Below are 57,671 nucleotides of genomic sequence, written 5' to 3'. Positions count from 1 at the left end.
AAATTTATATTTTAGACCGCTTCGCTATTAGATTTGAGAAGTTAGATTTTTTAAAATTTAGTCATTCTGAACTTGATTCAGAATCTCATAATCCTAATGAAAGTCTTGGATCAAATTCTGTAGATTCATTTTAGTTTATAGCTTCTATTCTCTAATAGCCTAACGGTATAATTTCAATTTTCTAACAGCGCTAGCAGTTTAAACCTTAACTATGCTGCTTTTACCTGTTTCGTTATTTCCTGAATTTGACTTTCGCAACTTAACAAATCAGTTGAAAATTGTTTGTTACTTATAAGACCTTCAAAATATAATTGATTGTAATATGCGATTCCATCTTCCAAATTCTGGCTAAACTTATCGAACTTTTTAGCTTCTCTTTTATTAGAAAAATCTGTACTATCCAACAACTCTCTTAGGTGATTAATATACAATTGCAATTCTTTAATAAACATATGCGGACGATAACCACTCAATACATTTTTTCGTCCATAAATATGATCTATTAATTCTTTCAATGAATATTTATCGTTAAAATAAGCCAAATTAGGACCAGGACAAACCGTAACAAAATCCATTTTCTTTACAAATTGAAAATCGTAATTTTTCGCTACACTATTACATAAACCAGTGCACAAACATTCTTTTTGAATCAATAAATCTATTTCTTTTGCTTTTGCTTCTTCTGGTAAATCTGAATGCTGAATTTGTTGCATTTTCAGTTTTTGGTATTTATGAGAAGCGGTACAAATAGGTTCTGTAGTAAACTCAGTATTAGATTGCAAAAGTTTCTCTGGGCAAGAACTTCCTGGTCTATTTCTAAGTAGATTTTTTCTTCTAAATTCTTCTCCACTTGCGCCTTTTAAATAATTGAAACGCACCCCTAACGGCGAGCTATGGCTTAGTACAATATCTTTTTCTTTAGCTTTTTGCAGCTTCCCTAACGTTTGTTCATCTACTTGGGTCGCTTCGGGACACAATAAAAATGGCGATCCCCAGCCCGTAGCATCTGCTTCGTAGTAACCTTTTAATAAATTATCTTCATCAAAAGTACCAATACCACCTTGAACGGTAATTTTTATTTCGGGTAACTCGGTAATTTCAATTTCTTCAGCTAAAGAGTTTCGATACAATGACGCTAACTCTGCCGATAATTCTTCTTTTTTCTGTTTGAATTCTTCCATAATTGGACCTAACAAAAATCCATCAGTAGCAAAGGCGTGGCCGCCACAATTTAACCCAGATTCAATTCTAAATTCACTTACCCAAATTCCTCTTTTCGCCAAGTATTTTCCTTGGATTAAAGCCGAACGGTAATCACTTACTTTAATAGCAATTGCCTTTTTAAAGTTTCCGTTATTGTCTGGTTGAAAGCTATCAAAAGACGATAAATAATTGAATAATCTAGGATTCATTCCTGCAGAAAAAACTAAGGTTGAATTTTCTAAATTACTTTCTGCATAGCCTTTTAATGCCTGTAAAGCATCAGAGCCATTTTCTATAGGCTCTTTATTTTCATCTAGTTGCTCGCGATCTACTTTCGTCATAATATTAACTTCAATAGCGCCAGCTTTAACTTCATTTCTAAGTTGAGCTTCTAAAGTTTCTTTAGCTGATGAACTTTCTTCTAAGTTTAGAAAATGAAGGTATTTTTGTTTCAATTCAGAAACTTCAGGAAGTAAATCAAAATATTTTGTAATTTCTGAAGTACTCGTAAACGCAGCGGTTTTCACTTCTTCTACTTTCTTTTTTACTTCAGCTCCAATTAAATTCAGATAATCGGTAATTCGCTTTGCTCGAAAATTCACAGTATCTTTTGTGATGGGAGTATACTCTTGATGATTAAGCTTGTAATAATAAGCACGCATCTTTTCGATAAGATGATCTTCTATTATTGAAATAGATGAATTGATTCCGTAATGTGCCACCTTTGCAGGCGTGTCTATGGTATATGCGATGCCCATTACCGGTATATGAAATTGGTGCGGAGACAATGAGTTTTTCATTTGTATAAATTTTAATCTCCAAAGATGAATAGCTCATACGATTTAAAATATGATATATATCAGGTTTACGTAGTAAGTAGAATTGAGTATAGAGAATTTAGACCGCTTCGCTTTTAGAATATAGAAACTAGACAAAATATTCAGGAATCAATTTTAAAAAAGTTGAATTTCGAATGTCTATTTTCTATATTCTACTCTATAGTTTCTAAAATCTCAATACTAATTACTTATTCATCATCCTGTAAAACGGACTTTGCTTTCGATTCATAAAACCGTGATATGCGCAATTGATTCCGATTAAAATTGATCCGCCTAAAGCTATATTAGCGATTAAGGTTTCTTGACCGTTATGACGCATATAAATTGCAACTAAAGCCCAAATTCCCACTGCTGCGAATTCACGCATATTGCGAGTGTAAATCATAACAATGTTTAAAACTGTAGCGACAATAATCATAATGACCGTCCATTGTGTTTCAGAAAAAATGCCGCCACTCCAGCCTATTTTAGCCAAGTAAGCCGAAATATTAGCAATGGTCGCTACCGCAATCCAACCCGAATACAAACAAATTGGCCACCAACTAAAAGCAATTATTTTTAAGGGCGCATCCCAGCGTTCCATATTGGTATTCAAAATAATTTTAATAAGCGAAAACAAAATTAAAAACATCAAAAAAATTGATAAACCCGTGTATTCATATAACCAAACAATTACCCAAGCAGCATTTGCAAGATTGGCGATAATAAACCAGTATTTAGTTTGTTGAAGAAATTTGAGATCGTTCTTCGAATTAAAAGCCTGATAAATTTGATAACTAGAAAACGTAAGCAATCCTAAATAAATAATTCCCCAAATAACAAAAGCATAACCAGCAGGCGTAAATAAATTAAAATATTCGCTGCTTAGGCTTCCCATTGTGTTTCCGTTTAATTTTATGGCCTGAGTATAATAACTCACAAAAAGTGTGATAACTACGGAAATAAAATTTAGGATGGCAAGTAGTTTCAGTTTCATAATTTTCTTATTAATATTTTTTCACTTCAAGTTAATCTAAAATTTAATGATCCTATTGATTTCGCTTTGATGAGAATCTGAAACGAGTTCAGTGTGATTCGATTTAATTGTCTATTTGAATTTATTAAACATCTAAACAAACCAACATTAGGAAGAGGTTAAAGTTTAATTTACTTGAATTACCTTAGCATTAGCACAAACATACACTTCATCTTGTTTTTCCGGTTTCATCACAAAACAGCCTGTAAATTCGCCAAAAGCAGGTAAAATTAACTGATTTTCACTACGGAAAAAACATTTCAGTTTTAAATGTTGTTTCGCTAAACCTACTAAATGATAACCAGGATGTATATGCCCGCAAATATTAAAACTACCTTCTTGCTCTTCTGGATGATGTGTTAGACGAAATTTATCAATGAGAAGTTCTTGATGAATTTTCATCCCTAAATCCTCATAATGAATAGGTGAAATAATATCGTGATTACCGGCAATTAATATAACTTCGGCTTTTTGTTGTTGTAGCCAGTGCTCAAATAAATTCCATTCTGCATTTAACACACTATGAAATAAATCGCCTAAAAAAATAACTTTTTCAGGCTGAAATTGTTCTACCGATTCATTTAAACGATCAAAGTTTTTCTGAATCGCTAAATGAGGGACAGCGCTCCCGTGTTTTCTAAAATGAGAAATCTTACCCAAGTGAACATCTGCAATAAGCAAGGTTTGTTGCTCTTCCCAAAAGGCTACTCCGCTACAGGAAAGTTGAAAATGATTATTTTTAATCGTAATCGTATACAATTACTCAGCTTCTTTAAATTCTATTTCTTGTTTGGTTTTAGGGATTGCAGCCAAATAATAAGGTTGAGTCATTACACTGGTTGCCATACCTTCTGGATGTGATTTTTTAATCGTAAAATATACAATTCCGTTTTGGGTGTAAGTTTCACCGATTTCAATTTTATGTCCGCCAGTGGTACGTTGTTGATCAATTATAGCGATTACGTTATGCTCGTCGAAATCTATTTTTGATGCTTGTTCTTTCTTAATAACTTCATTGGTTGAATTTACTCTGGCTATAAATTCTTTCCATTCCGTTTCGTTGGTTATAATCGTGTTTTGTTGGGTTAAACCTTCACTGCCGCTTCCATATAAGTTTCCTTCAGAAATTACTTTAGGTGCCATATGCTGCATATCTTTTGCTGAATTACAACTGAACATAAATACTGCTAAACAGATATAAATTAAATTTTTCATAAGTATATTTTTTCAATGTGCTAAGATAGAGAATTGAAGAATGATGTGTATTGTTCTTAACATGCTTTTTGCGTTAGGGATAGCAGTGAAAATCCCGCAATACGTTGTAGCGATAGCGAAAACTTATGAGGAATTGAAACGAATAGCCCGACCCGCAGGGAAACGCCCAAATTATTTAATTTAGAATTGCCTCTACAAGTTTTATTTTTCGAGTTGTTTGAGCATTCGCTGTATACGATCTTCTAATTTTTCTGAAGATAATTTCTCTCGCAATCTATCGGTAATGATTGGAAATGAAAATGGCGTTGGTTTTTGGCAAGCTTTCCAAATAATTTCTTGGGTATGAATACGCTCCAAAGCTTGTCTTAATCTTCCTTCTTCCAACTGGTGCTCGAAAGTTTCTCTAAACGCTTGCTGAAACAACAAATTATCATCTTCATAATCTCTAAATACATCGAACAGTAATTGAGAGCTTGATTGCAAGTGCTTATTCTTAACCAATTTATTTGGGTAGCCTGTAAATACTAATCCGGCAATTACAGCAATATCTCGAAACTTTCTACGTGCCATTTCGGTTGCGTTTAAACTTTTGTAGAGATCGTCCATCAAAAATTCTGAAGAAAACAAATTGTTATCTAGTACTTGTTGCATATCAATTTCTTGATCAGAAAGCAGCTCAAAACCATAATCGTTAAAAGCTATGCTGAAAGAAATTGGCGATAATAAACTGATGCGGTAAGCCAACAAACTCCCTAAAGCCTCGTGCACAAACCGACCTTCAAACGGATAGAATATCTCGTGATAACCTTCTCGTGTTTTAAAGGTTTCTATAAGAAATTGATCTTGCTTCGGAATAATCGATTCTAATTGCTGACGTTCTAAAATTGGCTGAAGCGCTTCCATTTCTGGACTTCTCTTTTTTGAGTTTGAACCCACGCTTTCTGCGGCTTCGTACAATTCTTCCCGCAGCAGTTCACTCATTTGAGCTGAAAAGGCCATTCTGCCGCCCATCCAACTTGGGACTTTTGCCGTTTTCTTTTTCGATTTTCGCACCAGGACTTGCATCCCTTTAATGCGAGAAAGTTCTAAATTTCTTCCTGCAAAGGTAAAGACATCACCAGGAGTTAATTTAGAGACAAAATATTCTTCAATCGCACCTATAAACCCACCTTTTATATATTTTACAGTGAGCATCGCATCACTAACAATGGTACCAATTTGCAACCGATGACGCATCGCTACGCCACGATGGTTGACCTTAAATTTACCATCTTCTTCAATCTCTACTTTTTTATATTCATCATAACTTTGTAAACTCTGGCTCCCTTTGGTAATAAAATTTAAACACCAACGCCATTCATCTTCGGTTAAATCTTGAAAGCAAAATGTAGATTTAATTTCTGGATATATTTCTTTTGGATAAAAACCATCTGAAACAGCTAAAGTTGTTAAATACTGCACCAACACATCAAAACTCTGTAAATACGGAATCCGATCTTCTACCGCTTTTTTCTCTACGGCTTTTTGCAATGCTGAAGCTTCAATTAACTCGATCGCGTGCGTAGGTAAAAAGTAAATTCGACTGGCTTTTCCCGGCTGGTGACCACTGCGCCCGGCCCGTTGTAAAAATCGAGCTACTCCTTTTGGACCGCCAATCTGAATAATCGTTTCAACAGGAGCAAAATCTACACCCAAATCTAAGCTTGAAGTACAAATTACCGCCTTTAAACTTTCATTTCTAATGGCTTGTTCTACCCAAAGTCGAGTTTCTTTATTAATACTTCCGTGATGCATAGCTACTTCACCCGCGAATTCTGGATATTTGTTCATTAATTTCTGAAACCATAGCTCACACTGCGATCGTGTATTAGTGAAGATTAAAGTGGTTTTGGAATTATTGATAATAGGAACGACCTCATCTAATAAGTGTAATCCCAAATGACCACGCCAAGGAAATTTTTCCATCGACTGCGGAATAATCGATTTTACTTCTATTTGCTTTTGAATATTCGCTTTAATTAAGGTTGAATTTTGAAGCGCTTTGCTTTCGGCTCCCAATAAAACTTCTTGTGCTTGAGGAAGATTACCAATTGTAGCTGAAATTCCCCAAATTTTTAAATTGTCGGAAACTGTTTTTAATCGAGAAAGTGCGAGTTCAGTTTGTACACCTCGTTTACTTCCTAATAATTCGTGCCACTCATCTGCCACAATTGCATTGAGGTTTTTGAACATCTTAGGGTAGTTTTTAGAAGAAAGTAATAAATGTAAACTCTCTGGAGTTGTGATTAACAAATCTGGCATCGACTTTTTTTGAGCTGCGCGTTCTTTCTGCGAAGTATCACCTGTACGAATACCTACAGTTAATCCCGATTGTGTCTCTTCTGCAAAACGAGTGGCGGCTTGAGCGATTTCTACGGAAAGTGCCCGAAGCGGAGTGATCCAAATAGCTTTTAAGCCTTTTTCGTGTTTGGTTTTATAATCCGGATTTTTCTTTAAATATTCTAACACAATTGGCACCCAAAGCGCGTAGGTTTTACCACTTCCGGTAGGCGCGTTTAGGAGTCCGTTTTTTCCTTTTAAATAATCATTCCACGTTTTTTTTTGAAAAGGAAAAGGCTTCCAGCCTTGATTGGAAAACCAATGATCTGCAATTGCTAAAAGCTCTTTTTTATTCATAAAAATTACTTCGGAATTAAAGCTTTCAAATCTTCTAAGGTATTCGCTTCTTCAATTTTTTTGTCCTGTCGCCAACGTAAAATTCTAGGAAATCGAGTAGCCACTCCACTTTTATGTCTACCAGATTCAGCAATACCTTCAAAAGCGATTTCGAATACGTGATGCGGCGTAACACTACGCACAGGCCCAAAACGCTCTAAAGTGTTTTTCTTTATCCACGCGTCTACTTTTCTAAATTCGGCATCGGTTAATCCAGAGTAAGCTTTAGCAAACGTGACGAGCTCTTCTTTCTCTTCGTCCCATAGCCCAAACGTATAATCTGTAAATAGATTACTTCGTCTTCCGTGACCGCGCATCGCATAAGTTAAAACCGCATCTATGGTGAGCGGATCTACTTTCCATTTCCACCAATCGCCTTTTTTTCTACCTACCAAATAGGGAGAATCCCAACGCTTCAACATTAATCCTTCAGATTTTACTTCTCTAGAGCGCTCTCTTTCTTTTGCAGCTTCTTCCCAATTCTCAAATGAAATCGTAGTCGATAAGTGCAACGGTATTTCTTCTGAAGCAACATTAATAAATAGTTTTTCTAAAATCTCGCGACGTTTTTGATAAGGTTTTTCTCGAATATCTTCTCCTTCCCACTCTAACAAATCGTAAGCTTTTAAAATAACTGGTGTTTTTTCTAATAATTTATTGGTAATGTTTTTACGACCAATTCTGGTTTGTAAATCTTTAAATGTTCCAATATCATTGTTTGGGAAAGGCAATATCTCTCCATCGATTACAGTCCCATCAGGAATGTGACCGATAATCTTTTCGAACTCTGGGTATTTTTCGGTCACCAATTCTTCTCCGCGACTCCACACAAATAACTCTCCGTTTCTAATAATTACTTGCGAACGGATGCCGTCCCACTTATGTTCTGCAGCCCATTCTTTTACGTCTCCCAAACCTTGCGGCTCATCTTCAATCGCATAAGCTAAATAAAACGGATAAGGTTTAGATAGGTAATCTTCTGGTTTTTCTTCAAGGACTAAATTGGTGAATGTAGTGGTGGCAGGATCCCAATTTCCCATCAGTTTATAGGCGAGAATATCTTCATCCATCTCGGTTGCCTTAGAGAGAGCTCGCGTCATTAATTTTTGACTTACTCCGATTCTAAAACTACCAGTAATGAGTTTGGTAAATACAAAACGTTCGTAATAATTTAAGCTAAACCAATTCTCGTATAAATATTCTTTTTTCTCTTCTTCTGATCGAGGTTTTAATTCGATAATCTCTTGTAGAAACTGATTTAGACTTTTTTCTGAAGAATTTTCTGAAGGTGGAATTACCAGTGCAATCGTTTCGGCTAAATCACCTACAATATGGTAAGATTCTTCAAATAGCCATAGTGGAATTTTTGAAAATTTTGAAGCCCATTCTCGCATTAAGGTAGTATTTACAGGTCTTGGTGGTCTACGATGTGAAAGAATAGCAATGGTCCACACTTTATCTTTATCGCTAGCAGTTTTAAAATAATGCGAAAGCGCTTCCACTTTGAGTGTAGTTTTGTTGGTGCTATCTAAGGTTCGTATGAGTTCTGCAAACTGCTTCATTTAGCTTTCCTGTTTTTCTTTACTACTCTCTTCTGCGTTTTCTTCTTCGTATTGCGTTTGTTCAGTTCTAGCATCGTAACCTTGTTCCGCTAGAAAACGGGAAAAAATATCGGTATAGCCGTGCGTACAAATAATCTTTTCTGCTCCTGTAGCTTTTATAGAAGTGAGTAAACCTTGCCAATCGCAATGATCGGAAAGCACAAAGCCCTTGTCTATAGCTCTACGTCTTCTTGCGCCACGAAATGTCATCCAGCCACTGGCAGAAGCAGTCACGTAAGGTACCATCTTCTTGATCCACGGCTTACCATGAGTGCTAGGTGGTGCGATTACAATATTTCCCTTAATATCTTCCTTTTTGGTATCTCTCGTAATTTTTTCGGTGGGAGGTAAATCGACCAATTCTCGAACAACTTCTGTCATATTCTCGACGGCGCCGTGTGTAAAAATTTTACCAATAGAAGTGTCTAAATGTTTTAGCAAGCGTTGTGCTTTACCTAAGGAATATCCAAACAAGACTGAAGTTCTACCGTCGTCTTGATTCTGCTGCCACCAATTATTAATGTCATTAAAAACTAAATCTTGAGGCACCCATTTAAAAGCGGGTAACCCAAAAGTACATTCGGTGATAAATGTGTGGCATTTCACGACTTCATAAGGCACGGCAATACCGTCGTTTTCGGTTTTATAATCGCCTGTAAATACCCAAACTTCACCTTTATGTTCTACTCGGATTTGTGCCGAACCAATAATATGACCAGCGGGATGCAATGAAAATTTAACTCCGTTAATCGTAAACGTCTCATTCCACGCTTTACCGGTTACCGTAATGTCACCTAAGCGATATTTGATGATAGGCACATTTGTGTGATGCGTAATGTATTGCTGATGCCCCCAACGAGAATGGTCTGCATGCCCGTGAGAAATGATAGCTTTTTTTACTGGTTTCCACGGATCGAGGTAAACATCGGCGGCTTCACAGTAAATTCCTTTTTGATTAAAAGCGAGTAAAGGTGTTTTCATAGCTTGAAGGTAGTAAAAAGCATTATCAGATTTAAAAAACTATATAAATCTTAGCGGAATTTTAAGAGGTGTTTGCGTGAGGGATGGAGGCTCTGTTGGAGCTCTTTTTGTTTTGTTTCTAGCGTAAGCTAAATATAACAAAACAAAAAAGCGACTGCCGAGAGCCCGGCCCGTAGGGACACGCCCTTATAAATTGTATATTTAAAGTTTTAAAAATAACATAAAATGCAACCTAAAATTATAACTACTCGACCAATGACCTTAGTTGGTTTGAAAACTGAAATGAACTTCAGCAAAAACAAAACGGTTGAATTATGGCAAACGTTTATGTCTAAAAAACATTTGGTGAACGCTAAAAATAGTGGCTTGTTTTCTGTTGAAGTTTATCCTGATGTGAGTTTTTTTGAAGTATTTAATCCCACTAAAAGTTTTGAAAAATGGGCTGCTGTTGAAATTGAGGTTAACCAAAATTTCCCTAAAGAAATGAAGCTATTAGAAATAGCAGCTGGCTTGTATGCTAAATTTAACTACAGAGGAAAGCCTAGTGATGTGCCTACATTTTACAGTGAAATTTTCAGCGAATGGTTCCCTAATTCTGAATATAAGTTAGCGAGTTGTCCTCATTTTGCGATTATGGGCGAAAAATATAAAGGAGAACATCGTGATTCTGAAGAAGAAATTTTTATTCCTATAGAAAGAAAAGCTTAAAAGAGTTGATGCAAAATATCTAACGATCTTGGTTTTTTGAAACCGTGCAAATGCAATTCAAAATAGAGAATAAGCATTTCTAAAAAACTTTTTCTCCTAGACTGATTGAGTTTTATGCTTGAAGCTTCATCAAAATTCACCAACAAGAATTGTTTGAGTAATTCTGAATTTTCATTTTGAATACAATATTTATTAGTATCGTCTAATTGATATTCACCATCGAGTAAATTAAAATAAGGCAAATCTTGATCGTATTGATGAGGATAAAAACCTAAAAATGAACTTAGTTTTACCATAAATAACAAATGAAAATTGGCAAACTTTTTATTCTTATCTAACCAAAGAAACGCATTCTCTAAATACTGATAAAGGGCTTCATTTTGTTCTTCTTCTTGAATCGCTTGATTTAAAACTTCAGCTAAAAACATCGCTATTGAAGATTTATAAACGTTGGTCGTTAAATCTTGATAAGGCGGATTCACTTTGGCTTCTCGAATATTTTCTAAAGTGCCTTTATCTTTATGATTGGCTTCTACCTCTAAAAGTGTAAGGGGTTGAAACATAGAAGCACGAAGTTTACCTTTCTTCGATTTTAATACCCCGCGAATGAGATAAGATTTGAGTCCGCTACTTTTGGTAAAAGCTTTAACAATAAGATCTGCTTCGCGATACCGAAGGGAATGAATAATAATGGCTTGGGTGTTAATGAGCATTATCTTATCACCATAATTTTAGTAACCTTAGTTTGTAACTGATCATCTGAGGTGATGAGCACCATATAAACCCCAGAAGCAACTTTATATTTACCGAAAGCGCGTGTATCCCACTGAATACTACCTCCCTGAGAAACTTCTTCGTAAACTAAATTACCTTCTATATCGGTGATTTTTACATTGGCATTTTCCATTAGACCATCAATGGTGACCATGCCTGAATAATTTGGACGAACTGGATTGGGGAATGCTCGTACTTTATCAAATGTTTCTTGAGAGGCTGTGGCGCTGCCTTTAAAAACAACAATTCCTTTTTCTGTACCTATATAGACTTCGCCTGAAGAATCATCTACTTCAATATCATTTACATTATTGGAAGGAATTGGAGAATTAGCCGTTGTAAACTGATAAATGGTTTCTTGCCCGTTAGCAGATAAATAAAAAGCCCCGCTTTCTGTGGCTATCCACTTGTTATTATTTCCATCTACTTCAATATCTGTTATACTTACATTGGCTAGTAATTCTTGAGCCACCCCATCTTCATCTAAAATAATGATTTCTTGCGCTGCTACATTGTTGTCTGTAAACATTGAATTAGGATTGAACAATACCCGAAGACCACGCACAGTACCTATCCAAAGTTGATTGTTATTATCTAAAGCTAACGTTTTTATATAATTTTCGGGGAGATTGCCATCAGCTTCTCCGCCGCTCACCTTTGCAAATGTTTGCGTAGAAGTTTCAAAACCCACGACTCCATCCTCAGAACTACCTATAAAAAGATTTCCTGAATTATTTCCTACTATTTTTGTCAAACCTAAGGTAGCTGGGGGATTAGAAATAATATTTGAAATATCATAAACCTGAATCGTTGTAGAGTTATTTTTTAATTTTGCCAGTCCCCCATCAGATTTTGAATTAGCGATCCAAAGGTCATTATTACTATCAAATGTGGTTCCGTCGATTCTTAAATCACCAGACCCTGGATCAAACGATTCTAAATTACTATTACTTTCTCTATAAAAATTAATTACTTGATGATCTTGTAATTCTACTAAGCCATCTATAAAAGAGCTCAGAAAAACGTGTTTATGATCAGTAGGATCTATAGTGACCTCTACTATAGATCTAGCATGTTGTAAATGTTCAACAGATAAATTAATCCATTCATCATTTATCAAATGACTCACACCTCTACTGTTTAATGGATAAGGATTCAATAACGAAGAATACTCTCCAAATGTGATCCAAAGTTCATTAGGAATGGTTTCCATATTAAATGCATTATTAAGTAATGGGCCTTGCGGACTTACATAGTTAAATGCATTTGGTGTATTTATTGAAGTATAAATTAATCCTAACGATTGATCGCCTATAAAAATTTGATTGTTAATAAGCACTGCTGAAGAGAAATTAGGAGAAAACTCAAATGAATTGATATTTAAAGTACGGTTAAATTGATTATTATAAGCTTCTACTTTATATTTATAAGTTACCAACAGTGTGGTTGAAGTTACTGCTAAATTGGTAACATTTCCATTAAATTGAGTAACAAAGCTTAATGAATTATTTTGAAGTTCTGCAATAGCATTAGCATTACTAACAGCATAAATCTTATCATTAAATTCTATTATATTTTTTATATTCTCAGCACCAGAAGTTTGCTGCCATTGGCTAAAATCGATAAGATTAGGATTGTCTAAAGAAGCATACCTCACGCTTCCTCCTTGTGTTGCAGCATAAATGGTATTATTATTTATTATAAGCTGGCGCACTTCTAATTGGCTACCTGTATCTCCAATAAAATAAGTGTCACCAAACTCTAAATTGGAAAGGCTATAAACCGAAATACCATAGTTAGTAGATATAAAGAGTTGATTTTCTATTTCAAAAAAATCATTAATCCTTCTTTTATTGGGTGAAACAGTTTGCTTTTCTGTAATATCAATCACTTGCAATGCTTTGCCTGTACGATAATTATATACATTAATTAATCCCGTTTCATAACCTACGACTAACAAATTATAATTAGTTGAATAGTGAATTGCTGAAATATTTTCACCTGAAATTCCATTAATTGTAGAATATTTATTGAGTTCTTTTGAAGCTACATTATAAGAGAACACCGAATTTTTAGCTGCTGCAAAAACTCGATTTCCTGAGGTGTGTACATCTACTATATTGTAGTAAGAGAATAAACCTTCCCAGTTTGAAGAGTAATCTTGTGACCAAGATAAGATTGGCAAGAAGAGACACACCAATAATGTATAAATATATTTCATAAAAAAGAGTCTAGTAAGAATAACCCTATATAGTAGTAATTATTGCAACAATAGTTCACAAATATATCTGAATAAAGCGCATAAAAAAAGCTACAAGTAAAACCTGTAGCTTTTTATAATAATATAAACATTTATATTATACCGCTCCTTGTGCTAACATAGCATCTGCTACTTTCACAAAACCAGCAATATTTGCTCCTTTTACATAATCTACATAACCGTCTTCACTTCCGTATTTTACACAAGCATCATGAATGTCGTTCATGATTTCGTGAAGTTTATTATCTACTTCTTCAGCAGTCCAACGGTATCTTAATGAATTTTGAGACATTTCTAAACCAGAAGTTGCTACTCCTCCCGCATTAGAAGCTTTTCCTGGTGAAAAGAATATTTTAGCTTTTTGAAATACCTCTACAGCTTCTGGAGTACAAGGCATATTTGCTCCTTCTCCTACTAAAATACAACCATTATCTACTAAGGTTTTAGCATCTTTTTCTTCTAATTCATTTTGTGTTGCACAAGGTAATGCTACATCACACTTTTCTCCCCAAGGGGTCTTCCCCTCATGGTATTTAGCATCAGAATAAGTATCTAAATATTCTTTAATTCTTCCTCTGCGCTCATTTTTAATTTCCATAATTAGAGAAAGTTTCTCTTCAGTTAAACCTTCTTTATCATAAATATAACCTGAAGAATCTGAAAGTGTTACTACTTTAGCTCCTAACTGAATAGCTTTTTGAGCAGCAAATTGCGCCACATTACCTGAACCAGAAATAACAACCGTTTTTCCTTCCAATGAATCTCCTTTGGTTTTTAGCATATTTTGTGCAAAATACACATTTCCATAACCAGTAGCTTCTGGTCGTATTAATGAACCTCCATAAGATAAGCCTTTACCGGTCAATATTCCTGTAAATTCGTTTTGAAGTCTTTTATATTGCCCAAACATATAGCCAATCTCTCTACCTCCAACTCCAATATCTCCAGCAGGAACATCTGTATTAGCTCCAATATGTTTAGCGAGTTCTGTCATAAAACTCTGACAGAAACGCATCACTTCTTTATCTGATTTACCTTTAGGATCAAAATCTGAACCTCCTTTACCACCACCCATTGGTAGGGTAGTTAAGCTATTTTTAAAAACTTGCTCAAAGGCTAAGAACTTTAAAATACTCAAGTTTACTGAAGGGTGAAATCTTAATCCTCCTTTATACGGTCCTATAGCTGAATTCATTTGAATTCTAAAGCCTCTATTAATTTGAATATCACCGTTATCATCAGTCCAAGGTACTCTAAACATAATTACTCGTTCTGGCTCTACCATTCGTTCGAGTAACATTTGGTTTTGGTACTTTTCGTTTTCTTCTATAAAAGGTATAATCGTTTCAGCAACTTCATGCACAGCCTGCATAAATTCAGGTTCGTGAGCATTTCGCTTACTAACTTTATCTAAAAAATCTTGAACATTTTTTTTCATAATGTTATCTAAATGTGTTTACTGTAATTTAAAAGTAAAATATTGATGCAAATATAAATTTTATTAACTAGAGCAATGTATTATTTTTCATATTCTTAGAAATTTTAAGATTTTTTAAAGATTTCCAAATAAAGTTATAGCTTTTTAGATTTGAAATTAATATTTATTAAAACTATTCTTTAAAATATTCATTCATAACTTCAATTAATAAATTTACAATAAGACTTTTAAAAATAAAAAGCAATAAGAGTTAATTAAAATTTATTTTCTTAAGCTAGGTTAGATTTTGAGTTTTTACTTCTCTTGATTAATATAAATCCAACTCTTTTTCACTTTACCAAATACAGGGTCTTCATCTTTAAGAATTAATACATAATAGTAAGTACCCGTTGTTAACTGATTACCGTTTTGATCTTGACCGCAAAATGTATCTACATAAGCATCTTGATCAAATACTAATTTACCGTATCGGTTATATACTTTTAAACTCTCGATTCCTGTACGATTATTTAAAAATGATAAATCTAAACAGTCATTTAATCCGTCTGAATTATTAGGAGAAATTCCTTGACTAATCACACAACCTCCTTCATAAGATTTTATGCTCACCTCAATTTCTTTTGGGGCTGATGAAAACACACAATTTCCTGACATGACATCTACAGAGTAATTTTCAACGTATTCACCTTCTTCTTCATATGTCATTGAATAAGTGGCTTCAATTGCTCCTGTAATTTCTGTACCATTCATATACCATTGATAAGAAAGCGCTTCTTCTGTTAATCCTTCTGCATTTGCTGCAAGAGTTACTGTATAATTTGGTATGGTCTCTACGTCTGGACAATAAGAAATTTCTTTTACCAATTCTCCTTCGGTTAAGTTAATTATAACACTTCCTTCTTCTTCCGTAATAGTAACATTATCGAAACTGGTACAAGTAGATTGATTGGCTAGGTTTCCGTTTTGATCTAGTATTTGACCTATTACTTCAACTGAATATGTTCCTGATTGATTTACTAAAAGTGTAGCACCGTCTTGATCTGTTAACAAAAAATCATTTAAATACCATTTATAATTGATATTAGCCCCAAATTAATTAGCATTTGTTGGTGTAGCATCTAAAGTTGAACTATTAGCATCACATAGCGATTGATCATCTCCTAAATTTATAATAGGATATGGACTAAATTGCACTTTAAACTCTTCCTCTGTAGGCGTTCCTGTACTATCGTAAGAAACAATCCTAAAATCACCTTCTTCATCTACGGTGTAAGTAGTTCCTGAAACTTCTTGTTGAGGAATTAAATCATAATTTCCCGTACTTTCATTTAATTGGTACCAAACGTATGAAATTTGGTTCTCAAACTGAGACGTTAACGTTATTTGTTCACCCTCACAACCATATAATGTACGATCTACAATTGTACAGTCTGTACTACTTCCATCGGCTGTACCGTAATTAGTTTGCACTAGACTAATATATCCTGGAGATTGATTATAATTTGTGATTAATACTAAATAAGTTTTCCCTGCTTGTGCATTTTCAATACTCATTTGTTCTACAGCATCCAATGAATAGCTACAATCAATTGTATTATCTTCTGTTAAATCTTGACAATTTCCATCTGCTTGATCAAATGGGCCATAAACAATATAATCTACATCTAATTCTTCTCCGATAAGATTTCCATCACCATCAAAAGCTGTATTTTGTGAAATTTCAAATTCCATATCTCCTGTTTCACCTACCTGAAGGTAATACCAAGCTGGGTTAGGTCGAGTGCTAAGACAACTATAATCAGCAGATTCTTGAGCAACAGATTCTTGCATATAATAATAACCATTTGCAAAAACTAAAGGTACTGGATTCCCTTGACTATCAAACGAAGCACAAAATGGAGCTGCATCTTCACAGGTAGTATTGCCTTGTTCGTAATTTGGAGTATTAATGCATAAATCGAATTCACCTGTACTTCCATAAGGTGAGTAAACTCTTATATAATAGGTTTCACCTATAGTTAAGTTATTTGCTACAATACCATCGCTATTACCACCATTAGAAAATTCTTTGCTACAATACAATTTTGTTAAATTATCACATTCTCCTTCATAAATTGCATGAGCTAGATTGAACGTATAAACTCCATTAAACAAAGTTATAATATGTGCTGAAGATTGAGCTGTAAATTTATACCATACGTCTTGAACTACATCTTCATCACAACTTACTGGAATAGTTGACCCCGTTGCTGTTGAAATATCTCCGGACGTCATACTTGAACAAAATTGATCTAAATTTACATTTACCTGAGTTGCATTAGCGCAAGAATTATTAGAGGGAGGGCATGGCTCTGGCGATAGAGATTGACTTGATATAGTACAACTAGAATCATCATCATTAACCGAAGTAAAAACTACACCAGTTTCATTAGGATATGGCCCAAAAGTGATAAGTCCAAGTTCATTAACTGTTTGTGCGGTACTATTTTGATTATCTGTTATCGTTATTGAATTAGATGAACCTAAATCTAAAACTTCAACTTCTACTGTAAACTGGTTGGTACCATCACTACAATCGTTTATAATTTCATAGTCTAATGTAGGATTATAACACGACGCACATTCTACAGTAATATCTAATTGACTAGTTACAATTCCATCACAATTATAGTATACTGAGGTGTAAAGAAATGTAATGCTATCTCCTGAGGATTGAAAAGTTAAATCGGATAAATCTCCCAGCTCTCCGTTACCTGAATACAATACATCTCCGTTAGTGTCTATTACTTGAAAAGGCTCTCCATAAGGATCGATATCACCCGAATTTATGGATAGGGTTAGGTTAGAACCGTCTAGACTTTCATAAAAATATTCTATAGTCTCGCCAGGTTCGTAACATGCAATTGTATTTACAGGATCACCGCAATCTAAATAATTTGCTGTACAAATTTCTTGCGTAAAACTATCGCTAACAAAATCACACGTGCTATCTTCATTATTGGTTACAATGAAATCTACTAAAGTTCCGTTTTGGTAGGGACCAAAGGTGTAAATACCTGTACCATCAACTAATTGGCTATTACCTTGATTATCTTCTATAAGCACTTCATTAGCGCTCCCTAGGGTAGTTATATCTACATCAACCTTAAATTGAGGCCCATTGATACAATCTTCTACTACAGAAAAATTAGCTGCCGGATTAAGACAAGAAGAGCAAGAAACTGTCACATCTATAGCATCATAGGTTGCTCCACAAGATGCATATTCTGCATTATAAATCAGAGTGATCGATTCTCCAGTAGACTGGAATTCCAGTCCACTTAAATTTCCTGCGTCTCCCACTCCAAAATATAACACATCTCCGTTCGTGTCTAAAATACTAAGGTTTGGTCCAAAATCATAAACACTACCAGAATTGATAACTAAATTTAGGTTAGAATTATCATCGCTTGTATAAACATACTCTACCTGTTCATTGCTATCATAACAAATACTATGATTTACAGAACCTTCTGAACAAATCACAGTTACTGAAGGATCTATCTCTGTCGTGAATGAATATATTGTACAGTCTGTTGCTTCACCAAAATTATTTTCAGGAACAATCGTTACATAATAATTCGTTTCATAGTTTAAATTTCCTAAATCATAGCTCGTGGTATTCCCAACATTTACATTATCTAAAACATCATTACCGCCAGAGGTAGTAGCTATTGTTAAATTATAAGAAGTAGGAATTCCTGTTGCTCCAGACCAAGCTAAGACTGTGTTTTCTAAGGGAACACTTGTGGCTCCATTAACAGGAGATGTTAAAACTGCATCACAATTTGGCGGACTATCGGCGATCTGCAATGCAGAAACATTATCGTAATACATATAATAATCTCCAGATTCCCAAGTAACCTGAAAACGCAGTTGAAAATCTGAACCTACAGGCAAATCTGCAGCGGCAACAGTATAAGTTTTGGTAGCACAATCTGCCGAAACTACATGATTAGAATCATCTATCGTATCGATGGTAAGCCAAGTAGTACCTCCATCGGTAGAATAATCTACTGTAAAACTCCCCCAACCTTCACTTCAGGTGTAGCCGCTGTTGAAGATGAATATTGTATGATTTTATAATCAAAGCTTATCGTTAAGTCTGTTTGATTAGATAGACCTATAATATTAGGAGATGTTAAATCTCCCTGATTATGAACATTATACCTAACACTTTCTCCTTCGCATGCCGCAACATCTGCTACACCAAATGTTTGTGTCCAACCACTAGGCAATCCGTTATCAAAGTTTTCATTAATTCCTATCTGGGCATAAGTAGAAAGACATCCAAAAATTAGACACAAGAGTAGTAAATTATTTTTGTTCATAGGGTGGGGTAATTAATATTTTATTAAATTTTTAATATTGCGCGAAATTAAGAAATAAAAAGCCCTAATCTTTTATAGATTAGGGCTTTTTGAATAAAATTATTTTAATTTTTTACTTTTTTACAATCTTAAATTCAGACCTTCTATTTAGTTCAAATTGTTCTTCGCTGCAACTAGTACAATCTACTTTTGGTTCTGACTCTCCAAAACCTTCTCCACTAATTCTACGTTCAGCTATGCCTTGTGATACTACATATTGAACTGTGCTTTGCGCTCTGCGTTCTGATAGCCCTTGATTATAAGTTGCAGAACCTCTTTTATCGGTATGACTTCTTACCTTGATCTTCATTTCTGGGTATTTCTTCATCACGGCCACTAACTTATCAAGTTCAAAGGCTGCTTGTTTTCTGATGTTTGATTTATCAAAATCAAACATAATAGGATTCAACACCACTTCTTCTTCGGTAATAATCTCTTCGATAGGATTAAGCTCTACCAATACAGCAACCTCATTCTCTTCTTCTTGAGACACAGATGCCATATTACTCTCATAATCTTCTGCATTCACCTGAATAGAATAAGCTACACTTCCTGGCAAAGTGAAATCTGCTTTACCTGCTGGGGTTGTCATCCCTTTTGACACTTCATTCTCCTGAGCATCATAAACTACTACAGTAGCTCCTGAGATTGGTGAACCGCTTTCTGCATCTACCACCTGAGTCATTATTTTGATTTCTTCTAAAGGCTGAATCTGTGTAACTTCATAAATATTATCATTCGCAACAGTCTCCTCTATTACTCCGCGATTTGAGCTTACAAAACCTTTCTCTGTAGATGGGTTATAAGTAAATGCAAAATCATCTCCGCTACTATTGATGGGTTGACCCATATTTTTTACTGATGAATAGCCATTCTCTTTTGCTTTTGCATAGAAAACATCTAAACCTCCTATGCCCAACTGTCCATCACTAGAAAAATAAAGGGTGCCATCTGCAGCTATAAATGGAAAACTCTCTCTGCCTTCTGTATTGATTCCGGCTCCTAAATTCTCTGGTTCGCCAAAACTACCATCTTCATTTATTGAAACTTTATACAAATCTGACATTCCCAATCCTCCAGGCATATCACTTGAAAAATAAAGTGTCTTCCCATCGGGACTTAAGGCTGTATGACCATTTGAATATTCATCACTATTAAATGGAAGTTCTTTTATATCATCCCACTCACCATTCACAAGACTAGCTCTGTAAATTTTTAATTTACCAATCCCTTCTGCACTCTTCTCATAATCACCATCAATGTAATTATTCCTGGTAAAGTACATCGTCTTACCATCAGGGGTTATGCTTACGGTACCTTCATGAAACTTAGAGTTAACCTCTCCTGAAAGTGATTTAGGATTCTGATATTCTCCAGCCTCTTTACTAGCGACATAAACATCTAAAGTAGGTTGGTCATTCCAACCGTAATCTCTTCTCGATTTATTTCGAGCAGAAACAAAATACAAATGATCTCCAAATTCATAGCCTCCAAAATCTGAAAGACTCGTATTAAATGATGATTCTTTTATCGTAAATCTAGGCTCTCCATTTAATAATTTAGGCAAGTAATTAGGATTAGCTTCAAAAGCTTTAGCTCTCTGGTCATTAGGTGATTTACTAGAAAAAACTTTCATTGCTTCATTAGAGTCTTCAAACTTCTGATTAGCTTTAAGCATTTGAGCATAACGATAATAAACAGAACCTTCTACATTTTCTCCTTCCTGAATATACATCTTGTAGTAATATTCTGCCTGTGAAGTATTATAAATATTATAATAAGCGTCTGCCAAACGGTGGTAAATATAAGCCGTACCATCACCATCAGACACTAAATCTTCATACTTTTCTATCGCCTTTACATAATCTAAACGATCGTAATATTTATCTGCCTTCTTAGTTGATGAGCTCTGCGCAAATAATCCAGAGCCACCCATCAATAATAATAAACTTAATATATAGTATGTTTTTCTCATAACTAGATCTTCTTTGTTGTTGTTAGGTTTTAGAAATAACGTGGGGAAAGGTAGGTCTTCTTATTAAAGAATACATCGAAAATTACAAATGCCTCGTAAGAAGGTTGATCGATGTCTGAAATAGAATAATCATAAGCAAAACCTATTTGAACCCAATCTGTAGCTCGTACACTCGCTAAACCACTAACCGCGTCTTCGTAACGATAAGAAGCTCCTATTTCAAAACGATCATAGAACAAAAAGTTGGCATTTACATCAAAAGAAAGAGGCGATTCAAAAGATGATTTCACTAAAGTTGAAGGCTTAAATTTGGTGTTCTCACTTAATTGAAAAACATAACCTGCAGTAGCAAAATAGTGCATCTCCTCATTTCCATATTCTCGACCATCAGGATCTGCATCTAAATGGGTACTCTTTAACATATTTGGCACAGAAAAACCTAAATACCAATTGTCTGTATAGTATAACAATCCAGCTCCAATATTAGGATATGTATTATTGATATTCTCCGCAAAAGCTAAATCATTAGGGTTTTGCAAATTTAATCCAGCAAGGCCTACATCATGAAAAGTAGCTCCGGCTTTGATACCAAAAGCTAACTTATTGCTACCTCCAAAACTTAAAGTATAAGAAAAGTCTGCATAAACATTAGTCTCCTTTACAGGACCGTTCTCATCTGAAATAGCAGATAAACCTAAACCTGTCTTCTCGCCAACAGGAGAATGCGCTGAAAAGGTAAATGTCTTTGGCGCTCCCTCAAATCCTGACCACTGATCACGATACAACAAACCTATACTTAAACTCTCCTTTGAGCCAGCATAAGCAGGGTTTACTACATTCATATTATACATATACTGCGTATACTGTGGGTCTTGTTGTGCATATATCTTTAATGAGAAGATCATAAAAAAAGCACACAATACTAAATAATGTTTTTTCATTTGATTGTCGTTATTTTTATTTAAGGTTTTGTTTTGAGGTAAAAATAACCCATTTCGGGAATTATCCCCAAAATGGGTTAAAAAAATTTAATTACTTATCTTGATTAACATAAATCCAACTTCTTTTCATTTTCCCAAATACTGGATCTTCTTCTGACAACACCAATACATAGTAGTAAGTTCCACTAGCTAATTGATCGCCGTTTTTATCTTGACCACAGAAATTATTTACATAGTTATCTTGCTCAAACACCAATCTTCCATAACGGTTATAAACCTTTAAACTCTCGATACCAGTACGGTCATTTAAAAAAGTTAGGTCTAAACAGTCATTCATGCCATCTAAGTTACTTGGCGAAATTCCCTGACTAATTACACAACCATTCTCATAAGCCTCGATATTTACATCGACAGAAGTCATATCACTCACAAAAGAACAATTATTATAAAAAACTTCTATCTGATAATCTTCTACATAATCGCCTTCTGCATTATAAGTTACCGTATAACTTGAAGCCGTTGCTCCATTTATTGCAGATCCATCTAAATACCATTGATAAGTAGCTCCTGAGGGAATGCCTTCTTCTGAACTCGCCGTAAAAGTTATCGTATGACTAGGCACCACATCAGTATCTGAACAGTAAGGTAAATCGATCACCGTTGCTCCCTCTGAAGTAGCTATCGATAAATCTGAAGAAGCCTCCTGATAAACCAAACTCTGTTCTACTCCACAATCTCCACTAGGATCATTTACTAAAAACACACTTACTGTATAACTTCCAAATCCATAGTCTGATGGTGATAAACTAGCACTTGCCTCCCCACTTAACTCTACACCGTCTAAATACCAAGTATAAATCACATCGGAAGCAGCCATATTCAAGGGGGTCGCATCTATAATTGCACCTGTCAAATCACAAGTCGTTACATCTGAACCCAAATCTATTTGAGGTAAATCATTAATTAAAAGCTCTACATTATCTAAATTTGAACATCCATTAATGGTTACTTCTACAGAAAACTCTCCACTATAAGTAGCTTCAAATGTTGCACTAGTAGCACCAGGAATAACATTCCCATTTTCGTCATACCATATATAGTCAGCATTAGTTGCACTTTCTCCTACAACAGCTGCTTCAAATATGTAAGAATTTTCATTACATATTACTTGATCGTCCCCTAAGTTTACAGTGAAATTAGCATCAGATATCGTAATTTCGTCTGTGGTCATACAAGTATTATTAGCAAGTGCATTTCCATTTTCATCTAAAATATTCCCTATCACTTCAACACTATAAACACCTTCTTCTGTTAATGTATATGTTGCATTTGTTTCTCCAGAAATTTCTACATCGTCTTGATACCAAACATATTGGATGTTTGGTCCAAAATCAACCGTATTTGTTGGAGTAGCATCTAAGGTAATATTGGATACACCACAAAGTGAATCGTCTGCCCCAAGATCTATAATAGGACTAGGGCTGAATAACACCGTAAAGTTCTCTGAAGTTCCTACTCCAGCACTATCATAAGAAACAACTTGATAAGTACCTTCATCACTTACAGTATAAGATTCCTCTTCTTCAAGAGGCTGTATCAATTCAAATTCTTCGGTAGTTTCATTAAAAATGTACCAAACATAAGCAAGTTGATTAGAGAATTGAGAGACTAAAGTAACATCTTCACCCTCACAACCATATATAGTATCTTCTAGAATTGTACAATCTGTTGTACCTCCATTAGATTGACCATAATTAGTTTGAATCAAACTAATATATCCCGGAGTTTGATCGAAATTTGTAATTAATACCAAATAAATCTCTCCAGCTTCTGCTCCCGGAAGAATCATTTCTTCAATTGCATCGCCTGAATAACTACAGTCTACTGTGTTTGCTGAGTCTAAATCGCCACAATTATCATCTAATTGAGAAAAAGGTCCATAAACTATAAAATCTACATCTAGCCCTTCCCCTATTGGATTAGAGTTTCCATCAAATGCTGTGCTTTGAACAATTTCAAACTCTAAATCCCCTGTTTGATCTACTTGTAAATAAAACCAAGCCGGGTTAGGTTGTGATATTAAGCAACCATAATCAGGACCTTCTTGAGCTGGGGATGTATCTAAATAAAAATATCCGTTTGCAAAAACTAAAGGCTCTGGATCACCATTATTATCAAATGGAGCACAAAATGGAGCTACATCTTCACAAGTTATATTGCCCTGCTCATAGTCGGGAGAAGTTATACAAAGCTCAAAACTCCCAGAAGTTTCCGTTGTTGAATAAACTCTTACATAATAAGTATTCCCAACCGTTAAGTTTGTTGCTACAATACCATCGCTTACCCCACCATTATCAAACTCACTACTACAATAAAGCTCAGATAAATTATCACATGAACCCTCATAGATTGCATGATTTACGTTATCAGGAGCATCAATCAAAGTAATCATATGATTAGTAGACAAAGCTGTAAATTGATACCATACATCTTGAACAACATTAGCATTGCAACTTACAGGAACATTAGACGCTGTTGATTCACTTATAGTCCCTATGCTAGTATCTATACAAAATTGTTCTGAATTCACATTAGCTACAAAAGCATCTGCACAGAAATTATTATCTGGCGGACAATCATTTTGAATTAAATTATCACTGACTACATCACAAGATGCATCTTGATTGTTTGTAATTGTAAATTCTACAGAAGTCCCATTGGTATAAGGACCAAAAGTATAAACCCCTAATGCGTTTTCTACTTCACTATTTCCTTGATTATCGGCGATAGTCACATCAGTAGCGTCTCCTAAACTGGTTAAATCTACCTCTACATTAAATTGAGGACCATTATCACAATCTTCTACAACTGTAAAAGTTGCTACCGGATTGGCACAAGAAGAACATTCTACCGTTAAATCTATAGGTATATATCCGCTAGACTGGCAACTTCCTGAAACATCAGCTTGAACTTGAATCGTAATTTGATTTCCGGTAGATTGAAATTCTAATCCACTTAAATCTCCTGCATTTCCATATCCATTATAGAGTTCTGTACCATCGCTATCTAAAACTATAAATTCATCAAAACTATTCTCTACTTGCCCTTCATTAACTAACAAGTTTAACAACGAACTATCGGTACTTACATAAGTAATTTCAGTAACCATACTATTTTCATAACAAAAAACCGTATTTATAGGATCTGTAACGCTACCACATTCTATATAATTAGTTTCACAGTATTCTTGCGTTAAACTTTCACTAGTGATATCACAAGATGCATCTTGATTGTTTGTAATTGTAAAATCTACTAAAGTACCATTAATATAAGGTCCAAAAGTATAAACCCCTACTGCACTTTCGACTTGACTGTTTCCTTGATTATCTTCAATAGTCACATCTGTAGCATCTCCTAAGCTAGTTAAATCTACCTCTACATTAAATTGAGGACCATTAGCACAATCTCCTACAACCGTGAAAGTTGCAGCTGGATTAATACAAGCAGAACAGGAAACAGTATAATCTATTGGAGTATATCCGTTAGTACTACAGTTAGTAATAACATCCGATTCTAAAATTACTGTAATTCGATTTCCTGAAGACTGGAAAGATAATCCACTTAAATCTCCTGCATCCCCATACCCATTATATAATTCGGTACCATCGGTATCCAAGACTATAAATTCATCATAAGTATTTTCAACTTGCCCTTGGTTAACTACTAAATTTAAAACTGAACCATCAGAACTTGCATAAATATATTCAAAAATTGCACTGTTTTGATCATAACAAAAATTATTCGTTACAGGCTCTAATGAACAATCAACAATAATTGCAGGATCTGCCTCTGTAGTAAAGCTATATTCCGTACAACCTGTAGCTTCTCCCAAATCATTTTCAGGAACGATCGTTACATAATAAGTAGTTTCATAGTTTAGATTTTCTAAATCATAACTAGTTACATCCCCTACATTTACATTATCTAAAACATCATTACCGCCAGAGGTAGTACCTACTGTTAAATTATAAGAAGTTGGTATTCCTGTTGCTCCAGACCAAGATATGATTGTATTTTCTATTTCTAAATCGACATCACCATCAGCAGGAGTTGTCAATACAGCATCACAATTAGGCGGGTTTTCAGCCACTTGTAACATTGAAACATTATCATAATACATATAATAATCTCCTGCTTGCCATGCGATATCAAAACGCAATTGAAAATCTGAACCTACAGGTAAATCTGCCGCTAAAACTGTAAAGGTTTTGGTAACACAATCTGCCGAAACTACATGATTACTATCATCGATCGTATCTATATTAATCCAAGTTGTACCTCCGTCGGTAGTATAATCTACCGTAAAACTCCCCCAACCTTCAGGTGTAGCTACATAAGTGCTATAATTAACAATCTTATAATCAAAACTAATCGTAAGATCTGTCTCGTTGGATTGACCTTCGTAGTTTGGAGAAATTAATTCTCCTGTAGCACTAGAGCTATAAATATTATCTCTTGCACTCTGACCTAAACAAGATTGTGTCGCACTAGCAAAAAAAGTGCTTGTCCAATCGGCAGGGATTCCATTATCAAAGTTTTCAAAAACACCTATCTGCCCAAAGGAAGAAAGATAGCTAAGAAACGTAATTAGTAAAAAAAGGGTAATTTTTTTCATTTAAACAATAGTTTTGAGTTAAGCGCTTGAATATATAAAAAAAATAATTATTCCTTAACAATAAGAGATGTTTTTTTTAACATTCAACAAAAGAATAGCCTTTAAAACATAGTATTGACAAGCATTTATGATTATAAATAAACTTTAAATATTTAAATATTTAAATATTTCAATAAAACAAACTAACTCTGTTCTAAACTAAAAAGTTTCTATATAATAACTTTAAGAAAGTCTCATCATAGTTTTATTAACTTTGTAATCAATAAAATATAAATATGCTCGAAAAAGAAGAAATAGAATATGAAAAATCTGTGTTAATAGGAATTATTACACAGAATCAGGACGAAGAAAAGTCAACTGAATATTTAGACGAATTAGAATTTCTAACTTATACAGCTGGCGGCGAAGTATTAAAAAGATTTACCCAAAAACTCGACACGCCTAATCCTAAAACATTTATTGGCACAGGAAAAATGGAAGATGTAAGACAGTTTGTAGCCGATAACGATATCGGCTCCGCCATTTTTGATGACGAATTGAGTCCTGCTCAACAAAAAAATATCGAAAAAATTCTAAAGTGCAAAGTGGTAGACAGAACGTATCTCATTTTAGATATTTTCGCACAAAGAGCCAAAACAAGTTATGCAAGAACTCAAGTAGAATTAGCTCAGTATGAATATTTACTACCAAGATTAACAGGGTTATGGACTCACCTAGAAAGACAACGTGGTGGTATTGGTATGAGAGGTCCTGGAGAAACAGAAATAGAAACCGATAGACGTATTGTTAGAGATAAAATTAAACAACTAAAAGATAAACTCATCACTATTGATAAACAGATGGCAGTTCAGCGTGGTAATCGCGGTCAATTAGTAAGAGTCGCTTTAGTGGGTTACACTAACGTAGGTAAATCTACTTTGATGAACGTTATCAGTAAAAGTGATGTTTTTGCTGAAAATAAGCTTTTTGCTACCCTCGACACTACGGTTAGAAAAGTTGTGATTAAAAACTTACCTTTCTTATTAACCGATACTGTTGGGTTTATTAGAAAATTACCTACACAATTAGTAGAATCTTTTAAATCTACACTCGACGAAGTTCGAGAAGCAGATTTGGTATTGCATATAGTAGATATTTCTCATCCTAATTTTGAAGACCACATTGCTTCGGTGAATCAAATATTAGATGAAATAGAATCTTCAGATAAACCAACATTAATGGTTTTTAATAAAATTGATGCTTATGAACCTGAAATTATTGAAGAAGATGATTTAATTACAGAACGAACCCCCGCTCATTACACTTTAAATGAATGGAAAAAAACGTGGATGAATAGAATGGGAGATAATGTATTATTTATTTCAGCGATTCATAAAGAAAATATTGAAGAGTTTAGAAAAAAAGTATATGAAGCTGTAAGAGAAATTCATATTACCAGATTTCCATATAATAACTTTCTTTATCCTGAGTATGATAAATATACAGGTGAATTAGAAGACGAATAATTATTTATAGTTGTAAAAGAAAAAAGCCACATCAAATTGATGTGGCTTTTTTAATGACTTTTATTAGCTATTAGTTAGCTGTAATTGAAATGTTATCTATTTGATAAGTAGAAGTAACACCATCACTTGCGCCTAAATATTTAAAACCAACATATACAGTTTGACCTGCGTAAGCAGATAAATCTATATCGCCAGAAGGCACAAAGTTGTCTCCGTAACCATCTGCATTACCAGCAGAGTAGTTTACACCAGAAAGTTCCGTCCAGTTAGCAGTACTTACATCGCCATCAAAATCTGTAGAAATATAAGCAGTAAGCGCATCACCATTATAATAACCATCTTTAGTTTCAAAAGATAAAGTTGCATTAGCTGCACTTGATAAATCTACACCTGAAGTTACTAACCAAGCTTCATATGGACTTTCATCTGAACTATACGCAGAAGTTTGAGCATATTTACTATCGCCAAATTCTCTTACTTCGAAGATACGCTCTCCGCCATTTACATTAACATTAGTCCAACCTTCGATAGCTAAATAAACTCCTACACCTGCTGTTTCACCTTCAAAATCTTCAGTGAATGGAAGCTGAACTAATCCAGGGGCAGGATTATCTCCACCACCATTTCCAGGTTCTTCTCCACATCTCTCACCTTCAAAAATCACATCTTCTGTATTTCTTATAAAAAGCTGAGTATCGTCATTATAAGCACTCAATACTGCTACAATACTTCCATTACCTGTTGGTAATAGTTTATTTTTAAAATCTGAATATCCACTATTTCTAAGTAGAATCTCATTTCCGCTACAATTTTCTATAGTTCTATTTTCTGTATTGGTATTATCAATATTTGCATAAGACTCACCTTCTAAGCTAGAAATAAATTGAACATCTTCTAATTTAATTAAAGTATTTAAAGGAGTACTTCCTGTTTGGTTTATACCAATTACAGTTGGTATGATTTCTTCTTTAATACCTGTACGCTTCATTCTATTTTCAAATTCGATAGTACTTATTCTACCTACTTCATCATTATTTTGAACTCCAACAGTAGGAAGCCCTGCATATTCACCACTATAAAGACCATTAACTCTTAAATAAACTTTTCTTCCTGGCTCATACGAGGTATACAAATCACCCGCATCTGTAGAGATAGAAATACCAGCTGTTGGGTTTTCTGGTTTATCTTGAACGATAAGTGTTTTGTAAAAATTTCCAGTCTCATCACTTGAGACTACATAACCTTCCATATAAAGATTTTTATCTGAATCTGATCCTGCATTAATTTGCTTTGGCTCAAAACCTCCGTAAAATTCTATAACCGAAGCTATTGAAATAACAGAATCTTGTGAAGGATTAAAATTTGCATCTTCATAGACAACTTCTGGCGTATCAAAATCATCGTCTTGAACGCAAGATGTTACTATTGCTCCTAATAAAAAGAAGCTTAAAAATTTAATTTTTTGAATAGTTTTCATAATTTATCTTTTCTTAAATTTTTTAAAATCTTAAATATAAATTTAAATAATAAGTGGTACCGTAACCGTACCAGTATTTAGGTCCAAAGACTCTTTTATCATTGCTAGAATCATCTACCAAATTTCTATAACTAGCGCTTCTACCTTGCTCATAACCACCAGTTTTGTATTTCTTATCGAATACATTATTTATCGTAGCAAAGAAACCAATATAATAATCATCTACTCTCCATGATTTTCCTCCTACTACATTTACTAACATATAACTATCAAACTGTTCTTGCTTTAATAATTTACGTGCAACGTTAGAATCATAATCATTGTAAGGTACACCATCAAAATCAGAATAAAAGTTACTTGATCTTGTAATAGGTGATACATCTACGTAAGCATTAGAGAAAAAGTTTGAAGTTGCACCAATCCACCAATAATCAGGATCTCTATATTCGAAACCTATTTGATAAGCTTGTTGAGGCCCTCCAGCTATTTTATAATCTTTAAGATAAGATTTCCCTAAGCTTATTGGCTCTTCAAAATCATCTGAGGTTAAAGTTAAATTAGGGTTATTGTTGTATGTATTTTGACCAAATGCAGCGGCTCCTTTAAGTTTTATCGTGGGAGTTACTTGAGCTTCAATACCTAGCTCTGCCCCCATATGTTTTTTATCGATATCTGTTAAAACTTCTTGAACAAAAGCGGTACTTACCTCTCTTCCTTGCCCCCCTATTCCGTCTGCATAAAAGAAAGATATTTCAGTAGCATCTTCCATTAAAGTGTAATACCCCGTTAATCTAGCTTTTACGATTGGAGTTCTAAAGACATAACTTAAATCAATATTCTTATTAACCTCTTTCTGTAAATTTCCAACTGTAGCATTAGTTTGTCTTGAGTTAGAAAAAGAGTTTCTTAGAGTTGGTGCATCTGAAAAATATGCTGCATTTAGGCTTAATAAATGTCTACCGGTCATTTTATAAGTTGCTCCTAATTTTGCCCCATAAGTAGTAAAGTCTAATTTTTTACTTTTACCAAACGAATCTTCTGGGTAACTACCGTTTTTATACAATCCATTTCTTTGGAAAGTTGTGTTCTCTATATTTCCAGCTACATAAAAATCTACTTTATTGTATTTAAACTGCGCCTGAAGAAAACCATTGTAAACACTAGCATCTAATTCATAATTATATTTAAACGTATCGTTTTCACCTAAAACTCTATTAGGATTATTTAGGTTGTTTTGAGCTGCATCTCCTTGATTAAAAGTATCTACATCTAAATACTCATTACCTCCTAATAAATCTAACATATTAGCGAAGTTTTTAGAGTTTAGTCTTTTATATCCCAACTTTCCATTTAATACGATATGCTCATTAATAGCAGAAGTTAAAATAGTATTAACCATTAATTGCTTATCGTCGTTTCTGTCTTCATATAGATAGTATCGAGAAGTACCCCCATAATTAACATTAGTTCTATATAGATTTTCCCAATCTATCTGACCATCATTTTGAAATTCTTGAAGCGATAAATATGCTCTAGAATAATCAGCCCCATCTGGGCTTGCTAAATTATAGCTAGGTAATTTTTGATAGTAAGTAGGATCAGGGTTTGGTGCATTATCATAACCTAAACGGCTGTTTCCTATTTTACCAAATTGGTATCCTATATTGGTATTTAAGCGAGTTTTATCGGTTATATCCCAATTATGGTTTAACATAATTACGGGTTCTTCTATCTCTCTTACTCTAGAGTTTCTAATTTCGCCGTCTTGTTTTCCCCAATAAGAATTATATGCTCTACCTTTAATATCGTAAACTTCTTGTGTACTTGCAGAAGTTTTACCTCTTCTATTTGGTGTATAAAATGCTGTTAAGTTTAAACTATGGTTTTCGCCTAATTGTTTTTCAACAGAAGCAAAAAATGAGTTGGCATCATACAAAGAACCTTCCCTATAACCTTCTTCTGCAAATCTTCTAGAGGCTAAAAAGCTAAATGCCCAGCCACCTTTCATTAAACCAGTATTGTATGAAGCCATCACTCTACCTGTGTAACTTCTATTAGAAGCCGCATAAGAAACACGTCCGCCCTTTCTATATTGAGAGGCTCTCATAATAATATTAGTAGTTCCTGCAAGATCACCAAAATTATAGTCATTTGCAGACATTCCCATCGAAAACACTTGATTACGCTGTGCATCATTTAGACCTCCCCAGTTACTCCACTGTGGTCTACCATTATACATTTTGTTCATTTCAATTCCGTTAATCAAAACTTTACCGTTTTCAGAATTGAAACCTCTAGGTCTAAAAAAAGTAGCACTAAAATCATAAGAAGCCGCATTTAAAAATACATCTCTCGAGGCTTGCAATAACCCAGATAGGTTATCTGCAGTGCTTTCATCACTACTTAGTTCATTATCAGATAAACTAATAGTACCTATTTGGAAGTTTTCTTCGTTAATGTCTACTTCCATTTCAAGCACATCTAAATCTAAAGTACTTCCTTCGTTAACGACAACAGGATAGCGTCTTTTTGAATATCCTTGTTTCTCTAAACTGATAATTTGCTCTCCAAGTGGCAATTTAAAAGCATCAAAATTGAAGTTACCCTTAGCATCTGTTCTAATTGTAAAAGAAGTATTCTCTATAGTCACTTCTACATCTGGCAATGCTTCATTATTACTCGCATCAACTACCTTTCCCATAATGGTAGTTTGCTGAGCAAATGCAGCTATTGAACAACATAAAAATGTTAAAAAGAAAACTACTTTTTTCATTCTAAAATTCTTCATTAATAATTGTTTGAGTTAAGAAAATATTATTTTCGGGCAGCAAATTTACATTTTTATTCTGCATTACCTACTTTTGCCGCACAGTTTAAACAATTGTTTACATTAACTTAATATTAACAAGCATGACTAAATTAAATTACTCATTACTAGTGTTTTGTGTGTTTTTTTCTTTTATCTCACAAGCACAAAATGAGAAAAAATACAAAGTTAACACCGTGGCTTTCTACAACTTAGAAAACTTATTTGATCCCGTAAATGACCCTAATAAATTTGATGAAGCCAGTCCTATTATGGAAATGGCAGAAGGTCTTCGCGAAGACGTTTATCTTAAAAAGGTAAAGAACATGGCTAAGGTCATTGCTCAAATAGGTACTGATGTTACTGGGCATTCACCAGCAGTAATTGGGGTGTGTGAGGTGGAAAACAGAAGAGTGCTAGAAGATTTAGTTAATGACCCTAAGTTACTTAACGAAGATTATGGCATTGTTCATTTTGATTCTCCAGATAAAAGAGGTATTGATGTAGCACTTTTATACAAAAAAGCAATTTTTACACCTACAAGCACTTCATCTCATGAATTGCTAATCTACGATCAAAACAAACCAGACAAAAGAGTTTACACCAGAGATCAGTTATTGGTGACGGGTTTATTAGATGGCGATAAAATACATTTTATCGTAAATCACTGGCCTTCTAGAAGTGGTGGTGAAGCAAGAAGTAGATTTAAAAGAGAAAAAGCAGCAGCTTTAAATAAAAAAATAATCGATTCTTTACAAGCTGAAGATCCTTATGCTAAGGTTATTACGATGGGCGATTTAAATGACGGTCCGTATAACACAAGCATAAAAGAAGTGTTAGGCGCTAAGGCAGAAAAGGAAGAAGTGAAGCTTAAAGAACTTTACAATCCGATGGAAAATATGCAAAAAAAGAAAGGCTTAGGCACCATTGCTTACCGAGACAGCTGGGATCTTTTTGATCAAATGATTATGACTCAACCTTTATTAGATGACGATTACAGTTCTTACCGATTGTATAAAGCAGGGATTTTTAATCCTTCGTTTTTAGCAAACCCTAGAGGTAGATATAAGGGTTATCCTTATAGAAGTTTTTCTAACGGCGGTTTTTCTGGTGGTTACAGTGACCACTTTCCTGTATATGTTTACTTAATTAAAGAAGTAGAATAAGCGCTAAACCAAATACGCAACTAAATAAAAAAGGCTTCAATTAACTTTGAAGCCTTTTTGTTGTTTATTCATCTTTTAATTGATAAAGATATTTTACCAACTCTTCAAGCTCTTTTGGAGGATTTCTTTTATCGAATGAAGCAGATTGATACGTTTTTTTATCTACCGTAATTGAAATATGAGTAGCCAAATCTCCATCATACATTCTTTGATTAGTTGGAGATTTTAATTGATTTATTTCATCTAAATTAATAGTCGAAATTTTTTCTAAAATCACTTTCCATTGTTCTTTATTAATAGTTTTAGATACTTTCTCTAGGTTTGTTTCTTTATTAGTATGACTTGTGAATTTAAATTTTTCTGAATTAACTTTTATCTCTTCCCGGCGACCTCTAGTGATTGCTTCTAACTCTACGCTAGAAACATAAGGTAATTTTTCATGATCTTGATGAGTAATAACACTTCCACTTTTACAGGAGATGACAGTAAAACATAAAACAGCGATAATAAATTGAATGGTATGATTCATGAATTTTATTTTTGCTGAAAATACTACATTTCGTTTAAGAAAGTAAAATAAATGCTTTAAAAATAAGCTCTTAATTGCACACTTCCTGTATGAATAGTTGTAGAATTTTCACTTTTTCTTCCAAAATAAGAAAGATTTAAATCTAAATAATCGGTAATTTTCTTTTGCGCCAAAAGTGACCACGTAAAGTTTTTATCAGGCTGCAAACCTTGTAACATCTGGTAAGCTACAGGAGAAAATGCACTGCCTTCAAATTCATTATAGATATAATTAAATTCACCATTTATAGCATATTTTTGAGCATTATTAAAGGTACAGGAAACTCCTAATTTGTTTTGATTGAGTTTTTCTAGATCACCGATTTGATTTTTTTGTTCAGCAAATTCGTAAAATACACTGAAGCGTGTATTTTTAGATAATAAGTAAGAAAGCTCTGGGTTAAAGATTAATCCGTTAATCTTATAATTTCTATTGTTGAAATTTTCTGAATCACTTCTTGTTTCATTCCATTTGTTTTGCAAATTCACCAACCAACTTTCTTGAAATTTATGATTAAAGTTTAGTTGATGACTCTGTATCGTATTTTCTTGCAATCCTGTAGAAAGCAAATTTTTATTACGAGTAGAAATATAACTATAAGAAGTAGTATAATGCTGTTTGCCTCGATTAAAGAAAATGGTGTTTCTGAAATTTAAGTTTACCGCCAATTCATCATCAGTTTCATTAAACGGATTTAAATCAAAGTTATCACCTTCTCGCTCAATTTTTTTATCGATTAAATAGGATGTTTGGTTGTAAAAATGCGAAAGTATTTTTTTTGTTTTTTCTTCATCACTCCATTGCTGAAAGTTAAGCGTCACAATCTGACTAAATTTATTTTGATGGGTTTTTAAAAAGATTTGATTGGGCAACAATACACGAATATACTTTGCCTCATCAGAATATGCAGCAATTTCAAACTCTTCTAACTCTTGCACACCATTATCGTTGTAATCTATCCAAGTGTATTGACCTTCTCCTGAATTAACCTCAACGTAGGTAAATTCTTGCTGCGGAAGCGTTCCGCTATTGGTTTCATAAGTCGTATTTAAACTTACAATTCTATTAAACAAGAATTGATTGTATTGTATGCGTGAATTAAGCGATTGCTCATCGGGCAGCTCTTCTAATTTGTTTTTTAAAGTTCTGTAATTAGCAAATACAGCGAGTTTAGTTTTTTCAGAATTAATTAATCTAGATTTTAAATAATAGTTATTTGAAGCGTTTACGCGATCTAAAGTTCCGTTTCTAAGACTATCATTTACTCGATATCGATAGCCTATTTCAGCATAAACATTTGTACTATCCCCCACTCCAGTATAAATTTCGTAACTATTAAATTTCTGACTAATACCCGTAAGTTTTTCCGTTTGTTTATCGGTTTGCTGGTTGTCTTCCAAAGAAATTCGGCTTCCTGCCCATACTTTACCAAAGTCATAAATGGCATTCGTATAAGCGCGTAAAAATTCAGAATCAAAAAGTTCTCCCTTACTTGTTAAATAACTCCCGCTGGCTTGAAGCTTTAATTTACCAAATTTTAAATTTGATTGTAGTAATTGTCGTGCTCCGTTATAATTTTCTGAATAATCTAATTTTTGAAAGCTATAACGAGCTGTACCATGATTTTTACTAGTAAATTCTAGGCCAGTATCTAGATAGCTTTGGTCGCCTTTAATAAGCGTTGGCAAGTTCCAATCCCTAGTAAATTCTACATTATACAAACGTTCTACACTTTGATAGTTCTTTTGAATAAAATTAAGCGTTCCAAAAGCAGAAAGTGTGTTTATAGGTGAAGTAATAATATTTTGCTTGGCTTGTAACCTTCCTGCAAAACCGTCATTATCATCATTATCAAACTCTGAAAATAAATTCTCATCGTATTTACTACCCGCCAACTCAAAGCCAATACTTGTTTTTTCTGAAGGCGTATACATCCCGTTGACCACACCAATCTGTAGTTTTGTAGGCGCAAATAACTGCGTGACCGGCGCATAATTCCCTTGCGGAATTCCATTTTCTGGCGGCACATATTCATATATTCTACTTACAGCAGAAGCATTGGTCAATATATAATTTCCTTGGTTTACACCAACTAAAGAAAAGCGGACATTAAATAATTCATCTTCTGGATTGTTAGAATACACATAAATCTCTTCTCCGTTAACAATTTCTTGTCGGTAGAGCACTTTATTTTCATCAAAAGTATCGGGTATTGCGCTTGGCGCAATCATTTCTTCTTGATTATCTCCTGCATCTGCTAGTACTTGTTTTTGCTCATCACTTAAATTTTGTTGAAGCGGCTGATTTTTTAAGTCGTTTTCAGAATACACAAAACCTCCTATTTCTAATTTCTCGCTGTAATGCTTGCCTCCACCGAGAGCGACCACTCGAGAAAAATTTCGATCTGCATATTGAAACTCTACCGTTATTCTCATCTCAGAAGTAATTGGGAAAGTAGGGTTAAATATAATTTCTCCCGCATTGTAATCGATAATATAATCTTCATTCTCTCCGCGTTGTAATTGTGTTCCATTTACAAACACACGTTCACTTCCCGAAACAATAAGCACATAAAGTTCACCATTAGGGCCACTTAATTTATACGGACCTTGATTACCTTCTTGACCCTGAAATTGATTTCTAGTAAATACGCCTCGCACCAAAGCTCCAGCTGCATATACATCGGTTCGGTTGCCTTCAGGGTTAAGTTTAGCTCCTACAGAAAGACCTTGCACTTTCTTAGTAAAGCTCGCAAAATAAGAATCAGCCTGTACTAAATCTACATCGCCAGCGCGAACATTCCAGTTTTTACCGTAAAGTTCTATAAAGATTTGATCAAATTCATCTAAATTTTGAGAGTAACCACTTTGCTGAATAGGAATGTTAGAATCTTGTATCGATGCTCTTAAGCTAACGTTAGGTGCAATTTTACCAGTAATTTGTAAATCTAACTCTGAATCTAAAACCGTGTTTTGATTGGTGCCAGTGGTAATTCCTCTAGAAATACTCCCGCTGGTATTTAAACCTTCAAAAGGGGTAAATGTTCTAGGTTGATCTGGCTGCCCCATTTTGTAAATACGTTCATTTAAACCGCCTTCGACAATCACTTTAGGATCAAATTGGTAATAACGCTTGGTAAGAAACTCTGGATAACTTTTATATTCTACAACTAAAGAATCTGTAGCAGTTAAAAGACTATCATTTAATACGAGCTTAGCAGTTGCAAAATCTATTTCATATAAAGAAGTATCAATTTCTTTATTCTGTTTGTCTTTCAGCTTAAAATAAAAAGAATTAATACTCACGGTATCTACAGCAATAGTATCTCTTACCGAAACTCTCTTGCTCTGAAAGTCGGTATTTATTTCTTGTGCCTGCATTACACCTGCAAAGCAAAAAAAGAAAAAAAGAAATCTAGTTATCCGCATTAAGTTTACAACTAAAGCTTTTCAAAAATATTTTATTTTAACTGCTTTTAACTCAATTCTGCATTTAATTTCACGATTCAACTTCTCTTAAAGCCTAACTCTTTAAAAAATTCTATTTTTGCTGAAAAAATAGAAATGGTTATTATCTCTTATAACGTTAACGGAATTAGAGCTGCACTTAGAAAAGAATTTACCACTTGGCTTTCTCAAGCACAGCCAGATGTGGTTTGTCTACAAGAAATAAAAGCAAGCCCCGATCAATTTGATGAAAGTGTTTTTCACGAATTAGGATACCACTATTGTTACTGGTACCCAGCCCAAAAAAAAGGCTATAGCGGTGTGGCTATTTTGAGTAAAGTAGAACCCAATAACGTTTCTTACGGTACAGGCGTAGATTATATGGATTTTGAAGGAAGAAATATAAGAGCAGATTTTGATGAGGTTTCTGTGATGAGTTTATATTTACCTTCGGGTACTAACATTAAACGCCTAGAGTTTAAGTTAGAATATATGGCAGATTTTCAGCATTATATAAATGAGTTAAAAGAAACGCATCCTAATTTAGTGATTTGTGGTGACTATAATATTTGCCACGAAGCGATTGATATTCACGACCCTGTTCGACTTAAAAATGTATCTGGTTTTTTACCCGTAGAAAGAGCGTGGATGAGCCAATTTATAGAGAGTGGTTTTACCGATTCTTTTCGGTATTTAAATGAAGATAAAATACAATATTCTTGGTGGAGTTATCGCGCCAATGCTCGCGCTAACAACAAAGGTTGGCGATTAGATTATCATATGGTTTCACAACCCTTACAAGAAAAGATAAAAAGAGCCGTTATCTTACCAGAAGCATATCATAGCGATCACTGTCCAATTTTAGTTGAATTAACTAACTTATAACCCAGACCAATGAAAAAAGCATTTATTATCCCAAGCATAGCTTTTGCGCTGATGACAGCTTGCGTACCTGCAAAAAAGTTTGAAGAATTAGAAAATCGCTTTGCTAATTTAGAACAAAAAAACAAAAACCTCAACGACAAACTTTCCGATTGTGAAGATTTAAATAATTTAAGAGGTGAAGAGTTAAAAATAGCAGAAAAACAACTTAAAGAATTAAAGGAAGAGCATACTAAACTCCAAGAAGAGCAACGACAACTTTTAAATAAACATGATCACCTACAGAGTTCTTATGATGCTTTAGAGAAAAACAGTTCTTCTGCATTAGCCGAAAATTCTGAAAGAAACAGACAATTACTTGCAGAGCTTGAAGCTAAAGAAAAAGCGCTAACTACAGAAAAAAATAGGTTAGAAAAACTTGAAAAAGACTTACAAGAGCGATCTAGAAGAATAGATGAACTTGAAGGTGTAATTGCTGCTAAAGATGCTAAAATGAAACAACTTAAAAACAGCATTTCTAAAGCTTTAACAGCATTTGAAGGAAAAGGCTTAACCGTAGAAGAGCGAAACGGGAAAGTTTACGTTTCTATGGAAAATAAATTATTGTTCTCTTCAGGAAGTTGGGCGGTAGGTAGTCAAGGGCGCAAAGCCGTACAACAATTAGGAAGCGTATTGGCGCAAAACCCTGATATTAGTGTTTTAATTGAAGGACACACCGATAATGTTCCTTACGGAGGGAACGGAACTTTACAAGACAACTGGGATCTTTCTACCAAACGCGCCACCGCTATCGTTCATATTTTAGAAGCCAATAAACAAATAGAACCAGAGCGGTTAACCGCTGCGGGTCGTGGTGAGTACTTTCCTGTAACTACCAATGAAACTTCAGAAGGTAAAGCAAAAAATAGAAGAATAGAAGTCATTCTCACCCCTAAATTAGATGAAGTTTCTCAACTTTTAAACGAGATGTAAACGATGAAAAGCCATTCTAGAAAGAATGGCTTCATTTTCTTTTCCTGTTAGAGGAAAAGCATAAGAGGACTCTTCAGAAAACTCTCCTAACTCTGCCTAAAGTAAGTTTATAAATTATGCCACGTTACCCAAACAAATATTCGACCACCTCTTCTATTCGCGAAACCTTTTGAATATTGATTGTAAAATTTTTCTTTGGAAGTTTTACTTGTTTTGAAACCATAATGGTAGCAAATCCTAATTTTTCGGCTTCTGTTATACGTTGATCTGCTCTAGGCACTGGTCTTATTTCTCCTGCCAAACCTACTTCTGCAGCAAAACAAATATCGCGTGGTATAGAAATATCTTCATTTGAAGATAGAATTGCGGTAATCACCGCCAAGTCGATGGCTGGATCGTCTACAGAAATTCCTCCTGTAATATTTAAAAACACATCTTTAGCACCGAGTCTAAAGCCTGCTCGCTTTTCAAGCACCGCCAATAGCATATTTAGTCGCTTGGCATTATAGCCTGTGGTAGATCGTTGAGGTGTGCCGTAAACAGCACTACTTACCAATGCCTGAATCTCAATCATTAACGGACGCATTCCTTCTAGCGTAGCGGCAATCGAAGTTCCACTCAGGTCTTGGTCGCTTTTCGAGATTAATATTTCTGAAGGATTACTTACTTCTCTCAAACCTTCGCCCAACATTTCATAAATACCCAATTCGTTAGTAGAACCAAAACGGTTTTTATGTGCGCGTAAAATTCTATATACATGGTTACGATCGCCTTCAAACTGAAGCACGGTATCGACCATATGCTCTAAAATTTTAGGCCCAGCGATACTTCCTTCTTTGGTAATATGACCAATTAACAATACTGGCGTATGGGTTTCTTTGGCATACTTGATAAGTTCTGTGGTGCATTCTCGAATTTGAGAAATACTTCCTGGAGAACTTTCAATAAAATCACTATGAAGCGTTTGAATGGAATCGATAATTACCACTTCTGGCTCGATCGCTTCAATTTGCCGAAAGATATTTTGGGTTTTTGTTTCGGTTAATATATAACAATTTGCAGGTCGTGGATTTATACGTTCGGCACGCATTTTAATTTGCTGCGCACTTTCTTCGCCAGAAACATACAGGGTTTTATACTTCAAATTTAATGAAATTTGAAGTAACAATGTACTTTTACCAATACCAGGTTCTCCTCCCAAAAGTGTAAGCGACCCAGGCACCAATCCACCACCTAAAACTCGGTTTAATTCATTGTTATTAGTATCATAACGTGATTCTTGTTCATATTGAATTTCATTCACCAATGTGGGTTTAGAAACTCGTTTTTTTGAAGTTGCCGCTGGAGACTTCCAATCTTTTTTATCTTCTTTTTGAATAACTTCTTCTGCAATGGTATTCCACTGCTTGCAAGAAGAGCATTGACCTTGCCATTTTGCGTATTGTGCGCCACAGTTTTGACAGTAAAATGTGGTTTTTGTTTTTGCCATATATTAATCTCCGAAATCGGCTTTAATTTGATCTATTTTTTGAATAAGATAATCTTGATCTAAAAAAGCTATTTTTTCTTTAGCATAAGCCGATTGATATTCTTTCAACGCTCTTTTAGGATCACCTTCTTTTTCATAATACATTCCCATTAAATAGTTTCCTATCATTTTATCGGGATGTTCTTGTTCTGCAAGTTTAGCCAAATCTTTTAGTTGATCCCACTTTTCTTCTTTAATAATTAGCTCAGAAATTTCTAAAATATCATTAGATCTAACTGGTATTTGCAAACCATAAAGTTCTTGTATTTGCTCGTATTTGTTTTCTAAGTATTGGTAGTAATTTTCACTTTCTTTAGTTGAAAGTTTGCGAAAATCTTTTTGCGCAATAGGTCTATAAACGATGAACATTTGTTGTAAAGCAGAAGGAATTGCTTTACCTACTAAGTTGTAATGGTTTTGATTTTCAAAATCATCAAAATAATAATGAACCAAATCGTTAGAAAGGCTGCTCATCTTTTGATGAAACTGAAGAATATCAGTTCTTAGATTATTTACATCTTCAGAGCCGGTAGCTAAATAATACCATGTTTTTTGTTCCGCAAATTCTAATGAATTAGCTATTCTATCGTGCATTTCTGAAGCATAATCTGGACTTAAATTCACATAACCTTTAAATAATGGTTTCTCTTTAAAAAGAAAATAGTTTATAAAATTAGCAGTAAGGTCGTGCCCCATAGCAATTGAAAAATTTGCTGTTCGATAATTTTTATCTATAACAGGCATAAGCTCCATTCCTACAAACTCAAAAAAATCTGCTCCAGTGTCAGCAGGAAAAAAATTTACTTTATCATAAAATACATCTTTGTTTCTATAACCTCTTTGGTTTATGCCTACCACTATAGCTTCTGGCATATCTTCCCAATAACTATAATAATCTACATTACCAGCTACGGGTTCAAATAAATAATCACCATCTAGCACATAAATTACTGGGTAAGATTTTTCTGTATTAGAAGAGTAGTTTCTTGGCAATTGTATCTTTATATCTCTTTTTTGTTTCAAGATTTTAGAAGCTACAACCTTGTATTCTGGCTGAGCATACATAAATAGAGGTAAGATAAAAACTAGGAGTAATAATCTTATTTTCATAACACTAAAAAATTATTTTAGAGCAAGTTATAAAAATTATTTCGTTTTATTAAGAATAGGCAAAAACAGAAAAGATAATAAACCTAAAACTATATTTAAAATAATTTGCGTACCCCACACCAACCAACCAAAAGCCTCGCCATCTTGCTTTGAGATGTTAAAAATAAGAAGCACAGCACCAATTGCTACAGGATAAACACCTACACCGCTATTGGTTAATGAAATTGTAAATGAACCTACCACAAAAGCAATAAGTATGTATGAAAAACCTAAATTTACTGTACCCGCTACAGCAAATTTAATGATCCAAAACATAGCGACATACATGATCCAAATAAAAACTGTATGAAGTATAAAAATGTATGATTTTTTCATATTGAATATGCTTACCATACCTTCTAAAATACCTACAACAAAACCCTTCAGCTTACCAAGTTTTACGTTGGAAGAATTCTTAATAAATTTTAAAAACCAAAAACCTATGAAGATCAAAAACATTAAAATAAAGATGCTCCAGAACGGATTAATATGATTTGTTTCGAAAAAAAACAAAAGCAAATCGTACTTTAACAATAAGGTTGTGCTAACGACTAAAAGTAGCATAACAAGATCTGCCACTCGCTCAGAAACAATGGTGCCGAATGCTTTCTGAAAAGGAATTTTCTCATAAGAAGAAATGGTGGCTCCCCGCAATACTTCGCCAGATCTTGGGATTCCTAAATTACATAAATAACCTGCCATAATAGCCATAAAACTATTATACAACTTAATTTCGTATCCCATAGGTCGAAGTAAAAACTTCCATCTATAAGCGCGAGAAAGGTGAGCTAACACTCCAAATAACATAGAAAGAGCAATCCAAATTGGATTAACTTTTATTATATTTTGCCACAAAATAGTTCTCTCTTGCGGGGTTGCACTAGTATATGAATAGTAAACGAAAAAAACTCCCAACACTAGTGGGAGTATAACTTTTAAACTTTTTATAAAAACCTTTTTACTCAATTAATTTAAAAGGTTATTTTCTTCATTAGGAAAAAGAATCGCTGGCTTAAACTTTTTTGCTTCTTCTATAGGCATCATAGCATAAGTGATTAAAATAAGTACATCACCTTTAGCTACCTTTCTTGCAGCAGCACCATTAAGCGTAATTTCTCCAGTATTTCTAGGTCCGGGTATGGCGTAAGTTTCTAAACGTTCACCATTGTTATTATTTACAATTTGAACTTTCTCTCCTTCAATTATATTTGCGGCATCCATAAGATCTTCATCTATAGTAATGCTTCCAATATAATTAAGATCTGCGCCAGTAACTTTTACGCGATGAATCTTAGATTTTACAACGTGTATATGCATTTTTTATTTTTTAGAACTCGTGCTAGTTTTTAATTTAGTGCAATATTATCAATTAACCTTACATCATTTGCATAAGCTGCGACAAATGCTCGATATTTTTTACGATGATCAAAACCTTCGCTAATAGGTTTTAGCGTTTCAGCATCTGAAATTTCAAAATATTCTAAATCTAGAAAATCTTGTGAATTTTTAAAATGCTCTTCCATTTCTTGCTTTACTAATAGAGCATCTTTTGTGCCAAATTTTTTTTCAGCTTTCTTTAAAATTTCATAGATAAACCCCGCTTTTTCTATTTCTGTAGCTGTTAGCCGCTTATTTCTAGAGCTTCTTGCTAGTCCGTTATTTTCTCTGCTAATAGGGCAGCCAATTACTTCAACTTCTTGCTGAGTTAATTGAACTAATTTTTTTACTATTAAGAGTTGCTGAAAATCTTTCTCACCAAAAAAAGCTTTGTCTGGTCGAACAATATCAAAAAGTCTTTTTAAAATAGTGCCCACACCATCAAAATGGCCATCTCTAAACTTACCCTCCATTTGAAAAGCCAAATTTCCAAAATTAAACTTTTCAGAAGTTATTTCTTCGCCGTAAATTTCATTTTCTTGAGGGGCAAAAATGATAAGATTTTTATAGTTTTTTTCTAAAAGAGCTAAATCATCTTCTAAAGTTCGTGGATATTTCTCTAAATCTGACGCATTATTAAACTGCGTTGGGTTTACAAAAATACTTACCACAATAGCATCACATACTTGATGCGCCTGTTCAACCAAAGAGAGGTGACCTTCATGCAAAGCTCCCATAGTAGGCACTAAACCCACAATTTTTGATTTTTTTTTAAGTCCAACAATTGCTGCTTGAAGACCCTGTTTATCTTGATATACTTGCAAAGTGATTTATTTTAAACGGCGCAAAATTAATACAATAGTAGCAAACTGCATAAATTTTTGTAATTTTGCCTGTTTTTTATCGTTAATATTAATACTAAGAGTACAACATTTTATGAAAGATAAGCGCATTTTGTACGTATCATCAGAAGTTATTCCTTATTTACCGGAAACAGAAATTTCCTCCATGTCTTTTGAGGCACCAAGAATGGTGAACAGCCAAGGAGGTCAAATACGTATTTTTATGCCTCGATTTGGAAATATTAATGAAAGACGTCATCAATTACATGAAGTAATTAGATTGTCTGGAATGAATTTGGTTATCAACGATTTGGATATGCCACTAATTATAAAAGTAGCATCTATACCCAAAGAGCGTATGCAAGTTTACTTTATTGATAATGAAGATTATTTTAAGCGAAAAGCTACTTTTACAGATGAAGATGGTAATTTATTTGACGATAATGATGAAAGAGCTATTTTCTTCGCTAAAGGTGTTATTGAAACTGTAAAAAAATTAAACTGGTCTCCAGATATAATACATGTTCACGGGTGGTTAGCGTCACTACTTCCTCTTTACCTTAGAAATTATTATGGCAATGAGCCATTATTTAAAAATTCTAAAATTGTGACCTCTGTTTATAGTAAAGGTTTCGATGAAACTTTAGATGAAGAAATGCAAAAAAAGGTGCTTTTTGATGGTTTAGAAGATGATACCGTAGCACATTTAGCCACGCCAAATTATGAAAACATCATGAAAACGGCAATAGATAATTCTGATGCGATTATACAAGGAAGTGCAGAAATACCAGAAGAATTAAAAACTTATATAGATAACATAGATAAACCAAAATTAACTTTTAAATCTAAAGAAGAATTTGGTCAAGCTTATCAAGATTTTTACACCCAAGAAGTTTTAAACGAAAAAGAAGATTAATTTATATGAAAAGAGAATGGAAAGCTGCAAAAAAATATAACTACTTAGCTGCATTAGCCATCGTAGTTTCTCTTTTTACAGCGTGTGAAGAAGATTTTAGTGAAGTTGGATCTAGCTTAGTAGATAACAATAACTTTAACGCTTTATTATTTGATAGTTCTCAAATTGAGGCAAAAACTATTAAAATTAAGGGAGCTCAAACCAATAGTCTAAATAGTTTCCTGTTAGGAGTTTACAACGCCCCTAATTACGGAAAATTGACCTCTAATGTGGTTAGCCAGCTCACCTTAAATAGCGCAAATCCTAATTTTGGAGATAATCCCGAAATGGATAGTGTGGTACTAACCATTCCTTATTACAGTACAGCCACAGGAGTTAACGGCAATAAAACTACTTATCAACTAGATAGTATCTATGGTGATGCTCCTATTAATCTTTCCATTTACAGAAACAACTATTTTATTAGAAGTATAGATCCGGACAATGATTTTGAAGCACAAGATTATTATTCAAATCAGTTCAATACATTTGAGGAAAATCATGGTGCTGAAGCTTTATTAACGCTAGAAAATTTTAAACCTTCACCTGTAGAAATAATAACGTCAGAAGTTGCTAGTGAGAGCGAAGAAAACGCTACTCAAATCACAAGATCTGCTCCTAAATTAAGGGTGAAGTTATCCAATGAAGATTTTGAAAGTTTAATATTAGATCGTCAAGGCAGTCCAGAATTAAGCAGCAACAATAATTTTACCAACTATTTTAGAGGTTTGTATTTCAAAACTGAAAGCATTAACGACGATGGTAATATGAGCTTACTTAACTTTAGATCAAGTGAAGCCAACATTACTCTTTATTACACCACCACAGTATCTAATACATCAGAAAGTCGTGTTCAAAGAGAGTTTAAATTAAACTTTGGTAACAATACTTTTAATGTATTTGACAGTGAGTACCAACAAGTACCTAACGATAATAACTTGTATTTAAAAGGAGGAGCTGGTTCTATGGCAGTAGTGGATTTATTCACTAATCAAGCGCAATTAGATTCGATTAGAAGTTTAAACTGGCTCGTAAATGAAGCCAATTTAACGCTATATGTAAATGATGAACAAGTGGCAGACGACAACTTACAACCTAACAGAATATTTGTTTACGATATCAATAATAATAAAGTATTGTTAGATTACACGAACGACTATACTAAAAATGAGGCAAGCCCTTCAATTTCTAATATTATACATTTAGGACCATTAACAAAAGATGAAAATGGAAACAGGTATTATAAACTTAGAATCACAGGCTTAGTAAGTAACATTATAAAAAGAGATTCTACCAATACGAAATTAGGAATTTCAGTTTCATCAAATGTTAATCTTACAGCAACCACAAAAGGCAAATTTGAAAATCCTCAGGATGAATTAAAAAACATCCCTCAAGCTCAAGTTTTAACGCCAAGAGGAACTGTTTTGTTTGGAACCGAAGCAGCAGCGCCAGCAAAAAAACTAAAATTAAATATTTTTTACACTCAACCAGAATAACTTAGAAATTATGTGTGGAATCGTAGGCTATATAGGCCACAGAGAAGCTTATCCTATAGTTTTAAAAGGATTACAAAGACTTGAATATCGTGGTTATGATAGTGCGGGTATTGCTTTATATGACGGCAAAGACTTAAAACTAAGCAAAACAAAAGGCAAAGTAGCCGATTTAAAAGATAAACTTGAAAACGAAATTTCAACTGAAGGTACAGTAGGTATTGGTCATACAAGATGGGCTACTCATGGTGTACCCAATGATGTAAATTCTCATCCTCATTATTCTAATTCTGGTGATTTAGTAATTATTCATAATGGAATAATTGAAAATTACGATACGATCAAAAAAGAATTAATTAAACGAGGTTATGAGTTTCAATCAGATACAGATACCGAAGTTTTAGTAAACCTTATTGAAGACGTTCAGTTAAAAGAAGGAGTAAAATTAGGAAAAGCGGTACAAATTGCCTTAAACCAAACTATTGGCGCTTATGCAATTACCGTTTTTGATAAGAAAAAACCAGATGAACTTGTTGTTGCGCGCTTAGGTAGTCCGTTAGCTATTGGTGTTGGTGAAGATGAATTTTTTATAGCTTCTGACGCCTCTCCTTTTATTGAGTACACTAGTTCTGCTATCTATTTAGAAGATGGGGAAATGGCGATCGTAAGAAGAGGAAAAGGGATAAAAGTTAGAGAAATTAAAAATGATTCTCTTGTAGATCCTTATGTTCAAAAATTAAAACTTAATTTAGAACAGATAGAAAAAAATGGTTACGATCATTTTATGCTTAAAGAAATCTACGAACAACCAGATGCTATTACAGATACCTATAGAGGAAGAATGTTAGTAGATAAAGGCATTATTAGAATGGCTGGTGTAGATGATAACTTAAGTAAATTCTTAAATGCACGTAGAATTTTAATTGTTGCCTGCGGAACCTCTTGGCATGCTGGTTTAGTGGCAGAATATATCTTTGAAGATCTTGCAAGAATTCCTGTAGAAGTAGAATACGCTTCAGAATTTAGATATAGAAACCCTGTAATATACAAAGACGATATCGTGATTGCTATTTCTCAATCTGGAGAAACTGCAGATACGATGGCTGCTATAAAGTTAGCTAAAGAAAAAGGAGCTTTTGTATTTGGAGTTTGTAATGTCGTAGGCTCTTCCATTTCAAGAGAAACAAACGCTGGCGCTTACACTCACGCAGGACCAGAAATTGGTGTTGCTTCTACAAAAGCATTTACTACACAAATTACAGTTTTAAGCTTAATAGCACTTAAATTAGCCAAAGAAAAAGGCACTATTAGTAATTCAGATTTTCATCTCTACTTAAGAGAATTAGAACTTATCCCAGGTAAAATCGAAAAAGCTTTAAAATCGAACGATCATATTACCAAAGTCGCTGAAAAATATAAAGATGCTTCCAACTTTTTATATTTAGGTAGAGGCTCTAATTTTCCAGTAGCGTTAGAAGGCGCTTTAAAGTTAAAAGAAATTTCATATATACATGCAGAAGGTTATCCCGCTGCAGAAATGAAACACGGCCCTATTGCTCTTATTGATGAGATGATGCCTGTTGTTGTAATTGCTACCAGAAAAGGGCATTACGAAAAGGTAATTAGTAACATTCAAGAAATAAAATCAAGAAACGGTAAAATTATTGGAATTGTTACCGAAGGAGACGAAGAAGTAAGAAATTTAGCAGATTATGTAATTGAGGTGCCAGATACGGTAGAAGCATTTACGCCTTTACTCACCACGATTCCATTACAACTGCTTTCGTACCATATAGCCTTAATGTTAGGTAAAAATGTAGATCAACCTAGGAATCTTGCTAAATCGGTTACTGTAGAATAAGGTTTGTTTTCCAAAATATTTTTCAAAATTTAGAGGAAATTATTTAATAAAAATAACCTATCTTTGCAGCCGAAAAAAGTAAGTCTCTTTTTTCTAGATTACAAACTATAAATTAAACAATTAGATAATGTCTAAAGTTACAGGTAAAGTTGCACAAATTATTGGCCCTGTTGTTGACGTTGAGTTTAACACAGAGAACGCTAAATTACCAAAGATTTACGATTCATTAGAAATTAACAGAAATGATGGATCAAAGCTTGTTCTTGAAGTTCAATCTCATATTGGAGAAAACACTGTTAGAACAATCGCCATGGATTCTGCTGATGGACTTAGTAGAGGAACAGAAGTAATAGCGACCGGAAACCCAATACAAATGCCTATTGGTGATAATGTTTACGGCCGATTATTTAATGTAACTGGAGATGCTATCGATGGTTTAGGAAATCTTGCCAAAACTGGTAAAGATGGCTTATCTATACACAGAGAAGCTCCAAAATTTGAAGACTTATCTGTTTCTACAGAAGTACTTTTCACAGGTATCAAAGTAATTGACCTAATTGAGCCTTATGCTAAAGGTGGTAAAATTGGTCTTTTTGGAGGTGCTGGTGTTGGTAAAACGGTGCTTATTCAGGAACTTATTAATAATATTGCAAAAGGTCACGGTGGACTTTCTGTTTTTGCAGGAGTTGGAGAACGTACGCGTGAAGGAAATGATCTTTTAAGAGAGATGTTAGAGTCTGGTATTATCAAGTACGGCGATGACTTTATGCATTCTATGGAAGATGGCGGATGGGATCTGCAAAAAGTAGATAAGTCTGCAATGAAAGATTCTAAAGCAACCTTCGTATTTGGACAAATGAATGAACCACCAGGAGCACGTGCGCGTGTTGCTTTATCTGGTTTAACAATTGCTGAATACTTCCGTGATGGAGCTGGTGATAGTCAAGGGAAAGATGTACTTTTCTTCGTTGATAATATTTTCCGTTTTACACAAGCAGGTTCTGAGGTTTCTGCCCTTTTAGGTCGTATGCCTTCTGCGGTAGGTTACCAACCAACCCTAGCGACAGAAATGGGAGCTATGCAAGAACGTATTACTTCAACTAAAAAAGGATCAATTACTTCTGTACAGGCAGTTTATGTGCCTGCAGATGATTTAACTGACCCTGCACCAGCAACTACATTTGCTCACTTAGATGCAACTACTGTACTTTCTCGTAAAATTGCAGAACTTGGTATCTACCCAGCAGTAGATCCATTAGATTCTACATCAAGAATTCTTACAGCAGATATTTTAGGTCACGAACATTATGATTGCGCTCAACGTGTAAAAGAGTTACTACAGAGATATAAAGAATTACAGGATATTATTGCAATTCTTGGAATGGAAGAATTGTCTGAAGAAGATAAATTAGCTGTTTCTAGAGCTAGACGAGTACAACGTTTCTTATCACAACCTTTCCACGTTGCTGAACAGTTTACAGGACTAAAAGGAGTATTGGTAGACATTAAAGATACCATTAAAGGATTTAATATGATTATGGACGGTGAGTTAGATCACATTCCAGAAGCTGCTTTTAACCTTAAAGGTACTATTGAAGAAGCCATTGAAACTGGAGAGAAAATGTTAGCTGAAGCGTAAATTGGACAGTAGTTTTTAAAACTACTCTCAACAAACAAAATAATATGTATTTAGAAATTGTATCTCCAGAGAGAGTTTTGCTAAGCGCTGAAGTAAATTCAGTCACGGTTCCTGGTATTGACGGAGAGTTTCAGATGCTCAATAATCACGCTCCAATTGTTTCTGTATTAGATAAAGGCGTTATTAAAGTTGAAGGAAATCTTGAAATACCTAAAGAACTTAAAGATGTTGTTACAAAAGCTCAAGACGGTAAATGGTATTTCCCTATTAAAGGAGGAGTTCTAGAGATGAAAAATAATAAAGCTATTGTTTTAGCAGATTAAACAAAATATCACAATTAAAAAAGCCCCGTATTATTGATACAGGGCTTTTTTTAATTTATAATTTCAATACTTTATTATGTATAAGTTACTCTTACTAAACAAAAAAAATATTAATAAATAAGTAAATAAAAACTAAACAAAAAGCCAAGCATTACGCTTGGCTTTTTTATGTAAAGAATCTAATTCAAATTATTATTGCTTAATAATCTTTCTTGTTATTTTATTTCCATCAGACTCTATTTCTAATAAATAAACACCTGAAGGTAAATCTGAAATATTCAATTCTGAATTTTTAGCAATTAAAGACTTAGACTTAACTTTTCTACCTAATAAGTCAAATAGGTTTAATTGAGATTTTTTTAAACTTAAACTATTGTTCAAATCAATATTCACGAGACCTTTGGTTGGGTTAGGGTAAATTTTTATTTCATTCTCAAACTCTTCTTCATCGGTATCTAAAATCAGATCTTCAGCACCACAGACTTCTATTCTAGCATCTAAAACCCTTCCAGTATCTCCAGAAACATTATCTACCACCAATACATACCATGTTCCAGCAGTAGACTGACCATTTAAATCTGATAATCTATCTGAAGGAAGAAAAATCCCGACTGCAGGAGAACCACATTCAACTTGACTACCATCATCATCAAAAGTAATGTTTAAATTTTGATAATTACCACAATCTCGATTCCATAAATAAGTTTGAGTTTCATCAGGAGATTGTAGTACTATAATTAAATCTCCAATATAAGAATGTTCAATTTCTATACTAACGTTCACATCATTCAATTCTCCTAATTCAGGAATATCATGAAAAGGGATAACCAGAGTTTCTCCAGAAGAAAAGTCAGAACCATCATCAATATTTACTGGAAAATTTATATCAGCCTGATACGTTTCGCAAATTTCAGAAAAATCAACTAATACTTTAGGGCTTACTGCATAGAAAATACTTTCAACAGATTCAATCATAAAATAAGCTGTTTGACTTTCTGAATCTTCAGGTATAATCACTTCTTCACTTCCATCATTAGGTGTATTATTTTTTAAAATAGTGAAACTATCTCCTCCATCATTCGAAAATAAAATATTTACATTAGGGCTATTAAAAGGAGCTAAATTTGTACCCGCCACATCCCAATTTAAAGTATAAACACCATCAGAAGCAAAACTCTGCTCATAAGCTATATTTGAAAATTGAAAAGGACCATTATCATCGATGACCGTAATCTTAACATCATCTGAAGTTGTCTGGCCAACGTTTACATTATTATCTCTCACCTGAACGGTAAAATTCATTTCTCTTGAGACATCTGAAACAGTTTCCCAAGTACTGTAAAGCTCTCCATTTAAAACTAAATCGAAAGAAGGAAAATAACGTTCTGAGGAAATAACTGGTTGATTTACTCTAAATAATGGTCCAGCTCCACTATTAGGGTCAGGAAAAGAATAGTTAAGGGTAGAAGACGCATCTCCTTGTTCCCAAGAATAGGTTACTGGATCACCATCTAAATCATTTCCTTCTGCCGTTAATTTAAAAGCAGTACCAGATGGAATTGTATAGTTTGCTCCTGCATCTACATTTGGCGGCGTATTTACTAAAGATGTTTCTGTAGCACAATCTTTATTCACTATATTATTAGTTACTTGTTGTATACTTATATAGTGAAAAAAATCATCACTATTCGCCTGTATGTCTGTAGGCCCCGTTATACCAGCATATCCCATAATAGTAGATCCACTTCCTGGCTCCATAGCTACACCTGTAAACTCATTTTTTGAAAAAGTATGATTTGCCCCAAATTGGTGACCCATTTCATGAGCCACAAAATCTATATCAAAGGTGTCATCTTCAGGTATTCCGTCACTAGGAGAAGTATAAGCGCTACCTTTTCCTTGAGGAAAATTAGTTTCACACACACATCCTATACAACCTGCATTACCGCCACTACCAGCACTTCCAAATAAGTGACCTATATCGTAATTTTCTTCACCTATAACCTCTGTTAAAGTTTCCTGCAATTCTACAGTCCAATTAGACGCAAAATATGGTTGACTACCGTAGATAGGATGAGGATTACCCCCTTGACTTACAGAAGAATATGGGTCTGAATTAGGATTAGTATAAATTATTTCATCTACATTATCTATTAAAACCATATTTATTGCAAAATCCCTTTCAAAAATTGTATTTACTCGTGTTATTGTTGCATTAATACCCGCTAAGGCTTCTTCTTTTGAACCTCCAAAATACTGTGTATATTCTGCTGTAACAGAAACAGCTAATCGAAAAGTTCTCAATACTTGATCATCTGCATTAAAAGTTGAAGAAGCATTAGCTATTTTCTTCTCTAAAGATAATTCATCTGGTAAACGACATTCAAACTCGGAATTTTTATTCTTTTTATGATAAATAGCATAAATAGAATTGTCTTTCGTAACAGTTCCTATAAAAACAGTTGGCTTCCCAGGAGTTAAAAACATAGCTTTTAAGCCTAATTCAGAAGACAAACTAAAACTTAAAGAGATTGAAGGATCTTTTACTCCTATACCTCTATATGCTCTAATATCAGGATATTTAGCTTGCAAATATGGAGTAAAGTTGGATGCCTCGGCAACATAAAATTTTGTCATTTCTCCAAGTTCATTAGGCAAGCTAATAATAGTATTTTTAGGGAAATCTGCAGAAACATCTCTTTGTCTTACCTCTTCTAATTCTTGTTGTAATTCACTTACATTTAAAGTAAAAAAAGGTGTAGAATTTTTTAAATATATTTTATTTTTTTTAAACTCTTTATCGCCAACTTTAGATTGATGCCAATAATTTTGAGAAAAAACTGAGAAGCTCATCATAATTAGAAGTAACAGGGGTATTTTACTCTTCATAAATATAATATTAGGGTTAAATTTCAATAAAATTATCGGTAAAACTAAGCAATAACAAAGGGATTGACAATAAAACATACGAAAACATTAGCATTTTAGATTTATTAAACAAAAAAAAGACCCACGAATCGCAGGTCTTTTTTAGGTAAAAATAAAACTAAATTTTACCCTAAAGCTTGTTTTAAATCTTCAATTAAATCTTCTTCATCTTCAACACCTACACTTAAACGAATTAAAGAGTCTACAACCCCAGTTTTTTCTCTTTCTTCTTTTGGGATAGAAGCGTGCGTCATACTAGCTGGATGACCCGCTAAAGACTCTACACCGCCTAAAGATTCTGCCAATGTAAATACTTTTAATTTTTCAACGAAGCTTACCGCATCTTCTAATAAATTACCTTTAGTTGTAAAAGAAACCATACCTCCAAAATCTTTCATTTGCTTTTTGGCAATCTCATGATTAGGGTGATTCTCTAAACCAGGCCAGTATACCTTATCAACTTTAGGATGATTATTTAAATATTCTGCCACGGCTTTTCCGTTTTCACAATGGCGTTGCACTCTTAAATGTAAGGTTTTAATTCCACGAAGAACCAAAAAACTATCTTGTGGTCCTGCAACAGCACCACTTGCATTTTGAACAAAATACAATCTATCGGCAAGTTCTTTATCTTTAACAGCCAAAACTCCCATTACTACATCACTATGACCTCCTAAATATTTAGTTGCGCTATGCATCACTAAATCTGCTCCTAAATCTAAAGGTTGTTGTAAATATGGAGTAGCAAACGTATTATCTACGCCTAACAACACATGATGCTTTTTAGCAATTTTAGCAGCAGCTTCAATATCAATAATATTCATCATTGGGTTTGTTGGTGTTTCTACCCAAATTAATTTTGTGTTTTCGGTAATATGCTTTTCAATATCTTCTGCATTTTGCATACCGATAAAATTAAATTTAATCCCGAAATCTTTAAAAATACTGGTAAACAAACGGTAAGAACCGCCGTATAAATCATTCGTCGAAACTACTTCATCTCCAGGTTTTAATAATTTTAAAACTGCATCGATAGCCGCTAAACCAGATCCAAAAGCCATCCCGTATTTTCCGTTTTCTATACTCGCTATAGAGTTTTCTAGTGCTGTACGCGTTGGGTTTCCACTTCTAGAATACTCAAAACCTTTGTGACCTCCAGGAGTGTCTTGAGAATAGGTAGATGTTTGATATATTGGTGGCATTACAGAGCCATAAGCCGGATCTGTATTTTCTTGTCCGCCGTGAATTGTCTTCGTGTTAAACTTCATAATCTATTTTTTTCTTTTCATAGCAAATGTACCATTCCGTTTGTGTTTAAACAAAAAGACACTATCTTTAATTTTGATGATCAATTTGAATTAACTATGAAAAAACTTATCATAATAGCCCTCTCGTCCACTTTTTTATTTTCAGCTTGTAAAAACGACTCTAAGCAAGAAAATAAAAATGACCCCGAGAAGGCGGTAACTATAAAAGAGCAAACACTTCAAATTAATTCTTCAACTATTGAGAGTAATCAATTTGATATTTGCAAAGAAAATATATGTCCAGAAGTTCAATTAGAATATTTAGTAGCTAAAGGAAAATATTCAGAAAAAATAAATCAAGAAAACGAAGCTTATTTAATTGAAATTTTTAACTCTACGCCATCACCTTCTTCTGTAGATAATTTAGAAGAAGCAGTGCAGAAATTTATCAACGATTATTTTAAATTTAAAAATGAATTTCCCGAAACTCCAGCTGCTTATGAAGCTGAAATTTCTCAGGAAGAATTAATAAAAACCGACAGTCTACTTACCTATAAAACCAAGTTTTATTTGTTTACTGGTGGCGCACATGGCTATGGAGCTACCCGATTTTTAAATTTTAATCTTAATAACGGAAATAAGCTCACAAATGCTGAATTATTTTCAGATCCTGAAGGCTTTACCGCTTATGCTGAAAAGAGATTTAGAGAGAAATACGAAATTACTTCAGAAAATATAAATGCTAATGGTTTCTTTTTTGAAGAAGACACCTATAAATTACCAGAAAACATTGCGATAACAGAAGATGAAGTGATCTTAATCTACAATCCTTACGAAGCAGCGAGTTATGCGCAGGGACAATTAGAGTTAGTGTTCAAAAAAGAAAACGTAAAAAAATACCTCAACTACTAAAACCTATACCTTGAAAAAAGTATATTATTTATCTACCTGTGACACGTGTAAACGAATTTTCAACGAAGTGAATTTGCCCGAAACTGTAACAAAACAAGATATAAAAACCGAAGCCATTACCGCTTTACAGTTAAAAGAAATGTACTCACTTTCTGGCAGCTATGAAAGTTTGTTTAGTAAGCGCGCTCAATTGTATAAACAACGTGATTTAAAGAATCAAAACTTAGAAGAGGAAGATTTTAAAAATCTTATTCTCGAACACTATACTTTTTTGAATCGCCCAGTATTTATGTTGGAGGGTGAAATTTTTATTGGCAACAGTAAAAAAACGGTAACAGCCGTGAAGCAGCATTTGCATGGATAAACGTATTCTTGCTATTCTTGCTGCCATTGGAGCCAGCACCATTTACGGAATTAATCATACAGTTGCCAAAGGAGTTATGCCTACTTACATACAACCTTTCGGCTTTATTTTATTACGCGTGAGTGGCGCCGCTGTTCTTTTTTGGCTGGTAAGTATTTTTAAACCTTGGGAAAATATTGAAAGAAAAGACTGGCCTAGATTAGTGGCTTGCGCTGTATTTGGTATGGTGATTAATATGCTTTTCTTTTTTAAAGGATTAAACATGTCTACGCCCATTAACAGCTCGGTTATCACCACGCTTTCTCCGGTTATGGTGATTATTCTTTCAGCATTTTTATTGAAAGAAAGAATTACGTTACTAAAAATCTCCGGAATTATTGTAGGACTAGCTGGCGCCTTATTCTTGGTGTTTTTTAGCAAAAGCAGCAATCAATCTGCAGCTAATATTCCGCTAGGGAATTTATTTTTTATCGTGAATGCGCTTTCATTCGGTGTTTATCTAATTATCGTAAAACCTTTAGCTCGAAAATATGACACCATTACGCTAATGAAATGGATTTTCACTATTGCAGTCATTATCAATTTACCGATTACACTTTCAGAATTTACAGAAGTAGAATGGCAAAGCTTACCTTTTAATGCAATTTGGAAAATGAGTTTTGTAGTTATTGGCACCACCTTTTTCACTTATTTACTCAACTTATATGCACTTAAATATCTATCAGCTTCAACATTAAGCTCGTTTATCTATTTGCAGCCACTCATTGCGATTACTTACTCTATTACCACAGGGGCAGACACTTTAAATACCATTAAAGTGGTAGCCGCTATTTTAGTATTTGTGGGAGTTTATATGGTTTCTAAAAATCCCACGACTAAAGTTCAGAAAGATCAATAGCTTTTGGTTTTTTACCGTAGCGACGCGTGTCCTCTTTTGTTAAAATCTTAAAATCTTCAGTTTTACCAAGATGATCTAAATTTTTAATTAGATCTGGAGATAATTTAGTTAAGGTACGCTCTTTTAAATCTATCCAAGAACCTAAAATCTCACAACTGGCACAATGGTCACCTTTATAATTATAGATATTGTGCAAAAACTCGAAAAACATTCCATCTTCAGATAAACCTTTTAACTGCAAGGTTACCGTTACTGGTTTACCAGCAAAAACTTCTTTAAAATAATAGATATGTTCATAAAAAACCACCGGTCCAATATTTAATTCGGCTAGCTGTTTCTGGCCAAACCCGTTTTCCATTAGAAAAGCCATACGGGTATGACTCATAAAATTCATATAAGCAGAGTTCGCTAAATGACGATTAGCATCTACATCACTCCATCTAATTTCAAATTCTTTATGGTACATCGCTTAACATTTTCAAACAAAACTACTAAAATCTATTATGCAGGCATAGTTTTTAAAATGAAATTTATATGAGTTGGGCAATCCCTAACGGGCCGGGCTATACGCTCGTATTTTT

The 57,671-nt window shown here is 34.0% G+C and carries 42 protein-coding genes (1 of these 42 only partly in view); 14 read left to right on the top strand and 28 right to left on the bottom strand.

Annotation, left to right across the window (positions count from 1 at the left end; all coding sequences use genetic code 11):
* Window positions 1-2, top strand: a 2-nt sliver of a protein-coding gene (locus KW502_RS00680; protein WP_219038601.1) for a dihydrolipoyl dehydrogenase family protein. The gene continues 1,357 nt to the left of window position 1, outside the view; only 2 of the gene's 1,359 nt are visible here; the start codon falls outside the window, past its left edge; the stop codon is cut by the window's left edge — 2 of its three bases fall inside, at window positions 1-2.
* A gap of 207 nt (window positions 3-209) precedes the next feature.
* Here the strand turns inward: KW502_RS00680 and KW502_RS00675 are convergent, their stop codons facing one another.
* The 7 genes from KW502_RS00675 to KW502_RS00645 all read right to left on the bottom strand — a co-directional run bounded on the left by KW502_RS00675 (window position 210) and on the right by KW502_RS00645 (window position 9,569).
* Window positions 210-2,003 (bottom strand): hypothetical protein, encoded by a 1,794-nt coding sequence (locus KW502_RS00675; protein ID WP_219038600.1) that lies wholly within the window; start codon window positions 2,001-2,003, stop codon window positions 210-212.
* A gap of 223 nt (window positions 2,004-2,226) precedes the next feature.
* Window positions 2,227-3,018, bottom strand: a complete 792-nt coding sequence (locus KW502_RS00670) for a TspO-related membrane protein (protein WP_219038599.1) — start codon at window positions 3,016-3,018, stop codon at window positions 2,227-2,229.
* Between the two features lie 165 nt (window positions 3,019-3,183).
* On the bottom strand, window positions 3,184-3,816 hold the full coding sequence (gene pdeM / locus KW502_RS00665) for a ligase-associated DNA damage response endonuclease PdeM (RefSeq protein WP_219038598.1): 633 nt from the start codon (window positions 3,814-3,816) through the stop codon (window positions 3,184-3,186).
* Complete coding sequence (locus KW502_RS00660; RefSeq protein ID WP_219038597.1) at window positions 3,817-4,272, bottom strand: protease complex subunit PrcB family protein; 456 nt, start codon at window positions 4,270-4,272, stop codon at window positions 3,817-3,819.
* Between the two features lie 201 nt (window positions 4,273-4,473).
* Window positions 4,474-6,948 (bottom strand): ligase-associated DNA damage response DEXH box helicase, encoded by a 2,475-nt coding sequence (locus KW502_RS00655; protein WP_219038596.1) that lies wholly within the window; start codon window positions 6,946-6,948, stop codon window positions 4,474-4,476.
* Between the two features lie 5 nt (window positions 6,949-6,953).
* Window positions 6,954-8,549 (bottom strand): ATP-dependent DNA ligase, encoded by a 1,596-nt coding sequence (locus KW502_RS00650; RefSeq protein WP_219038595.1) that lies wholly within the window; start codon window positions 8,547-8,549, stop codon window positions 6,954-6,956.
* Window positions 8,550-9,569 (bottom strand): ligase-associated DNA damage response exonuclease, encoded by a 1,020-nt coding sequence (locus tag KW502_RS00645; RefSeq protein ID WP_219038594.1) that lies wholly within the window; start codon window positions 9,567-9,569, stop codon window positions 8,550-8,552.
* Window positions 9,570-9,794: 225 nt separating this feature from the next.
* Between KW502_RS00645 and KW502_RS00640 the strand changes: the two genes are divergently transcribed.
* A complete protein-coding gene (locus KW502_RS00640) occupies window positions 9,795-10,277 on the top strand; it encodes a GyrI-like domain-containing protein (protein ID WP_219038593.1) in 483 nt (160 codons plus the stop codon).
* Here KW502_RS00640 and recO read toward each other — a convergent pair.
* The 9 genes from recO to KW502_RS00595 all read right to left on the bottom strand — a co-directional run bounded on the left by recO (window position 10,274) and on the right by KW502_RS00595 (window position 26,749).
* On the bottom strand, window positions 10,274-10,990 hold the full coding sequence (recO, locus tag KW502_RS00635; RefSeq protein WP_219038592.1) for a DNA repair protein RecO: 717 nt from the start codon (window positions 10,988-10,990) through the stop codon (window positions 10,274-10,276). The genes KW502_RS00640 and recO overlap by 4 nt on opposite strands.
* A complete protein-coding gene (gene porZ, locus KW502_RS00630; RefSeq protein WP_219038591.1) occupies window positions 10,990-13,272 on the bottom strand; it encodes a type IX secretion system anionic LPS delivery protein PorZ in 2,283 nt (760 codons plus the stop codon). Before porZ ends, recO begins: the two co-directional genes overlap by 1 nt.
* 136 nt (window positions 13,273-13,408) lie before the next feature.
* Window positions 13,409-14,749, bottom strand: a complete 1,341-nt coding sequence (gene gdhA / locus KW502_RS00625) for an NADP-specific glutamate dehydrogenase (protein WP_219038590.1) — start codon at window positions 14,747-14,749, stop codon at window positions 13,409-13,411.
* Between the two features lie 294 nt (window positions 14,750-15,043).
* Complete coding sequence (locus KW502_RS00620) at window positions 15,044-15,799, bottom strand: T9SS type B sorting domain-containing protein (RefSeq protein ID WP_219038589.1); 756 nt, start codon at window positions 15,797-15,799, stop codon at window positions 15,044-15,046.
* A 42-nt stretch (window positions 15,800-15,841) separates the two neighbouring features.
* A complete protein-coding gene (locus tag KW502_RS00615; RefSeq protein ID WP_219038588.1) occupies window positions 15,842-18,688 on the bottom strand; it encodes a fibronectin type III domain-containing protein in 2,847 nt (948 codons plus the stop codon).
* Window positions 18,689-18,801: 113 nt separating this feature from the next.
* Window positions 18,802-19,119, bottom strand: coding sequence for a hypothetical protein (locus KW502_RS00610; RefSeq protein WP_219038587.1), 318 nt, complete (start codon window positions 19,117-19,119; stop codon window positions 18,802-18,804).
* A 112-nt stretch (window positions 19,120-19,231) separates the two neighbouring features.
* On the bottom strand, window positions 19,232-21,133 hold the full coding sequence (locus KW502_RS00605; protein WP_219038586.1) for an OmpA family protein: 1,902 nt from the start codon (window positions 21,131-21,133) through the stop codon (window positions 19,232-19,234).
* Window positions 21,134-21,162: 29 nt separating this feature from the next.
* Window positions 21,163-22,074 (bottom strand): PorP/SprF family type IX secretion system membrane protein, encoded by a 912-nt coding sequence (locus KW502_RS00600; protein ID WP_219038585.1) that lies wholly within the window; start codon window positions 22,072-22,074, stop codon window positions 21,163-21,165.
* A 91-nt stretch (window positions 22,075-22,165) separates the two neighbouring features.
* Window positions 22,166-26,749: a T9SS type B sorting domain-containing protein gene (locus tag KW502_RS00595; RefSeq protein ID WP_219038584.1), complete on the bottom strand. Its 4,584-nt coding sequence runs from the start codon at window positions 26,747-26,749 to the stop codon at window positions 22,166-22,168.
* A 275-nt stretch (window positions 26,750-27,024) separates the two neighbouring features.
* Here KW502_RS00595 and hflX point away from each other — a divergent pair, with 275 nt between their 5' ends.
* The gene (gene hflX / locus KW502_RS00590) at window positions 27,025-28,254 is read left to right on the top strand and encodes a GTPase HflX (RefSeq protein ID WP_219038583.1); all 1,230 of its coding nucleotides are present in this window, start codon (window positions 27,025-27,027) and stop codon (window positions 28,252-28,254) included.
* A gap of 70 nt (window positions 28,255-28,324) precedes the next feature.
* Here hflX and KW502_RS00585 read toward each other — a convergent pair whose 3' ends face one another.
* Complete coding sequence (locus KW502_RS00585) at window positions 28,325-29,731, bottom strand: DUF5689 domain-containing protein (protein ID WP_219038582.1); 1,407 nt, start codon at window positions 29,729-29,731, stop codon at window positions 28,325-28,327.
* Between the two features lie 22 nt (window positions 29,732-29,753).
* Window positions 29,754-32,519: a TonB-dependent receptor gene (locus tag KW502_RS00580; protein ID WP_255553925.1), complete on the bottom strand. Its 2,766-nt coding sequence runs from the start codon at window positions 32,517-32,519 to the stop codon at window positions 29,754-29,756.
* Between the two features lie 122 nt (window positions 32,520-32,641).
* Between KW502_RS00580 and KW502_RS00575 the strand changes: the two genes are divergently transcribed.
* Window positions 32,642-33,703 carry an endonuclease/exonuclease/phosphatase family protein gene (locus KW502_RS00575; protein ID WP_219038581.1) on the top strand — a complete coding sequence of 354 codons (1,062 nt, stop codon included), beginning with the start codon at window positions 32,642-32,644 and terminating at the stop codon, window positions 33,701-33,703.
* Between the two features lie 64 nt (window positions 33,704-33,767).
* Here KW502_RS00575 and KW502_RS00570 read toward each other — a convergent pair whose 3' ends face one another.
* The gene (locus tag KW502_RS00570; RefSeq protein ID WP_219038580.1) at window positions 33,768-34,232 is read right to left on the bottom strand and encodes a hypothetical protein; all 465 of its coding nucleotides are present in this window, start codon (window positions 34,230-34,232) and stop codon (window positions 33,768-33,770) included.
* A 56-nt stretch (window positions 34,233-34,288) separates the two neighbouring features.
* Window positions 34,289-37,651, bottom strand: a complete 3,363-nt coding sequence (locus tag KW502_RS00565; RefSeq protein WP_255553923.1) for a DUF8818 domain-containing protein — start codon at window positions 37,649-37,651, stop codon at window positions 34,289-34,291.
* A 183-nt stretch (window positions 37,652-37,834) separates the two neighbouring features.
* Between KW502_RS00565 and KW502_RS00560 the strand changes: the two genes are divergently transcribed.
* Both KW502_RS00560 and KW502_RS00555 read left to right on the top strand, forming a co-directional pair.
* Window positions 37,835-38,602 (top strand): exodeoxyribonuclease III, encoded by a 768-nt coding sequence (locus KW502_RS00560; RefSeq protein WP_219038578.1) that lies wholly within the window; start codon window positions 37,835-37,837, stop codon window positions 38,600-38,602.
* A 9-nt stretch (window positions 38,603-38,611) separates the two neighbouring features.
* Window positions 38,612-39,571, top strand: coding sequence for an OmpA/MotB family protein (locus tag KW502_RS00555; protein ID WP_219038577.1), 960 nt, complete (start codon window positions 38,612-38,614; stop codon window positions 39,569-39,571).
* A 124-nt stretch (window positions 39,572-39,695) separates the two neighbouring features.
* Here the strand turns inward: KW502_RS00555 and radA are convergent, their stop codons facing one another.
* Genes radA through panC form a run of 5 tightly spaced genes read right to left on the bottom strand, consistent with a single transcriptional unit; the run spans window position 39,696 to window position 44,449 of the window.
* Window positions 39,696-41,060 carry a DNA repair protein RadA gene (gene radA / locus KW502_RS00550; RefSeq protein ID WP_219038576.1) on the bottom strand — a complete coding sequence of 455 codons (1,365 nt, stop codon included), beginning with the start codon at window positions 41,058-41,060 and terminating at the stop codon, window positions 39,696-39,698.
* A gap of 3 nt (window positions 41,061-41,063) precedes the next feature.
* A complete protein-coding gene (locus KW502_RS00545) occupies window positions 41,064-42,209 on the bottom strand; it encodes an alpha/beta hydrolase-fold protein (RefSeq protein WP_219038575.1) in 1,146 nt (381 codons plus the stop codon).
* 36 nt (window positions 42,210-42,245) lie between these two features.
* Window positions 42,246-43,166 carry a lysylphosphatidylglycerol synthase transmembrane domain-containing protein gene (locus KW502_RS00540; protein ID WP_439651366.1) on the bottom strand — a complete coding sequence of 307 codons (921 nt, stop codon included), beginning with the start codon at window positions 43,164-43,166 and terminating at the stop codon, window positions 42,246-42,248.
* 48 nt (window positions 43,167-43,214) lie between these two features.
* A complete protein-coding gene (gene panD, locus KW502_RS00535; protein ID WP_219038573.1) occupies window positions 43,215-43,565 on the bottom strand; it encodes an aspartate 1-decarboxylase in 351 nt (116 codons plus the stop codon).
* A 29-nt stretch (window positions 43,566-43,594) separates the two neighbouring features.
* On the bottom strand, window positions 43,595-44,449 hold the full coding sequence (gene panC, locus KW502_RS00530; RefSeq protein WP_219038572.1) for a pantoate--beta-alanine ligase: 855 nt from the start codon (window positions 44,447-44,449) through the stop codon (window positions 43,595-43,597).
* Window positions 44,450-44,561: 112 nt separating this feature from the next.
* Here panC and KW502_RS00525 point away from each other — a divergent pair, with 112 nt between their 5' ends.
* The 5 genes from KW502_RS00525 to KW502_RS00505 all read left to right on the top strand — a co-directional run bounded on the left by KW502_RS00525 (window position 44,562) and on the right by KW502_RS00505 (window position 50,741).
* Window positions 44,562-45,383, top strand: coding sequence for a glycogen/starch synthase (locus KW502_RS00525; RefSeq protein WP_219038571.1), 822 nt, complete (start codon window positions 44,562-44,564; stop codon window positions 45,381-45,383).
* Between the two features lie 5 nt (window positions 45,384-45,388).
* The gene (gene bamH / locus KW502_RS00520; protein ID WP_219038570.1) at window positions 45,389-46,921 is read left to right on the top strand and encodes a BamH family beta-barrel-assembly machinery protein; all 1,533 of its coding nucleotides are present in this window, start codon (window positions 45,389-45,391) and stop codon (window positions 46,919-46,921) included.
* A 10-nt stretch (window positions 46,922-46,931) separates the two neighbouring features.
* Window positions 46,932-48,779 (top strand): glutamine--fructose-6-phosphate transaminase (isomerizing), encoded by a 1,848-nt coding sequence (glmS, locus tag KW502_RS00515; RefSeq protein ID WP_219038569.1) that lies wholly within the window; start codon window positions 46,932-46,934, stop codon window positions 48,777-48,779.
* 127 nt (window positions 48,780-48,906) lie between these two features.
* Window positions 48,907-50,418, top strand: a complete 1,512-nt coding sequence (gene atpD, locus KW502_RS00510) for a F0F1 ATP synthase subunit beta (protein WP_219038568.1) — start codon at window positions 48,907-48,909, stop codon at window positions 50,416-50,418.
* A 44-nt stretch (window positions 50,419-50,462) separates the two neighbouring features.
* Window positions 50,463-50,741: a F0F1 ATP synthase subunit delta/epsilon gene (locus KW502_RS00505; protein ID WP_219038567.1), complete on the top strand. Its 279-nt coding sequence runs from the start codon at window positions 50,463-50,465 to the stop codon at window positions 50,739-50,741.
* Window positions 50,742-50,933: 192 nt separating this feature from the next.
* Here KW502_RS00505 and KW502_RS00500 read toward each other — a convergent pair whose 3' ends face one another.
* Window positions 50,934-53,597 (bottom strand): zinc-dependent metalloprotease, encoded by a 2,664-nt coding sequence (locus KW502_RS00500; protein WP_219038566.1) that lies wholly within the window; start codon window positions 53,595-53,597, stop codon window positions 50,934-50,936.
* Window positions 53,598-53,794: 197 nt separating this feature from the next.
* Entirely contained in the window at window positions 53,795-54,937 is a 1,143-nt protein-coding gene (locus KW502_RS00495; protein ID WP_219038565.1) for a cystathionine gamma-synthase, read from the bottom strand.
* A 96-nt stretch (window positions 54,938-55,033) separates the two neighbouring features.
* On the opposite strand from KW502_RS00495, the gene KW502_RS00490 reads away from it, so the two are divergent.
* From KW502_RS00490 to KW502_RS00480, 3 genes are read left to right on the top strand one after another with little or no spacing between them, the layout of a single operon-like run.
* The gene (locus KW502_RS00490) at window positions 55,034-55,828 is read left to right on the top strand and encodes a DUF3298 and DUF4163 domain-containing protein (protein WP_219038564.1); all 795 of its coding nucleotides are present in this window, start codon (window positions 55,034-55,036) and stop codon (window positions 55,826-55,828) included.
* Between the two features lie 10 nt (window positions 55,829-55,838).
* Window positions 55,839-56,192 (top strand): arsenate reductase family protein, encoded by a 354-nt coding sequence (locus KW502_RS00485; RefSeq protein WP_219038563.1) that lies wholly within the window; start codon window positions 55,839-55,841, stop codon window positions 56,190-56,192.
* Window positions 56,185-57,090, top strand: coding sequence for a DMT family transporter (locus tag KW502_RS00480; RefSeq protein ID WP_219038562.1), 906 nt, complete (start codon window positions 56,185-56,187; stop codon window positions 57,088-57,090). Before KW502_RS00485 ends, KW502_RS00480 begins: the two co-directional genes overlap by 8 nt.
* Here the strand turns inward: KW502_RS00480 and KW502_RS00475 are convergent.
* On the bottom strand, window positions 57,068-57,556 hold the full coding sequence (locus KW502_RS00475) for an acyl-CoA thioesterase (RefSeq protein ID WP_219038561.1): 489 nt from the start codon (window positions 57,554-57,556) through the stop codon (window positions 57,068-57,070). The genes KW502_RS00480 and KW502_RS00475 overlap by 23 nt on opposite strands.
* Between the last annotated feature and the right edge of the window lie 115 nt (window positions 57,557-57,671).

This window comes from Mesonia aestuariivivens (assembly GCF_019311235.1).
GTDB classification, from domain to species: Bacteria; Bacteroidota; Bacteroidia; order Flavobacteriales; family Flavobacteriaceae; genus Mesonia; species Mesonia aestuariivivens.
Note: the sequence above shows the minus strand (reverse complement) of the source record. Positions and strands in the feature narration are given on the sequence as shown.

Coding starts and splice junctions, on each gene's coding strand:
- gdhA (WP_219038590.1), bottom strand. CDS start 14,749: ATGAAAAAAAATGTTCAAGATTTTTTAGATAAAGTTAGTAAGCGAAAT.
- panD (WP_219038573.1), bottom strand. CDS start 43,565: ATGCATATACACGTTGTAAAATCTAAGATTCATCGCGTAAAAGTTACT.
- KW502_RS00600 (WP_219038585.1), bottom strand. CDS start 22,074: ATGAAAAAACATTATTTAGTATTGTGTGCTTTTTTTATGATCTTCTCA.
- KW502_RS00560 (WP_219038578.1), top strand. CDS start 37,835: ATGGTTATTATCTCTTATAACGTTAACGGAATTAGAGCTGCACTTAGA.
- KW502_RS00500 (WP_219038566.1), bottom strand. CDS start 53,597: ATGATGAGCTTCTCAGTTTTTTCTCAAAATTATTGGCATCAATCTAAA.
- KW502_RS00610 (WP_219038587.1), bottom strand. CDS start 19,119: ATGAACAAAAATAATTTACTACTCTTGTGTCTAATTTTTGGATGTCTT.
- KW502_RS00585 (WP_219038582.1), bottom strand. CDS start 29,731: ATGAAAACTATTCAAAAAATTAAATTTTTAAGCTTCTTTTTATTAGGA.
- KW502_RS00580 (WP_255553925.1), bottom strand. CDS start 32,519: ATGAAGAATTTTAGAATGAAAAAAGTAGTTTTCTTTTTAACATTTTTA.
- KW502_RS00525 (WP_219038571.1), top strand. CDS start 44,562: ATGAAAGATAAGCGCATTTTGTACGTATCATCAGAAGTTATTCCTTAT.
- atpD (WP_219038568.1), top strand. CDS start 48,907: ATGTCTAAAGTTACAGGTAAAGTTGCACAAATTATTGGCCCTGTTGTT.
- bamH (WP_219038570.1), top strand. CDS start 45,389: ATGAAAAGAGAATGGAAAGCTGCAAAAAAATATAACTACTTAGCTGCA.
- hflX (WP_219038583.1), top strand. CDS start 27,025: ATGCTCGAAAAAGAAGAAATAGAATATGAAAAATCTGTGTTAATAGGA.
- KW502_RS00675 (WP_219038600.1), bottom strand. CDS start 2,003: ATGAAAAACTCATTGTCTCCGCACCAATTTCATATACCGGTAATGGGC.
- KW502_RS00495 (WP_219038565.1), bottom strand. CDS start 54,937: ATGAAGTTTAACACGAAGACAATTCACGGCGGACAAGAAAATACAGAT.
- KW502_RS00480 (WP_219038562.1), top strand. CDS start 56,185: ATGGATAAACGTATTCTTGCTATTCTTGCTGCCATTGGAGCCAGCACC.
- KW502_RS00655 (WP_219038596.1), bottom strand. CDS start 6,948: ATGAATAAAAAAGAGCTTTTAGCAATTGCAGATCATTGGTTTTCCAAT.
- porZ (WP_219038591.1), bottom strand. CDS start 13,272: ATGAAATATATTTATACATTATTGGTGTGTCTCTTCTTGCCAATCTTA.
- KW502_RS00475 (WP_219038561.1), bottom strand. CDS start 57,556: ATGTACCATAAAGAATTTGAAATTAGATGGAGTGATGTAGATGCTAAT.
- glmS (WP_219038569.1), top strand. CDS start 46,932: ATGTGTGGAATCGTAGGCTATATAGGCCACAGAGAAGCTTATCCTATA.
- KW502_RS00670 (WP_219038599.1), bottom strand. CDS start 3,018: ATGAAACTGAAACTACTTGCCATCCTAAATTTTATTTCCGTAGTTATC.
- KW502_RS00645 (WP_219038594.1), bottom strand. CDS start 9,569: ATGAAAACACCTTTACTCGCTTTTAATCAAAAAGGAATTTACTGTGAA.
- KW502_RS00605 (WP_219038586.1), bottom strand. CDS start 21,133: ATGAGAAAAACATACTATATATTAAGTTTATTATTATTGATGGGTGGC.
- recO (WP_219038592.1), bottom strand. CDS start 10,990: ATGCTCATTAACACCCAAGCCATTATTATTCATTCCCTTCGGTATCGC.
- KW502_RS00640 (WP_219038593.1), top strand. CDS start 9,795: ATGCAACCTAAAATTATAACTACTCGACCAATGACCTTAGTTGGTTTG.
- KW502_RS00595 (WP_219038584.1), bottom strand. CDS start 26,749: ATGAAAAAAATTACCCTTTTTTTACTAATTACGTTTCTTAGCTATCTT.
- KW502_RS00650 (WP_219038595.1), bottom strand. CDS start 8,549: ATGAAGCAGTTTGCAGAACTCATACGAACCTTAGATAGCACCAACAAA.
- KW502_RS00570 (WP_219038580.1), bottom strand. CDS start 34,232: ATGAATCATACCATTCAATTTATTATCGCTGTTTTATGTTTTACTGTC.
- KW502_RS00545 (WP_219038575.1), bottom strand. CDS start 42,209: ATGAAAATAAGATTATTACTCCTAGTTTTTATCTTACCTCTATTTATG.
- KW502_RS00505 (WP_219038567.1), top strand. CDS start 50,463: ATGTATTTAGAAATTGTATCTCCAGAGAGAGTTTTGCTAAGCGCTGAA.
- KW502_RS00565 (WP_255553923.1), bottom strand. CDS start 37,651: ATGCAGGCACAAGAAATAAATACCGACTTTCAGAGCAAGAGAGTTTCG.
- radA (WP_219038576.1), bottom strand. CDS start 41,060: ATGGCAAAAACAAAAACCACATTTTACTGTCAAAACTGTGGCGCACAA.
- KW502_RS00660 (WP_219038597.1), bottom strand. CDS start 4,272: ATGAAAAATTTAATTTATATCTGTTTAGCAGTATTTATGTTCAGTTGT.
- KW502_RS00490 (WP_219038564.1), top strand. CDS start 55,034: ATGAAAAAACTTATCATAATAGCCCTCTCGTCCACTTTTTTATTTTCA.
- KW502_RS00575 (WP_219038581.1), top strand. CDS start 32,642: ATGACTAAATTAAATTACTCATTACTAGTGTTTTGTGTGTTTTTTTCT.
- KW502_RS00555 (WP_219038577.1), top strand. CDS start 38,612: ATGAAAAAAGCATTTATTATCCCAAGCATAGCTTTTGCGCTGATGACA.